This window comes from Streptomyces hawaiiensis, assembly GCF_004803895.1.
Lineage (GTDB): Bacteria > Actinomycetota > Actinomycetes > Streptomycetales > Streptomycetaceae > Streptomyces > Streptomyces hawaiiensis.
This window is the reverse complement of the sequence record NZ_CP021978.1, coordinates 6647869-6704920: the sequence shown is the minus strand read 5'-3', so window position 1 is coordinate 6704920 and position 57052 is coordinate 6647869. Positions and strand designations below refer to the sequence as shown.

Genomic DNA, 57052 nt, shown 5'->3' with positions numbered 1-57052 from the left:
GGCAGAACCTCGCCCCGATCAACACGGTCGTCAACACCTTCGGCGGCGCCTGGTACGACATGGACTGGAACGCCCGCCTGACCTCACCGGAGTTCAAGAAGGCCGTCGGGTTCTACGTCGACCTGCTGCGCAACCACGGCCAGCCCGGTGCCGAGCGGATGGGTGTGCTGGAGATCCTGGACCGTTTCGTCCAGGGCAAGTGCGCCATGATGTACGACGCCACGTCGCTGGCCTCGTCGATCGAGGCCGACAGCTCCTCGGTCAAGGGCACGGTGGGCTACGTCCCGGCCCCGCACGACCGGACGGACAAGGCGGGCTGGCTGTGGACCTGGGCCTGGGCCATCCAGCAGGCGTCCGAGAACAAGGACGCCGCCTGGGAGTTCATCTCCTGGGCCTCCTCCAGGGAGTTCCAGGAGCTGGTCGGCCAGGAGGTGGGCTGGACCTCGGCGCCCGCCGGGAACCGCAAGTCGCTCTACGAGAGGCCCGAGTACCAGCAGGCGGCCGGTGCCTGGTACCGGCAGGAGTACACGGCGGCGACGGACTCCGCCGACCCGAAGAACCCCGGCGTCGACCCCCGCCCCTACGACGGCATCGGCTTCCTGGGCATCCCCGAGTTCGCCGTGCTGGGTACGGCGGTCTCCGAGCAGATCGCCGCGGCCATCGCCGGGCAGCAGTCGGTGGACGCGGCCCTGGACAAGGCGCAGGACCTCGCCCAGGCCGCGGCGGCGAAGTACCGCGGCGAGTGACCGGCCTGCCTGCGTGCGAACGGCGCGGGCCGCGCCCCCGGTCACCCGGGAACGCGGCCCTCGAAACGCCGTGGCGGTCCGCTTACTTGCGGATCAGGCTGCGCAGCACGTACTGCATGATGCCGCCGTTGCGGTAGTAGTCCGCCTCGCCGGGGGTGTCGATGCGGACGACCGCGTCGAACTCGACGCCGGTGTCGGTGGTGACCTTCACCGTGCGCGGGGTGGTGCCGTTGTTGAGCTCCTCGACGCCGGTGAAGTCGAAGGTCTCCTCACCGGTGAGGCCGAGGGACGCGGCGGACTGGCCCTCCGGGAACTGCAGCGGCAGAACGCCCATGCCGATGAGGTTCGAGCGGTGGATGCGCTCGTAGGACTCGGCGATGACGGCCTTGACGCCGAGGAGCGCGGTGCCCTTGGCGGCCCAGTCGCGGGACGAGCCGGAGCCGTACTCCTTGCCGGCCAGGACGACCAGCGGGATGCCGGCGGCCTGGTAGTTCTGCGAGGCGTCGTAGATGAAGGAGACCGGGGCGTCCGCCTGCGTGAAGTCGCGGGTGTAGCCGCCCTCGGTGCCCGGCGCGATCTGGTTGCGCAGGCGGATGTTGGCGAACGTACCGCGGATCATGACCTCGTGGTTGCCACGGCGGGAGCCGTAGCTGTTGAAGTCGCGACGCTCCACACCGTGCTCGGTGAGGTACTTGCCGGCCGGGGTGTCGGCCTTGATGGCGCCGGCCGGGGAGATGTGGTCGGTGGTGACCGAGTCGCCCAGCTTGGCCAGTACCCGGGCGCCGGAGATGTCGGAGACCGGGGTGGTCTCCATCGTCATGCCCTCGAAGTACGGGGGCTTGCGCACGTAGGTCGACTCGGGGTCCCACTCGAAGGTGTTGCCGGTCGGGATCGGCAGCGCCTGCCACTGGGCGTCACCCGCGAAGACGTCCGCGTAGGACTTGGAGAACATGTCCTCGCCGATGGCGCTGGCGACGACCTCGTTGACCTCGGCCTCGGTCGGCCAGATGTCCTTCAGGAAGACCGGCTTGCCGTCCTGGTCGGTGCCCAGGGAGTCCTTGGTGATGTCCACCTTCATGGAACCGGCGAGCGCGTAGGCCACGACCAGCGGCGGGGACGCCAGGTAGTTCATCTTGACGTCGGGGTTGATCCGGCCCTCGAAGTTCCGGTTGCCGGAGAGGACCGAGGTGACCGCGAGGTCGTGGTCGTTGACGGCCTGGGAGACCTCCTCCGGCAGCGGGCCGGAGTTGCCGATGCAGGTGGTGCAGCCGTAACCGACGAGGTTGAAGCCGACCTTGTCGAGGTAGGGGGTCAGGCCCGCCTTCTCGAAGTAGTCGGTGACGACCTTGGAGCCCGGGGCGAGGGTGGTCTTGACCCACGGCTTGCGGGTCAGGCCCTTCTCCACCGCCTTCTTGGCCACCAGCGCGGCGGCGACCATGACGTACGGGTTGGAGGTGTTGGTGCAGGACGTGATGGCCGCGACGGTCACGGCGCCGTGGTCGATCTCGTACGTCGAGCCGTCGGGGGCGGTGACGGTGACCGGGTTGGACGGAACGGCGGCACCGGTGCCGTCGGCGTGCTGCGGCGCGCCGGCGCCGTTCTCCTGGCTGCCGTAGGCCGGGGCGTCGGAGGCCGGGAAGGACTCGTCGCTGGCCTCGTCGACCGGGGAGGTCGCGGCGGCGGGCTGCGCGGCGGGCACCTCGACGTAGTTGAGGACGTCCTTGGCGAACTGCTGGGCGGCCTCGGCGAGGACGATGCGGTCCTGCGGGCGCTTCGGGCCGGCGATGGACGGCACGACGGTCGACAGGTCGAGCTCGAGCTTCTCGGAGAAGTCGGGCTCGGCGGCCGGGTCGAGCCAGAGGCCCTGCTCCTTGGCGTACGCCTCGACCAGCGCGAGCTGCTGCTCGCTGCGGCCGGTCAGGCGCATGTAGTTGATGGTCTCGTCGTCGATCGGGAAGATCGCGGCGGTGGAGCCGAACTCCGGCGACATGTTGCCGATGGTGGCGCGGTTCGCGAGGGAGGTGGCGGCGACGCCCTCGCCGTAGAACTCGACGAACTTGCCGACGACGCCGTGCTTGCGCAGCATCTCGGTGATGGTGAGCACCAGGTCGGTGGCGGTGGTGCCGGGGGTGAGCTCACCGGTGAGCTTGAAGCCCACGACGCGCGGGATGAGCATGGAGACCGGCTGGCCCAGCATGGCGGCCTCGGCCTCGATGCCGCCGACGCCCCAGCCGAGCACGCCGAGGCCGTTGACCATGGTGGTGTGCGAGTCGGTGCCGACCAGGGTGTCCGGGTAGGCCTTGCCGTCGCGGACCATCACGACACGGGCCAGGTGCTCGATGTTCACCTGGTGGACGATGCCGGTCCCGGGCGGGACGACCTTGAACTCGTCGAAGGCGGTCTGGCCCCAGCGCAGGAACTGGTAGCGCTCCTTGTTGCGGCCGTACTCCAGGTCGACGTTCTGCTTGAAGGCGTCGTTGGTGCCGAACTTGTCGGCGATGACGGAGTGGTCGATGACCAGCTCGGCCGGCGCCAGCGGGTTGATCTTCGCCGCGTCGCCGCCCAGCTCCTTCACGGCCTCACGCATGGTCGCGAGGTCCACGACGCAGGGAACGCCGGTGAAGTCCTGCATGATCACGCGGGCCGGCGTGAACTGGATCTCCTGGCTGGGCTGGGCCTGCGAGTTCCATCCACCGAGGGCACGGATGTGGTCGGCGGTGATGTTCGCGCCGTCCTCGGTACGGAGCAGGTTCTCCAGCAGGACCTTGAGGCTGTAGGGAAGGCGAGCCGAGCCCTCCACCTTGTCCAGCCGGAAGATCTCGTACGACTCGTCGCCCACCTGCAGCGTGCTGCGGGCGTCGAAGCTGTTCGCCGACACGACAGTCTCCTTCATTGATGTGCGCGTACCACCACGATCCTGCCGCCACGGCATCTTGGCCGATCCGCTAAGGTAAGGCTAAGTTAGGTAACCCTTACCGAGGGTGGCGGCTGGGGTGCTCTCTCGGCAGATATCTCGATGTCGAGATAACTCTAGTACACGAGCGCCGGATGGTCATGCCCCGGCGCCCGCCATGCGGTCATGTACGCCCTTTTCCCGGGTATCCGAACCAGGTATCCACGCACGACGGAGAGGAGACAGGCATGCCGCTCACGTTCCGCAAGAGTTTCCGGATCCTTCCGGGAGTGCGACTGAACATCAACAAGCGCTCCTGGTCCATCACCACCGGCGGCGGAAAGAACGGCCCGCGCCACACCCGCAGCAGCACAGGACGTCGTACGACATCGATGGACCTGCCCGGACCCTTCGGATGGCGGCGCACCACCAAGGCGCGTCGACCCTGAGGCCGCCGGGCGGGGTTGACGTCCCGTCACCCGTTCGGACCCCCCGATCGGGTGCCATCTCATATCTGAGATAACCTCAAGCGCATGGCAGACGACTACCTCGTACGCATCGGCAAGCTCATCCGTGACGCTCGGCAGCACCGGGGCTGGACACAGTCGCAACTGGCCGAGGCGCTCGGCACCAGTCAGAGCGCCGTCAACCGGATCGAGCGCGGCAACCAGAACATCAGCCTTGAGATGATCGCGCGCATCGGGGAGGCCCTCGACAGCGAGATCGTGTCGCTCGGCTACGCCGGTCCGATGCATCTGCGAGTGGTCGGCGGGCGCCGGCTGTCCGGCGCCATCGACGTGAAGACGAGCAAGAACGCGTGCGTGGCGCTGCTGTGCGCCTCACTGCTCAACGAGGGGCGCACGGTGCTGCGCCGCGTCGCCCGCATCGAGGAGGTGTACCGCCTCCTGGAGGTGCTGGGCTCCATCGGCGTACGCACCCGGTGGATCAACGACGGTGTCGACCTGGAGATCGTGCCGTCGGCCGAGCTGGACCTGGCGGCCATCGACGCGGACGCGGCCCGTCGCACCCGCTCCATCATCATGTTCCTCGGCCCGCTGCTGCACCGCATGGACCACTTCAAGCTGCCGTACGCCGGCGGCTGCGACCTCGGTACGCGCACGGTCGAGCCGCACATGATCGCGCTGCGCCGCTTCGGCCTGGACATCGCCGCCACCGAAGGGCAGTACCACGCCCAGGTCGATCGCTCGGTCAGCCCCGACCGCCCGATCGTCCTGACCGAGCGCGGCGACACGGTGACCGAGAACGCGCTGCTCGCCGCCGCCCGGCACGACGGCACCACCGTCATCCGCAACGCCTCGTCCAACTACATGGTCCAGGACCTGTGCTTCTTCCTGGAGACCCTCGGCGTCAAGGTCGACGGCATCGGCACCACCACCCTCACCGTGCACGGCGTGCCGACCATCGACGTCGACGTGGACTACTCCCCCTCCGAGGACCCGGTCGAGGCGATGAGCCTGGTCGCGGCGGCCGTCGTCACCGAGTCGGAGCTGACGGTGCGCCGGGTGCCGATCGAGTTCCTGGAGATCGAGCTGGCCGTGCTGGAGGAGATGGGCCTCGACCACGACCGCACGCCCGAGTACTTCGCCGACAACGGCCGCACCCGGCTGGTGGACCTCACCGTCCGGCCCTCCAAGCTGGAGGCGCCGATCGACAAGATCCACCCCATGCCGTTCCCCGGCCTGAACATCGACAACGTCCCGTTCTTCGCGGCCATCGCGGCGGTCGCCCAGGGCAAGACCCTCATCCACGACTGGGTCTACGACAACCGCGCGATCTACCTGACCGACCTGAACCGCCTCGGCGGCCGCCTCCAGCTGCTGGACCCGCACCGTGTCCTGGTCGAGGGCCCGACCCGCTGGCGTGCCGCCGAGATGATGTGCCCGCCGGCCCTGCGCCCCGCGGTGGTCGTCCTGCTGGCGATGATGGCGGCCGAGGGCACGTCGGTGCTGCGCAACGTGTACGTCATCAACCGGGGCTACGAGGACCTGGCGGAGCGGCTGAACTCGATCGGGGCGCAGATCGAGACGTTCCGGGACATCTAGCCATCTCACGGGGAGCGCGTCCTCAGGTGTGGGCCCGCCGGAACGGGAAAGTCCGTGCCTGTGGACGCGCTTCTGCTGACGTTCGGGCACAGCACCGCGGGCCGGGACCGGATCACCGAGTTGCTGCGTGATGCCGGCGTGGCGGCCGTCGTGGACGTGCGGACCGCTCCCGGCAGCCGCCGCGACCCCGACCTGCTGCGGGAGCGGCTCGCCCAGTGGCTGCCGGGTGCCGGCATCGCCTACCGGTGGGAACCCGCCCTCGGCGGGTTCCGCCCCCTGCCCGCGGACAGTCCGGACCTCGTGTGGCGCAACGACTCCTTCCGCGGGTACGCCGCCCACACCCGCTCCCCCGAGTTCGTCTCCGCCATGGACCGCCTGCTGCGCGAGGCCGCGGACGCCCGTACCGCCGTGATGTGCGGCGAGGCGGTCTGGTGGCGCTGTCACCGCCGCCTGATCGCCGACTTCGCGGTCCTCGCCCGCGGCGTGCCGGTTCGGCACCTCATGCACGACGGGCGCCTGGGCACCCACACCCCGACGCCCGGCGCCCGCCTGCGCGACGACGGGCTGCTCGTGTACGACGACCAGGACGGCCGCACCGAGCAGGCCCGCGGCCGAGCCGGTCAGTAGAGCTTGTTCACCGCGGTGACGGTCGTGGCCTTGAAGTCGGCCACCTGGGCGTGCTGGAACGTGCCCATCTGGGCCCACCGGACGACCGTCACGGCCGTGCCGTCGCGGCCGACCGAGAAGAGGCCGATGTCGGAGGAGCCCCAGGCGGAGACGGTGTGGATGCCGTAGACGTCGGCGCCCTCCTCGACGTTCAGCCGGCCGTAGTACTTCTGCGTCGCCGTGATGTCCGGGTCCTGCCGCATCAGCTTCTTCGCGCAGCCGGCGAGGTCCTTGCGCAGCAGTGCCGCGAAGTCCTTCGCCCGCTGTTCGCTGCGCTCCTCGACCGTGATCTGCTGGGCGTTCGTGTCGTACTCCGTCCCGTAGTCCCGGTGCGTGCTGATGGACGGCAGCGCGTCGCCCACGCAGATCGGCAGCGGGTCGGGCTGGCCGGCGGTGACCGGGCCGGCGTACCAGGGCGAGGTCGGGTGCGGCGGCAGTTCGGCCGGCTCCAGGAACCGGGGTGTGTCGGAGGCCGGGGTGGCGGCGGCCGGGACGGCGGCGGCGGCGACACCGGCGACGGCCGCCAACGCGGCCACGGTGGTACGGATGCCTCGGTCACGGATCTGCATGGTCTCCCCCATGGGTTTCCCCCAGTCGAATGCGCGGGCTTCAGCCCTTGCCCCCCGTACGACCCGCCACCCCCCGCATCCGTTGCCCTGTACGCCTGCTACGGATCCGTCCCGAATGTCACCGCCGTGCTACCGCGGACCGAGCCCCTCGCCGAGGGCGGCGACGGCGGCAGGGCCGTGACCGGCGGCCAGGAGCGGGGCGCGGATGTCGCGGTGGAGATCGGGGACGTAGCCGATCAGCACGTCGGCGGGGCCCTGGACGCGGACCTCGCCGAGGGCGGCGGGCAGGAGGAGGGTGCGGGCGCGGTCCAGGGGGCCGGTCCAGGGGCCGGAGGTGACGGTGACCGGGGAGCCGACGTTGGTGAGGATCCGCACGGTGGAGAAGGTGTGCACCAGGGGCGTCCTGGTGCCGGCGGCCCAGCGTTCGAGGGCGAAGTGCGGGCCGGCGCAGAGCACCGTGCGTGCGACGCCGTCGTCCAGGGGGATACTCAGACCCGGGTGGAACTCGGGCCGGGGCTCGGGGCGCCACTCGTCGAGGAGGCGGGCGAGGTTGGTGTGCCACTCCCGGTCGGGCACGGGCGAGCCGTCCTCCATGTGGCTGCGCATGGCGTGCTGCTGGATGTCGGAGGTCTGCTCGATCTCGTACACGAGCGTGTCCGGACCGAAGCTGTGCAGGGTGCCGCCGGGGACGTAGACCGTCTGGCCGGCGCGGACCGGCAGGCGGCGCATGACCGCGTCGAAGCCCTGCGCGAGCAGCGCGCGGTGCAGGCCGTCGCGGTCGACGCCGGGGTGTACGCCGACCAGGGCGGTGGCTCCCGGGGCGGCGTCCAGGACGTGCCAGGCCTCGGTCTTGCCGTTGGGTTCGCCCTCCAGCCGCCGGGCGGTGGCGTCGTCGGCGTGCAGATGGACCGGGAGCGGACGGCTGCCGTCGATGAACTTCGTGAGGAGCGGGAAGCGGGGGCCGGGGCGCGGGTGCGGTCCCAGCAGTTCCTCGGCGTGCTCGGCCATGATGTGGCCCAGCGTGCGCCCGGCCAGGGGGCCGTCGAGGACGGCCGAGGCGTCACCGTCGACGTCACTGACCTCCCACGTCTCCGCGATCGGGCCGTCGGGCAGGCCGGTGCGACCCAGCCGCTCGGCGATGGCCCGCCCGCCGAAGACGTGCTGCTTGACGGGGGTGGTCAGCCGCAGCGGATGCCAGTCCACGTCCCTCCTCGGACGGTTCGGTGCCGGTTTCGGCCGGGGTACCCCGGCAGGGGACGCGCATGTGTGCGGCCGATGGCGACCGTGACGCCGCCACCGCACCCGGGGCGGACGGCTCACGGTCTCCGCGAGGAGCGGCATGCGCCGCCGGGCCCGCTCACGCTCCTGGCACGTCGGATCCGACCCACCATGTCCCCCTCGTCGACGACGAGGACGACCGCTTCTCCCGTTACGGCGGCGAACGGCGCGACCCGGTAACGGCGAGGGTGCTCGGCCGCTCGGCGGATGCCGTCGGCTCGCGCCCGGCGCGCGCTGCGGGTGCGGCCCGTGATCCGCTTCACACCGGCAACGGGACAGGCCCGGGCCTTACAGGGCGTAAAGCGACCGAAGAATGGATATGGGCTATACGGCGAAACGCGGGGAGTGTCCGACGTGCCCGGATGCCGGGTGCGGCGGCCTCAGGAGGGGGAGCGCGCATGGACGGCCGGCCCTTGTATCTCGAACCGCGGCTGGAGCCACGACTGAGGTCGCTCGTGGCGGCGCAGAACACGCTGCACTCGCTCACCGACGGGCTCGGCTCACCCCTGCACGTCGTGGTGCCGGACCAGATCGCCGAGAACCTGGAGCGGTTCCGGTCGGTGTACCGGGCGCACCATCTGTCGGGGCAGGTCTTCTACGCCCACAAGGCCAACCGGTCCAGTGCGCTGCTGCGGCGGCTCGCCGCGACGGACGCGGGCGTGGACGTCGCGTCGCTGGGTGAGTTGCAGCACGCGCTGGGTGCCGGTTTCGGCGCCGGCCGGATCACGGCCACGGGGCCGAAGAACCCCGAGTTCCTGTGGCTGGCGGCGCGTACGGGCGTCACGGTCAGCGTCGATGCCGTCGCCGAGCTGGACCAGCTCGCCACCCTGGTCCGCAAGCACGCGCTCGCCCCGGTGCGGGTGCTGCTGCGGTTGTCGGGTTTCGAGACGACGGGCGTGAAAGTGCTGAGCCGGCGCAGCCGCTTCGGCACGCCCGTAGGGGAGTTGGAGCTGCTGCTGGAGGCGGCGGAGCGGCATGCCGACGCGGTCGATCCGGCGGGGGTGGCCTTCCATCTGGACACGACGAGCGTCGCGGAGAAGGCGACCGCCCTCGAAGGGAGCCTGGCCGCACTGGAGTTGTGCCGGAGCCGGGGGTTGCGGCCGCGGGCCGTGGACATCGGCGGCGGGTTCGGCATCAGCTACCTCGCCGAGCGGGAGCACTGGGAGGCGTACACGACCGGGCTGACCGAAGCCGTCCTCGGCCGGCGCCCCCCGCTGACCTGGGGCGGGCACGGCTACGGGCTGCGCAACGAGTCCGGCACTTTGCGCGGCACGCTCGGTCTCTACCCCGCCCACCGGTCCGTCGCCGGCGCCGCCTACCTGGACGAGCTGCTGGCCCAGCCCGCCGCCTCGCTGGGCGGGCGCCCGCTGGCCGCGCTGCTGCTGGAGCACCTGTACGACCTGCACACCGAGCCCGGCCGGGCACTGCTGGACCAGTGCGGACTCACGCTGGCGCGGGTCCTGGAGGTCCGCGCCCAGGACACCGGCGGGGAACTGCTGGTACGGCTGGCCGCGAAGGCGGACGACATCGCCCTGGAGGACCACGGGGTGCTGATGGACCCGGTCGTCATCCCCCGCGGCGGAGCCGGTCCGGGCGGAGGGCCCGTCGCCGTGCACCTCTTCGGCAGCCTCTGCCTGGAGACCGACCTGATCACCCGGCGCACGGTGTTCCTGCCGCGCCGCCCGGAACCCGGCGACCTGCTGGCCTTCGCCAACACCGCCGGCTACGCCATGGACTTCCACGCCACACGCGCCCAGCACCAGCCCGCCGCCCGCAAGGTCGCCGCCTGGCAGGACGGCGACGCGTGGCGCTGGTGCCTGGACGACCAGTTCTGGCCGATCACGCCCTTGAGGGGAGCTCAGTGAGGTACGACAGCATCACCGAGGCGATAGGCAACACCCCTCTGGTGCGGATAGACCCGGCGGTGCACGGCCTGCGCACCATCGATCTGTACGCCAAGCTCGAAATGCTCAACCCGTTCGGCTCGGTCAAGGACCGGGCCGCCTGGAGCATGGCGGAGCCCCTGCTCGCCGAGGCGGTCGAACAGGGCAGTCAGGTGGTCGAGTTGTCCAGCGGCAACACGGCCAAGGCCCTCGCCGTCATCGCGGGCATGCACGGCCTGGGCTTCAAGAGCGTCACCAACCGGATGCGGGTCCCGGAGATCAAGGACCTCCTGCTGCTGCTCGGCGCGGAGATCGAGGAGCTGCCGGGGCAGAGCGAGTGCCTGGACCCGACCGCCACGGACGATCCGCTGACCCTCTTCCACCGGACGCTGTCCGCTTCGGGCAGCGCCTATCTGCACACCGACCAGTACTTCAACGCGCGCAACACCGAGGCCCATCTCACCGGCACCGGGCCGGAGATCGTCAAGGACCTGGACGGCCGGGTCCCGGACTGGTTCGTCGCCTGCGTGGGCACGGCCGGTTCCTCCACGGGGGTCGCCCGCGCCCTGCGGGAGGAGGACCCGTCCGTGCGGGTGGTCGGTCTGGTCGCGGCCAAGTCCGACTTCATCCCGGGGATCCGCACCATCGACGAGGTGCAGGAGGTCGGCCTGTTCGACCCGGAGACGTACGACACGATGGAGTCGGTCAGTGCCGACGAGGCGATCGAGGGGATGCTGACCCTGAACCGCCGCTGCGGCATCCTCGGCGGGCCCACCGGAGGCGCCGCCTACTTCGGCGCCGTCCGCCATCTGCGGGCGCTGGAGGAGGAGTCGCAGGAGCGGCGGACCGCGGTGTTCATCGTCTGTGACCGGGTGGAGAGCTATCTGAGCTACGTCCGGCAGCGGCGGCCCGATCTGCTGGGCCGGCCGCCCCGGCAGAACTCGCCGGCCGACCTGTCCGACGCCGAGGTCGGCGAGGCGCCGTCGGTCACCGTGGCCGAGGCCCGGCGCTGGATCGAGACCGACCGGCCCCTCGTGGTCGACCTGCGCAGCTCCTACGCCTACGCGGCGCTGCACATCGACGGATCGGTCAACATCGTCGACGAGCTGTTCGCCGAACTCGTCCGGGGCGGGCTGCCGTTCAGCCGCCGTCAGCCGGTCCTGCTGGCGTGCCCGGTGGGCGAGCAGTCCGCCCGGTACGCGGCGCTGCTGACCCGGATGGGCCACCCGGACGTGCGCAGCCTGGCCGGCGGCATCATCGCCTGGCGGGACGCGGGCGCGCCCCTGGTGCGGGACTGACCGGCATGACCGCACCGATCACCCGCGAGGATCCGCGCCCGTGGCAGCAGGCGCTGCGCGCCCAGTTCCCCATCGTCACCGGGCACCCCGAGCTGGCGTACCTGGACAGCGCGGCCACGGCACAGAAGCCGCAGGCCGTCCTGGACGCCGTGCAGACGTATCTGACCACGTCCAACGCCAACGCCGCGCGCGGCACCTACACCTGGGCCAACCGCACCACGGAGCTGGTCGAGCGGACCCGCGGGCGCGTGGCCCGGTTCCTCGGGGACGACCGGCCGGAGCACTCCGCCGTCCACTTCACCGGCGGCACCACCGAGGGGCTGCGCAGCATCGCCCGCGACTGGCTGCCGGGCTTCCTGCGCGACGGCGACGAGATCGTCGTACCGGACGCCGACCACCAGGCCAACATCACGCCCTGGCTGGAGGTCCAGCGGCTGCTCGACCGGGAGGGCGTGCACGTCCGGGTGGTGCCGATGCCGTACCAGAGCGGCTCCGGGGACTACGACCACCGGGCGCTGACCGAACGGGCGGGCCCGCGCACCCGGTTCGTCGCCACCACTCATGTGCACCACGTCTACGGCAGCGACATGAACGTGCAGCGCATCCGCGAGGCCGTCGGCCCGGACGCGGTCATCTGTCTGGACGCCGCGCAGAGCGTCGGTCATCTGCCGGTGTCCGTGGCGGAGCTGGATGTCGACTTCGTGGTGTTCTCCGGGCACAAGGCGCTGGCCCTGCCCGGTTCCGGGGCGGTGTGGGCCCGGCAGGCGCGCGGGCCGGCGTTCGTGCCCGGCGGGTGGAGCGGCACCCCGAACACCGTGGGCATCGCCTCGCTCGAAGCGGCCCTGGACTGGCTGGAGGCGGCCGGTGTCGACCGGATCGAGCGCTGGACGGCCGACCTCGCGGCCCGGCTCACCGAGGGGCTGCGCCGGCTGGACGCCTACGAGATCCTCGGCTGCCCGCTCAGCCTGGCCGCCGACACGACCGTGCAGCGCCGCCAGGGCATCGTGACTCTGCGGCACCGCGCCATCGACTCGGGCGACCTGGGGTTCATCCTGTTCAGCCACGGGTTCATGGTCCGCTCCGACCATCACTGCCAGGGTGACGCGGGCGAGAAGACCGGTTCGGTGCGGGTGAGTCTGCATGTGTACAACACGGTTGAGGAGATCGACCGGCTGCTGTCGGTTCTCGCCTCACTCCCGTGACACCGCCGACCAGGCGTAATGGGAACCGTTTCCACCTGTAGGCTCGGACCGGAATGAGTCAGGTGCGAGACGGCGAGGTGGCGCGACCGGATGGGGCTGAGCATGGCGACGGCGGAGCGATGGGTGGAGCGCTGGGAGCTCCAGCAGCAGCGGTACGCCGTCGACCGCGAGGAGCGGTTCACGGTGATCGCCGATGTCGTCGAGCACGTCACGGCGGGGCGCGTGACCCCGCCCCTCGTCGTGGACCTGGGCTGTGGGCCCGGCTCCCTCGCGGCCCGGCTGATCCGGCGGCTGCCGGACGCCGAGATCGTGGCCGTGGACCGGGATCCCCTGCTGCTGGAGCTGGGCCGCACCCACCACCCGGACGCGGCCCGCTACGTCGACGCGGAGATCGGCGCGCCCGGCTGGGTATGGGCCCTGGATCTGGACCGGCCCCTGGACGCGGCGGTCTCCACGACGGCCCTGCACTACCTCGACCGCGACACCCTGCTCGACACCTACCGGCAGCTCGCCGCGCTGCTGCGTCCCGGAGGCGTCCTCGTCAACGGTGACCATCTCCCCCAGGGCGAGACCGGCCCGGCCGGGATCGCCGCCCATGTCGGGCGCTGCCGGGCCGCCCGGCAGCGGGCGTTCGCGCACGAGGACTGGGGCTCCTGGTGGGCCGCGGTCGGCGACGACCCGGAGCTGACCGACCTCCTGGCCGAGCGCCGCCGCCGCGAAGCCCCCCTCGACACCCCCGCCGGACTCTCCCTCTCCGCCCACCTCGAGCTGCTCCGGCAGGCGGGCTTCGGCACGGCCGGCCCGGTGTGGCAGTACGGCGACAGCTGCGTGGTCGTGGCGGTGCGCTAGAAGCCCCCTGGCCCGGCGATTCACTCGTGCACCCGCTCCGGGTGGCGGGTGGGGGCGGGCACTCCGACAATACATGCAGGGATCGCTATATGTTAATGTCGCCATGCCCGCCCGACCGAAGCACCTCGGGCGGCCACCAGCACACACGAGGAGCACCACCATGACCACCGCCGAGCACATCACCCACGAGGACCACGCGCACGCCCACGGCGACGACTGCGGCCACCTCGCCTTCCCCCACGGCGACCACACCGACTACGCCCACGACGGCCACATCCACCGGATGCACGAGGACCACGCCGACGAGTGCGCGAACGGCGGCCACGCGGTGCACCGGAACCACGACCACCAGCACGGTGACGACTGCGGCCATCTGGCCGTACGCCACGACGACCACACGGACTACGTGCACGACGGCCACCGCCACGCCGCCCACGAGGGACACTGGGACGACCACTGACAGGTTCCGCCCCCGGCGAGGGAGTGAACTGGAAATCGTTGTCACATGCTAATGTGCGCATATGACAACGACGCCCTCTCACCCGACGGACGAGCCGGACCCGACCCTGCAGGCGGCCAGTGAGCTGCTGCGCGCTCTGGCCTCCCCCGTACGGCTGGGCATCGTGCGCGAGTTGTCGGGCGGCGGGAAGTACGTCCATGAACTGGTGGCGGCCCTGGGCGTGAGCCAGCCGCTGGTCTCCCAGCACCTGAGGGTGCTGCGCACCTCCCGGATCGTCACCGCCCGGCGTCAGGCCCGCGAGACGCGGTACACCCTCACCGACGACCACGTGGCGCACATCGTGCTGGACGCCATCCGGCACGCGCAGGAGTAGCGCCTCTCAGGTCAGGCCGCCCCAGTGGACGGTGCGGTCGCACCAGCGCTCCAGCAGGACGCGGTCGTGGCCGACGGCCAGCAGGGCGGCGCCGGTCGCGGCCCGGTAGTCCTCGACGGCCGCGACCAGGGCGGCGGCCGTCGAGGCGTCGAGCATCGCGGTCATCTCGTCGCACACCAGCAGGCGCGGGCGCAGCACCAACGCCCGGGCGAGACAGGCGCGTTGCAGCTGCCCGTCGCTGACCTCGTGCGGCCGCCGGGTCAGCAGGTCGGGGGTGAGGCCGACGACGGGGGCCAACTCGGCGACCCGGCCGGGGACTTCCCTGCGGCGGCCGGTGGCGCGCAGGGGCTCGGCGATCAGGTCGGTGAGCGGCAGCCGCGGGTCCGCGGAGAGCCTGGCCTGCTGGAAGACCATCCCGAAGGCGGTGCGCCGGTCGCGCGGGGCACGGTGGCGCCAGCGCCGCACGGGCTCGCCGTCGAGGAGCAGGGTGCCGGAGTCGGGGCGGTGCAGCAGGGCCGCGACCCGCGCGAGGGTGGACTTGCCGCAGCCGCTCGGTCCGAGCAGGCCGACGGACTCGCCCGGCGCGACGGTCAGCGACACGTCCCGGACCACCGGGGCGTTCCCGGCGTATCCGGCGGTGATGGAACGCAGTTCAAGCACGGACGTCCTCCGGCACGTACGGGTGGTGGCAGGCGACGGTGCCGGTGGGCGGCGGGGCGGCGCAGGTGCCGGTGGCCCGGTCGCAGCGGGCGGCGAAGGCGCAGCCGGCCGGAAGCGCGCCGAGCTCGGGCGGCATGCCGGGGATGGGGGTGAAGGCGCGCTCGGGCAGGGCCTGGAGCAGGCCGCGGCTGTACGGGTGGCGGGGCCCGGGCGAGCCGAAGAATGCGGCGGCGTCGGCGAGTTCGACGATCCGTCCGGCGTACATGACCGCGACCCGGTCGGCGATGCGCTCGGCGGCCGCCAGATCGTGGGTGATCATCAGCAGGGCCCGGCCGCGGCCGCCCTCGCCCGGGTCGTCGACGTGCCGCCGCAGTTCGTCGACCGTACGGTCCACCAGATCGCGGTCGAGGCCGGTGGTCGGTTCGTCGGCGAGCAGCAGGGGCGCGTCGCCGACCAGGGCGAGGGCGGTGGCGGCGCGCTGGGCGAGTCCGCCGGAGAGCTGGTGGGGGTGGCGGTCGAGGTGGTCCGCGGGGAACGCGGCCCGTTCGGCGGCGGCCTCGGCGGCGGTCCGCAGGGCGGCGCGCCCCCGGGTCGCGGTCAACGCCGCGACGGTCTCCTCCAGTTGGGAGCGGACGGTGCGGACCGGGGTGAGGTGGGCGGCCGGGCTCTGCGGGACGAGGCCGATGAGCCGCCCTCGCACGGTGCGTGCGAGGGTCCGCTCGTCGGCCGTGAGCAGGTCCAGGCCGCCGAGGAGGGCCGAGCCGGCGGTCTGGGCGTTGCCGGGGAGCAGCCCGAGCAGGGCGGAGGCCAGCACGGACTTGCCGCAGCCGCTCTCCCCGATCAGGGCCAGGCACTCGCCGGGTGCCACGTCGAACCGGGCGTCGGTGACGGCGGCGACACGGCGCCCCGCGGGCATCAGGAACCGCACGGAGAGCCCGCGGACGGACAGCACAGGGGTGACATCCATGCCGGCGCTCACAGCATCAGCTCCGATCGGTGACGGGGATGGATCCGCTCCCGCCAGGCCCCGGCGAGTCCGGCGATGGCGAGGGTCGGGACGATGAGGAGGAGGCCCGGGAAGAGGGTCGGCCACCACTGGCCGGCGAGGAGCGAGCCGCGGGCGCTCTGGATCAGGGTGCCGAGGCTCGCCGTGTGCGTGGGCAGCCCGAGTCCGAGGAAGGACAGCGCCGACTCGTGCCACATGGCGTGCGGCACCATCAGCACGGCGGCGAGCGCGGCCTGGGGAAGGACGGCGGGCAGCAGGTGCCGTACGGCCACCCGCCACCGGGACGCCCCGCCGGAGACGGCGGCGTCGACGTACGGCCGCGACCGCAGCGACAGCACCTCGGCACGGACGATCCGGGCCGTGGACAGCCAGTGGGTCAGCGCGACCGAGATCACCACCGGCCACACCCCGGGGCGGAACATGGCGACGATGAAGATGCCGAGCAGCAGATGCGGCACGGACGAGAACGTGTCGACCACCCGCATCAGGGCCCGGTCGGCCCACCCGCCCAGCGCCCCGGCGGCCGCGCCCACCGCTGTGCCGACGACGGTCGCGGTCAGCGCCGCCGCCACTCCGACGAGCAGCGAGACGCGCAGGCCGTAGACGCAGCGCAGCAGCAGGTCGCGGCCGACGTCGTCGGTGCCGAACGGGTGGGACCAGGACGGCGTTCGCAGCTTGGCGGCGAGGTCGACGGCCTGCTGGTCGAGCTGGACCAGCGGCGGCACGAGCAGCACGGCGAGGACGGTCGCGGCCACCAGCACGGCGGAGGTGCGCACGCGCAGGGCGCGGGTGGAGCGGCGCTTCGGTCCGTGCGACCGCCATGCGGTCTTCTGCGGGGCGCCGGCGGGCGCCGGTGCGTCACATGTCACTGAGCTTCACCCTCGGGTCGAACAGTCCGTAGAGCAGGTCGGCGAGCAGGTTCCCGGCGAGGACGGCGGCGGTGGCCAGGGTGGTCAGGGCGGCGAGCAGCGGGAAGTCGACGGCGGTGGCCGCCTCGACGGTGGCCGCGGCGATGCCCGGCCAGCTGAAGACGCTCTCCACCAGCAGCGCCCCGGTGATGAGTTCGGGGACGCGGGAGCCGATGAGCGTGAGCACCGGCAGGAGCCCGGAGCGCAGGGCGTGGCCGAGCAGGACGGTGCGTTCGCTCAAGCCCCGGGCCCGGGCGCCGCGGACGGGGTCCTCCGCCAGGGCGTCGCCGACGCCCTGGCGTACGTACAGGGTGAACCACGGCAGTTGGGACACGGCGAGGACGCCGGCGGGCAGGACGAGATGGCTCGTGACCTGGCCGGGCGTGACCTGTTCGCTGCCGGTGTCGGTCAGGCCGCCCGCCGGCAGGACGTCCCACTGGAGGGCGAACAGCCAGATGGCGAGCAGCGCGATCCAGAAGACGGGTGCCGCCTCCAGGGTGTAGGCGAGGGAGGTGACGGTCCGGTCGACGAGCGAGCCGGGGCGGCGGGCGGCGAGCACGCCGAGGAGGGTGCCCACCAGCACGGCGGCGGCGAAGGCGACCGCGCAGAGCAGCGCGGACCACACGAGCCGTTCGCCGATGACCTGGGCGACCGGTTGCCGCATGACGCCGGAGTGGCCGAGGTCGCCGCTGAGCGCGGAGGTCAGCCAGTGCCACCAGCGGGCGGCGAAGGGCTGGTCCACGCCGAGGTTCTCGCGCAGCCGGTCCAGGGTCTGCTGGTCGGCGCCGAGCGCGGAGGTGCCGGCGTACGCCTTGACGGGGTCGAACGGGGAGGCGGCGGCGATGGCGAACACGCCGAAGGTGACGACGAGCAGGACGGGGACGGCGAACAGGGCCCGCCGTCCCGCCAGCCGTGCCATCGCTCCCCAGGGGAGGCGGGTCACTTCTTCGGCTGCCAGTCCTCGATGTTCCACCAGGGGCCGCTGGCGAAGCCGTGCTCGTGCGGCTCCAGCTGGGTGTTCAGGCCCTCCCAGCGGTCGGCCAGGACGTAGAGGTGGTCGATGTGGGTGAGGAAGGTGTAGCCAGGGTCCTGCACCAGGGCGCGTTGCAGCTTGTCGTAGGCGGACTCGCGCTCGGCCGGGTCCTGGCCGCGGCGGCCGTCGTCCAGGGCCCGGTCCACGGCGGGGTTGTCGTAGCGGGCCATGTTGTTGAAGCCGTCGCCGGCGAGGGAGGAGTGCAGCAGGGTGTAGAGGCCGAAGTCGGGGTCGCCGGTGCTGCCGAAGCCCGCGAGGACCGCGTCGTCCTTCATGCGCGGTTCGATGACCTCCCAGGTGGCGCTCTCCACCCGCACGTCGATGCCGGCCTTCTTGGCGTCGGAGGCGTAGGCGAGGGCGTGGTCCTGGCGGACCTTGTCGCCGGAGGGGTAGAGCAGGTCGAAGGACGCCCGCTGTCCGTCCTTGGCGCGGATGCCGTCCTTGCCGGGCTTCCAGCCGGCCTCGTCAAGGATCTTCTCGGCCTTGCCGAGGTCCTTGGCGCGCTCGATGTCCTCGGTGAAGGCGGGGTCGTCGACGGGCAGCGGCCCGTACGCCGGGCGGCCCGCGCCGTCGAGGATCTTGTCGACCATGGCCTCGCGGTCCACGGCGGCGTCCAGGGCCCGCCGGATCGCGCGGTCGCCGGTGACCTGGTTCGCGGTGGGGAGGGTGACGGCCCGGAAGTCGTAGGACCGGGCCTCGTAGGTGCGCTTGGCGTCGTCGCCCTGGAACGTGGCGGCGAGGTTGGGCGGGAGGACCGCGCCGTCGAGGTCGCCGGAGCGCAGGCGGGTGGCGCGCACGTTGTCGTCGCCGATGACCGCCATGGTGAAGGTCTTCACCTTCGGCTCGCCGTCCCAGTAGCGGGGGTTGGCCTTGAAGGTGAGCTTCTCGCCCTTGCTCCAGCCGGCGAGGACGTACGGCCCGGTGCCGACCGGCTTCGTGTTGAAGGAGCCGGTGTTGGGGTCCTGCTCGCCGGCGATGTGCTCGGGGACGACGGGCAGCACGGTGCGGGCGGCGAAGGGGGCGTAGGGGTACTTGAGGGTGAAGACGACCTGGTGGTCGCCGTTCGCCCGGACGTCCTTGACGGCGTCCAGCTCGCTCTTGAAGGTGTTGTTGGTCTTCGGGTCGAGGGCGGTCCGGTACGTGTAGACGACGTCGGCGGCCGTCAGCGGTTCGCCGTCGCTGAACTCGACCCCGTCGCGCAGGGTGTAGGTGTAGGTGCGGCCGCCGTCGGTGATCTTCGGCAGTCCGGCCGCCAGAGCGGGCTTCAGCCTCAGGTCGGCGTCGCGGGCGAGGAGCCCGTCGAAGATCTTGGAGTTCCCGTCCTTGCCGTAGCCGAGCAGCGGGCTGAGGGTGTCCGGCTCGGACGCCACCCCGAGCACGACCGACCCCGCGGACTTGCCGTCGCCCGAGCCGCCGCTGGGAGCCGAGCAGGCGGTGACCGCCGCGGCCAGCGCCGCCGTGACGGCGGCCCCTCGTATCCGACGGGTCGACATGTGACCTCACACCCTTGTTGCTCTAGCCATGTTGTTGCATAGACCTCGCAATTAAACAGGATCGGCGGGCTTCCCGGGTCCGGGTCGCCCGCCGATCCGTTCACCTTCGTGCGTTCAGGCCCGGGTCAGGGTGATGTCCCGGTCCTGGACCGCGTGGAAGGTGGGCAGCGGCAGGCCGCTGAAGCTGCGCAGCTCCATCAGGGTGGACTCGACGTGGGCCGCCCCGGCCACGAGCGCCCTGGACACGGTCCGGCCCGTGTTCGCCCAGCGGTGCGCCACGCCGTCGCACACGGCCCGGGTGCCGCCGATGCCGTGACGGGTCGTGGAGGCGCCCTGGCGCACGGAGGAGCTGACGAAGACCGGGCCGCTGGAGCCGGCGCAGCGGTAGGTGCCGGACAGGGTGACGGTGCCGTCGGTGGCGATCCGGCCCACGGCGTCGACCGTGACGGAACCGGCCGGGGCGGGGGCGGAGGCGGTGGCGGGCGCCGCGCCGGCACCGGCGAGCAGGAGCAGCGCGGCACCGGCCGCCGCGCCGAGAAGGGGACGTACACGCATGGGGGGAACCTCCCGAAAAGAGTGGAACTGTGGCTTCCACTCGTACCCGGCCCTTGAGGCGGGCGCCCGCGAGCCTCACCCTTTCGGCGGCGGCTCCGCGCCGGCCGTCGCGGAGCCGTCCTGGGAATGTCCTGGGCGTGTCACGCTTCCCGCCGGGCCGTTCCGATGAGTTCGGGACGGGAGGATGGTCTGTCTGTACGCGTCATACGAAATCCTTCGGATGGCCCTGCCGACGTGGAGGTGCGCCATGTGTGCCCACCAGCCCCTGTGCCCCGCGACCGACTCCCCCGCCGCGCACGTCGTGGCGGCCCGCCCCGAGCAGGGCTGGAGCCTGCTGTGTGACGGGACGGTCGTCTTCGACGACACCGGCGAACTGCTGCCGGACGGGCGCGTGGTGCAGCCGCGCCGGGCGACGGCACAGGGGCTGGCCGTCGCGGCCTGACCGGAGGGCCGCTCCACTGCGGCACGACGGTCGCTCTACGGCAGGACCGCGAAGCCGTCCAGTTCCACCATCGCCTCCGCGTCCCACAGCCGGACGACCTGGACGACCGCCATGGCGGGATAGTGGCGCCCCGCCGACTCGCGCCACAGACGGCCCAGTTCGGCCGCGTGCGTGCGGTACGCCTCGACGTCCGTGGCGTAGACGGTGACGCGGGCCAGGTCGGACGGTGTGCCGCCGGCCGCGGTGAGGGCGGCCAGCAGATTGGCGAGGGCCCTGCCGAACTGCTCGGGCAGGGTGCGGCCGACCACCTTGCCGTCGGTGTCGAGGGCGGTCTGCCCCGCCAGGAACACCACCCGTGACCCGGACGCCACGACGGCGTGGGAGAAGCCGGCCGGCGGGGACAGCTCGGGCGGATTGACGCGCTCGGTGCTCACGGGGCCTCCTGACGGGCGTACAACTCCTTGGCGATGATGCCGCGTTGCACCTCGCTGGCCCCCTCGTAGACGCGCGGGGCGCGCACCTCCCGGTAGAGGTGTTCGAGCAGGTGGCCGCGTTGCAGGGCACGGGCGCCGTGCAGCTGGACGGCCGCGTCGACGACGTACTGCGCGGTCTCGGTGGCGAGCAGTTTCGCCATCGCGGAGCGTCGGGGCACGTCCGGGGAGGCCGCGTCGTACGCGGATGCCGCCGCGTGAACCATCAGCCGGGCCGCCTCCGTGCGCAGGGCCATCTCGGCGACCTGGTGCGCGACGGTCTGCAGATCCCGCAGCTTGCCCCCGAAGGCGTCCCGCCCGGCGGTGTGGGCGAGGGTCGCGTCGAGAGCCGCCTGGGCCATGCCGACGGCGAACGCGCCGACGCTGGGCCGGAACAGGTTGAGCGTCCCCATGGCGACCCGGAAGCCGCGGTCGACCTCACCGAGCACGTCGTCGGCCGTCACGGGCACGGCGTCGAAGCCGAGGGCGCCGATGGGGTGCGGCGAGAGCATGTCGAGTCCGCGGCCGGTCAGGCCCGGCCGGTCGGCGGGCACGAGGAAGGCGGTCACGCCGCGGGCCCCGGAATCCGGGGTGGTCCGGGCGAAGACGGTGTAGAAGTCCGCCTCGGGGGCGTTGGAGATCCAGCACTTCTCTCCGGTGAGGCGCCAGCGGGCGGTGCCGTCGGGGGCGGCGGTGAGTGCCGCACCGGCCGGTGCCCGGCCGCCCGGTGAGGCGTCCGGCTCCGCCCTCAGCTCCAGCGCAGCCGCGTCCGATCCCGCCCCCGGCTCGCTCAGCGCGAAGGCCGCGATCGCCGTGCCGTCGGTGACCCCGGGGAGCCAGTGGGTGCGTTGTGCCCGGGTGCCGTAGGCGTGGACCGGGTGGGCGCCGAGGCCCTGGAGGGCCAGGGCCGTCTCGGCCTCCGTGCAGGCGTAGGCCAGGGACTCGCGCATCAGGCACAGGTCGAGCGCACCAGAGGTGAACAGGCGCCCCAGCAGTCCGAGGCCGCCGAGTTCGGCGACCAGGGCGCGGTTCACATGCCCCGGTTCGCCCTTGTCCGCCAACGGGCGGAGCCGTTCCGCGGCGAGGGTGCGCAGTTCGGCGCACCAGGCGAGTTGTGCCGGTTCGAGCGAGAATGCGGTCATCGCCGGTCCCTTCTCCGCCACCCTGCGTTCCGGCTGGGCCACTCCGAGGCTATCGCGGACCGTTGACTGTCGTCACCAACACGATACGCTCCAGGGGCGAGCCCACCACGCCAAGGGGGCGAACCGTATGCATCCACGGGGCACGGCCCACGTCGACTCCTTCGCCCGGGACCATCTGCCACCCCCGGACCAATGGCCCGAGCTCCGTTTCGATCTGCCGGAGCTGCACTACCCCGAACGGCTCAACTGCGCCGCCGAGCTGCTGCACGGCCCGCCCGACGACCGCCCGGCGTTCCTCACCGCCACCGGCGAGCCGTGGACGTACGGCGCTCTGCGCGCCCGCGTGGACCGCGTCGCGCATCTGCTCACCGGTGAACTCGGCGTCGTCCCCGGCAACCGGGTGCTGCTGCGCGGCCCCACCACGCCCTGGCTCGCGGCCTGCTGGCTGGCGGTGCTGAAGGCGGGGGCCGTGGCGGTCACGGTGCTCGCCCAGCAGCGCCCGCACGAGCTGAGCACGATGTGCGAGATCGCGCGGGTGCGGCACGCCCTGTGCGACATCCGGGCCGTCGACGACCTCGCCAAGGCCGAGATCCCCGGCCTGCGGATCACGGCCTACGGCGGTGACGCCCCTGACGACCTCCTCAACCGCCCGGCGCCCGGCACCCCGTACGAGGCCGTGGCGACGGCGGCCGACGACGTGGCGCTGATCGCCTTCACCTCCGGCACCACCGGCCGCCCCAAGGGCTGTATGCACGTCCACCGGGACGTCCTGGCGATCGCCGACACCTTCTCCCGGCACGTCCTGAAGCCCGGCGCGGACGACGTGTTCACGGGCAGCCCCCCGCTGGGCTTCACCTTCGGTCTCGGCGGGCTGGTGGTCTTCCCGCTGCGGGCCGGCGCGAGTGCCCTGCTGCTCGAACAGGCGGGCCCCCGGCAGCTGCTCCCCGCGATCGCCCGGCACCGGGTCTCCGTGCTGTTCACCGCGCCGACGGCGTACCGCGCGATGCTCGACGAGCTCGACGGGTACGACGTCTCCTCGCTGCGCCGCTGCGTCTCGGCCGGCGAGAACCTGCCCGCGGCCACCTGGCAGGCCTGGCGCGAGCGCACGGGCCTGCGCGTCATCAACGGCATCGGCGCCACCGAGTTGCTGCACATCTTCATCTCCGCGGCCGACGACCGGATCCGGCCCGGGACCACGGGCGTTCCCGTGCCGGGCTGGGACGCGCGCGTGCAGGACGCGGACGGCCGGCCCGTACCCGACGGGCAGCCGGGACTGCTCGCCGTACGCGGACCGGTCGGCTGCCGGTACCTCGCCGATCCGCGGCAGCGGGACTACGTGCGCGACGGCTGGAACATCACCGGCGACACCTACGTCCGCGACCCCGACGGCTACTTCCGCTACGTCGCCCGCGCCGACGACATGATCATCTCGGCCGGGTACAACATCGCCGGCCCCGAGGTGGAGGACGCGCTGCTGCGGCACCCGGACGTGGTGGAGGCGGCGGTCGTGGGGCGGCCCGACGAGGCCCGCGGGCAGGTCGTGCTGGCCTTCGCCGTCCTCAAGGAGGGCGCGCGGCGGGACGCCGAGGCGCTGCGCGCCTTCATGAAGAGCGAGCTGGCGCCGTACAAGTGCCCGCGCGAGATCGTCTTCCTGGACGCGCTGCCGCGCACGGCCACCGGCAAGCTCCAGCGGTTCAGACTGCGCGCCCACGGGGTACCGGAAGGCGACCGGGACTGATCCGTACGACCTAAGATGATCAACGTGTCCGACCAGCATGCACCACGGTCTCTCATCGTCACGCTCTACGGCGCGTACGGCCGCTTCGCGACGGGCCCCGTGCCCGTCGCCGAACTGATCCGGCTGCTCGCGGCGGTCGGCGTGGACGCCCCGTCCGTACGCTCCTCCGTCTCGCGGCTCAAGAGACGGGGACTGCTCGTGCCCGCCCGCACCGCCCAGGGCGCGGCCGGGTACGAACTGTCCCCGGACGCCCGCCAGTTGCTCGACGACGGTGACCGCCGCATCTACGCCTCGGCTCCGCCCGAGGACGAGGGCTGGGTGCTCGCGGTGTTCTCCGTGCCGGAGTCGGAGCGGCAGAAGCGGCACGTACTGCGCTCCCGGCTGGCCGGGCTCGGTTTCGGCACGGCCGCTCCGGGCGTGTGGATCGCGCCCGCGCGGCTCTACGAGGAGACCCGGCACACGCTCCAGCGGCTGCGGCTGGACGCGTACGTCGACTTCTTCCGCGGCGACCACCTCGGCTTCACCCCGACCGCCGAGGCCGTCGCCCGGTGGTGGGACCTGGCGGCCGTCGCCAAGGAGCACGAGGCGTTCCTCGACCGCCACGCGCGCGTGCTGCACGAGTGGGAGAAGCGCGAGGACACCCCGGCCGAGGAGGCATACCGGGACTACCTCCTCGCCCTGGACTCCTGGCGCCACCTCCCCTACACCGACCCGGGCCTGCCGTCCGAGCTGCTTCCCGCCGACTGGCCGGGGGTCCGCTCGTCGGCGGTGTTCCGGGGGCTGCACGAGCGGCTGCGGGACGCGGGAGCGGAGTTCGTGGGGCTCTGACCTCCGCACACCGCCCGGTTTGCCGCGTTTGCTCCGCTGTGGAACGGTCAAACGATGTCCGCGAGTGGACGGAGCGCACACCGGGAGGCGGACCGAGGGATGACCGTCACCACACCACCGAGGACGGCAGGCGCCCGCTCGGACCGGCTCCCGTGAGGCGGTGGGGGCGCTCGGTGCGCGGCGGGTGGGAGCGGGCCGGCGCGCACACCCTCGTCCGGCAGGGCAGCGAGGTGGAGTTGCTGCACCGGGCCATGGGGTTCGCCACGCTCGCCCTGGTCACGCTGGCACCGCTGCTGATCGTGGTCGCCGCCGCCGACCCCCTGGGGCGGGGCGGGTTCGCCTCGTGGCTGGCCGACGGGATGGGGCTGTCCGGGCGGTCCGCGCGGGTGCTGACGGACATCATCAGCCCGCCGCGCAAGGTCATCGGCACCACGAGCGTGTTCGGCGCGGTGGCGCTCGCCGTCTTCGGCGTCGCGTTCGGCGGGAGTGTGCAGAACGGCTACGAACGGATCTGGGGCCTGCCGTCGGGCCCGTGGCACCGGGTCTGGCGGCAGGCGGTGTGGATGATCGCGGTGACCGCGTACCTGTACCAGGAGGTGCAGACGCGGGGCCTGGCCTCGGGGCCGGAGCGGATCGCGCTGAGCGCGGCGTCCGGCGTGCTGTTCTTCTGGTGGGGGCAGCACTTCCTGCTGGGCGGACAGGTGCGCTGGCGCGATCTGCTCCCGGGGGCGGTGGCCACCGTGCTGGGGCTGGGCGGCCTGCGCATGTTCTCCTACTTCGTCTTCACCCCCCTCATCGTCACCAACGCCATCAGCTACGGAGCGGTCGGCGTGGTCCTCGTCGTGGAGTCCTGGCTCATCGGCGTGGGCTACGTCGTCTACGGCGGCGCGCTCCTCGGCCGCTGGGCCCTGGAGCACCACGGGCACGGGTATCGCGACAGGTAGCCGGCCTCTCAGCCGAGCCGCACGGACCGCGCCCGGACGCGGCGTGCCCCGTCCTCGCGGCGGCCCTGCCATCGGCCTGCCGCACGCAGCGCCGGGCGCGGGTTCTCCGCGCGCCGCCCACCGCGACCGCCGGCAACCGCGCGCCGGGCCCGGCCCCGCCCCGAGCACGGGGGCCTCGGCCGCCGACGCGGGGCGCGCCCAGCAGCGTCGGCTCGGCGGCACGGGATCCGCGGCCCGGGTCCGGCAGTCACAGGGACGGACCGGCCGTCTCCGGCGGCGCGGCCGGAAACGGCAGCGCCGTTCTGTACAAACGCACATGCCACCCCCAGGGATCCCGCTTCCGGCTCATGCGAACCCACAGGGGACTTTCCCCTCGCAGCTGCGGCATTATCATCGGCGCATGCCCAGCAGAGGGAGCGCAACCGTGATGACCCCAACCGTGCGCCGGAACCGCCGCCCGCTCCAGGGGGCCGCGGTGGCAGCCGCCGCCCTGCTGGCCCTGGGTGCCTGCTCGTCGTCCGGCGCGGACTCCTCCGCGAAGCCGGACTCCTCCGGGTCGGGCAAGCTCTCCGGTGAGGTGACCGTCTTCGCCGCGGCCTCGCTGAAGGAGAGCTTCACGACGCTGGGCGAGCGGTTCGAGAAGGAGCACCCCGGCACGAAGGTCACCTTCAGCTTCGGCGGCAGCGACTCCCTCGCCGCGAGCATCACCGGAGGCGCCCCGGCGGATGTCTTCGCCTCGGCCAGCCCCAAGACGATGAAGATCGTCACGGACGCCGAAGATGCCTCGGGCCCGCCCGTGACCTTCGTCCGCAACAAGCTGGAGATCGCCACCCTGCCGGGCAACCCGCACCACGTCTCCTCCCTGGAGGACCTCACCGCACCGGACCTGAAGGTCGTGCTGTGCGACAAGGAGGTGCCGTGCGGCGCCGCCGCTCACAAGGCCCTCGACGCGAGCGGGCTGAAGCTCACACCCGTCTCCTACGAGCAGGACGTCAAGGCCGCGCTCACCAAGGTGGAGCTTAAGGAGGCCGACGCCGCCGTCGTCTACAAGAGCGATGTCCACGCGGCGGGCGACAAGGTGGCGGGCGTGGAGTTCCCCGAATCCGCCGACGCCGTCAACGACTACCCGATCGCCCTGCTCAAGGACGCGAGGAACGCCGGGGCGGCCAAGGCGTTCATCGCGCTGGTGCGATCCGCCGAGGGCCAGAAGGTCCTGAGCGGGGCCGGGTTCCTCAAGCCGTGACCTCCCCGACCGCCAAATCCCGCGAAACGGCCGGCACCCTCCGGGGCGGCCCGCGGCGTCGGCGCGTGCGGACGGGCGTCCCGCTGCCCCTGCTGCTCCCCGCGCTGATCGGCCTGGCCTTCCTGATCGTGCCGCTGATCGCCCTGCTCGTGCGGACCCCGTGGCACAGCCTGCCCGAGCAGCTGACCAGTCCGGACGTGTGGCAGGCCCTCAGGCTGTCCCTGCTGTGCGCCACGGCGGCCACCGCGGCCAGCCTGGTCATCGGCGTGCCGCTGGCCTGGCTGCTGGCCCGCGTCGACTTCCCCGGCCGCGGCCTCGTACGCGCCCTGGTGACGCTCCCCCTCGTCCTGCCTCCGGTCGTCGGCGGTGTGGCGCTGCTGATGGCGCTCGGCCGCAACGGCATCGTGGGGCAGTGGCTCGACTCGTGGTTCGGGATCACGCTGCCCTTCACCACCGCCGGGGTCGTGATCGCGGAGGCGTTCGTGGCGATGCCGTTCCTCGTCATCAGCGTCGAGGGCACCCTGCGGGCCGCCGACCCTCGCTACGAGGAGGCGGCCGCCACCCTGGGGGCGTCCCGCTTCACCGCGTTCCGCCGGGTCACACTGCCGCTGATCGCGCCGGGCATCGCGGCGGGCGCGGTCCTCGCCTGGGCGCGGGCCCTCGGCGAGTTCGGCGCGACGATCACCTTCGCCGGCAACTTCCCCGGCCGTACACAGACCATGCCCCTGGCCGTCTACCTGGCCCTGCAGAGCGACCCGGAGGCAGCCATCGCCCTCAGCCTGGTGCTGCTGGCGGTGTCGGTCGCGGTGCTCGCCGGGTTGCGTGACCGCTGGATGCGTGCCGGATGACCGAGACCCACGAGCAGCACGCACACGCCGGCACCGCGACGGACGGACTCGACGCCCGTCTCGTCGTGGACCGCGGCGGCTTTCGTCTCGACGTGGCGCTGGCCGTCGCGCCCGGCGAGGTCGTCGCCCTGCTCGGGCCGAACGGCGCCGGCAAGACCACCGCGCTGCGCGCCCTCGCCGGCCTGACTCCGCTCTCCGGCGGCCATCTGCGGCTGGACGGCACGGAGCTGGACCGTACGCCGCCGGAGGGCCGCCCCGTCGGTGTCGTCTTCCAGGACTACCTGCTCTTCCCCCACCTCACAGCCCTCGACAACGTCGCCTTCGGCCCCCGCTGCCAGGGCGCGAGCAAGGCTGAGGCCAGGGCGCAGGCCGCCGAGTGGCTCGATCGCCTGGGCCTCGCGGCGCACACCGGCGCCAAGCCGCGCAGGCTCTCCGGCGGCCAGGCCCAGCGCGTCGCCCTCGCCCGGGCCCTGGCGACCCGCCCCCGGCTGCTGCTCCTCGACGAGCCGCTGGCGGCGCTGGACGCCCGCACCCGTCTGGAGGTCCGCGCCCGGCTCCGGCGCCATCTGGCCGACTTCGAGGCGGTCGCCGTGCTCGTCACCCATGATCCGCTCGACGCCATGGTGCTGGCGGACCGGCTGGTGGTCGTGGAGCACGGCCGGGTCGTCCAGGAGGGCACCCCGGCCGACATCGCCCGCCACCCCCGCACGGACTACATCGCGCAGCTGGTCGGCCTGAACCTCTACCGGGGCGAGGCCGACGGTCACGCCGTCCGCCTCGCCGACGGGCCGGTCCTCACCACCACGGAGGTCCTGTCCGGCCCGGTCTTCGTGGCGTTCCCGCCCGGGGCGGTCACCCTCCACCGCGACCGGCCCACCGGCTCCAGCGCCCGCAACCTGTGGCGCTGCGAGGTGGTCGGCCTGGAGACCCACGGCGACCAGATCCGGGCCGACCTCACCGGTGGCCTCCCCCTCGCCGCCGACCTCACGACGGTCGCCGCGGCCGAGCTCGACCTCCACCCGGGCGCGGAGGTCTGGGCGACGGTGAAGGCGACACAGACCCACGCCTACCCGGTCTGAATCCCCGCGGGTCAGGCCGCAGCCCTGACCGGCGAGCCCTCCGGGACGACGGCCTCACGCACGACGCGGCGGCGCCGGACCGGCAGGACCGTCGGGTGGGCGACGCCCCAGGCCGCGCCCTTGCAGACAAGTTCCTTGTAGAGCGCGGCGAACCGGCCGGTCAGGGCTGCCCGGACGGCGCGGTCGTCGGCGGTGACGTACTGGATCAGGCCGTCCCGGCGGCCCAGCGAGACGCACTGGTTGAAGTAGCGCAGCGGCACGTCCGGGAGCTTGCCACCGGTCAGACGGGCCGCGATGGAGTCGGCGGCCTGCCAGGCGGTGGGGATGCCCGAGGCGCACGACATCCGCAGGGGCTTGTCCGCGGGACCCCTCACCAGGGCCGCGTCACCGATGGCGTACACGTCCGGGTGCGACACCGAACGCATGGTCCGGTCGACCACGATCAGGCCGGTGCCGGTGACGTCCAGGGTGGTGGCCTGTGCGATCGGGTGGACGGCGAAACCCGTGGTCCAGACGGTGACCGCGGCCGGGAGGGTGGTGCCGTCGGCGGTGGTGACGCGGTCGGCTTCGACGGCGGTGACGGCGGTGTGTTCGTGGGCGGTGATGCCGAGCCGGTCGAAGACCTTGCGCAGATGCCGGGCGCCCCTGGCGGAGAGCCAGTCGCCGAGGCCGCCGCGGGCGGCGAGGGCGACGTCGAGGTCGGGGCGGGCCTCGGCGATCTCGGTCGCGGCCTCCACGCCGGTGAGGCCGCCGCCGACCACGACCACGGGCTCACCGGCGGCCAGGCCGGCCAGGCGCTCGCGCAGCCGGAGCGCTCCGGGACGACCGGCGATCTCGTGGGCGTGCTCGGCGGTACCGGGCACCCCCTGGTCGTTCCAGCCGCTGCCGAGGGCGTACACGAGGGTGTCGTACTCCAGTTCCTCTTCCCTGGGCTCCCCGGTGCCGTCGGCGCCGAGGGCGGCGACGGTGACGGTCCTGCGGTCGACGTCGAGGGCGGTGACCTTCCCCTGCTTCAGGGTGACACCGGTGCCCGCGAACATCTCGCCGAGGGGCCGGGGCGCGAGGTCCTGGCCGGATGCGAGCTGGTGCATCCGGACGCGCTCGACGAAGTCGGGCTCGGCGTTGACGAGAGTGAGGGCGACGTCTTCGCGGTGCAGCCGCCTGGCGAGGCGCCCGGCGGCGGTGGCTCCGGTGTAGCCGGCTCCGAGGACGACGATGCGGTGCTGCATGGCGTGACTCCTGTCATGACGGCTGTCTCCAGCGGACTCGACCCTTGAACCGGGCGGCCCGCCGTTTCCTGACAGGAACGCGATGTGAAGCACCTCACATCGGGATCGGTCAGCTCAGAAGGCGTCGAACAGGGGGTCCCCGTGGTCGCCGGCGGCCCATCGCCGGGTCGCGCGTTCCAGCTTGTCGGGGTTGACCTGGTTGCGGAACGCCGCGATGCCGTCGGCGGTGACCTCCAGGCACATGACGCCGATGACGCGGCCGTCGAGGACGGCCACGACGGCGGGGTCGCCGTTGGCGGTCGACGCGTAGACCGAGGGAGAGCCGCCGACCAGGGCGCGCTTGGCCTTGCCCGGTTTGAACAGGCCCCGCATGAACGTGGCGACCGCGAGGGCACCCTCGAACGCCTTGGCACGGGCCGGGACCTTCCCGCCGCCGTCGCCGACCGAGACGGCGTCCTGGGTGAGCAGCCGCACGAGCGGCTCGGTCCGGCCGCTGGCGGCGGCCGCGAGGAACTCGTCGATGATCCGGCGCGCGGCGGCGTCGTCGATCTCGGTGCGCGTGCGGGCCCTGCCCTGCGCGATGTGCTTCTTCGCGCGGTGGAGGATCTGCTGGCTGGCGGCCTCGGTGATGTCGAGGATCTCGGCGATCTCCCGGTGCGGACAGTCGAAGGCCTCCCGCAGCACGTACACCGCCCGCTCGTTCGGGGAGAGCCGCTCCAGCAGCACGAGCACCGCGTACGAGACCGATTCACGCTGCTCGGCGGTGTCGGCGGGCCCGAGCATGGGGTCCCCGGCGAGCAGCGGCTCGGGAAGCCACTGGCCCACATAGGTCTCGCGCCGCGCACGGGCCGAGGTGAGCTGGTTGAGGCACAGGTTGGTGAGCACCTTCGTCAGCCATGCCTCGGGGACCTCGATGCGGTCGGTGTCGGCGCCCTGCCAGCGCAGGAACGTCTCCTGCACGGCGTCCTCGGCCTCGCTCGCCGACCCGAGGAGCCGATAGGCCACGGCCTCCAGGCGCGGCCTGAAGGCCTCGAACCGGTCCACGTCCTCCACGCTCAACGCCATGCCCCGGATATTAACCGCCCTGTGCGCCGCCGCTTCCGAGGCTCAGCCGTGGTTTGGGGGCGTCCGTGCGGCCCGTCTGGGGGCGGCGGCTGCCCGCGCGGTAGGGGGCCGGCCAGGTCGCGCCCGGGCCCGTGTAGTCCTGCTCGGCCGCCGCGTGCAGGGTCCAGTGGGGGTCGTAGAGGTGGGGGCGGGCGAGGGCGCAGAGGTCGGTGCGGCCCGCCAGGATCAGGGAGTTGACGTCGTCCCAGGAGGAGATCGCGCCGACCGCGATCACCGGGATGCCGGTGGTGTGGCGGATCCGGTCCGCGAACGGCGTCTGGTACGACCGTCCGAACTCCGGCCGCTCGTCCGCCACGACCTGGCCCGTCGACACGTCGATCGCGTCGGCGCCGTGCGTGGCGAAGGCCCGGGCGATCTCGACGGCGTCCTCGGCGGTCGTCCCGCCCTCGGCCCAGTCCGTGGCGGAGATGCGGACGGTCATGGGCCGCTCCCCGGGCCACACGTCGCGTACGGCGTCGAAGACCTCCAACGGGAAGCGGAGCCGTTTGTCCAGGGTGCCTCCATAGGCGTCGGTGCGCCGGTTGGTCAGCGGGGAGAGGAACCCGGACAGCAGGTAGCCGTGCGCGCAGTGCAGCTCGAGCAGGTCGAAGCCGGCCCGGGCGGCGCGGACGGCGGACGCCGTGAACTGCTCGCGCACATCGGTGAGCTGGGCGCGGGACAGCTCGCGCGGCGTCTGGCTGAACCCCTTGTACGGGAGCGCCGAGGGGGCCACGAGCGACCAGTTGCCCTCTTGAAGCGGCTCGTCCATGCCCTCCCACATCAGCTTCGTGGAGCCCTTGCGGCCGCTGTGGCCGAGCTGCACGCCGATCGCGGTGCCGGGGGCCCGGTCGTGCACGAAGTTCGTGATCCGCTTCCAGGCCTCGGCCTGCCGGCCGGTGTAGAGCCCGGCGCAGCCGGGCGTGATCCGGCCCTCCTCGCTGACGCACACCATCTCGGTCATCACCAGCCCGGCCCCGCCCAGCGCCCGCGCGCCCAGGTGGACGAGGTGGAAGTCGCCGGGGACGCCGTCGGCCGCCGAGTACATGTCCATGGGCGAGACGACGACCCGGTTGCGCAGGGTCAGTCCGCGCAGCCGGAACGGTGTGAACATCGGGGGCGTGCCGGGCGGGCAGCCGAACTCGCGCTCCACCGACTCCGTGAAGCGGGCGTCGCGCAGCCTGAGATTGTCGTGCGTGACGCGGCGGCTGCGGGTGAGCAGGTTGAAGGCGAACTGGCGGGGCGGCTGGTCCAGGTACAGGCCGAGGTTCTCGAACCACTCCAGACTGGCCCGTGCCGCACGCTGCGTGGAGGCGACGACGGGGCGCCGCTCGGCCTCGTAGGCGGCCAGCGCCTCGGGCAGTGTGTCCCGCTCCTCCAGGCAGGCGGCCAGGGCCAGCGCGTCCTCGACGGCGAGCTTGGTGCCGGAGCCGATGGAGAAGTGTGCGGTGTGGGCGGCGTCCCCGAGGAGGACGAGGTTGCCGTGCGACCAGCGGTCGTTGACGACCGTGCGGAACGTCGTCCAGGTGGAGTTGTTCGACTTCAGGGGGCGGCCTCGGAGTGCCTCCGCGAAGATCTTGGCGCAGCGCTCGATCGACTCCGCTTCGTCGAGCTCGTCGAAACCGGCCGTCTGCCAGACCTCTTCGCGCATCTCGACGATCACCGTCGACGCGTCGGGTGCGTAGGGGTAGCCGTGGAGCTGCATCACGCCGTGTTCGGTCTCGGCGATCTCGAAGCGGAAGGAGTCGAAGGGGAAGTCGGCGGCGAGCCAGATGTAGCGGCAGCGGTGGGCCGTCACCCGGGGGCGGAAGACGTCCGCGTGGGTCTCGCGGGTGGTGCTGTGTACGCCGTCCGCGGCGATGACCAGGTCGTGGGTCCGAGTGAGGTCGTCCGGGGCCTCGGTGTGGAAGCGGAGGGCGACGCCGAGGGCGCGGCAGCGGGCGTGGAGGATCTCCAGGAGGCGCTGGCGTCCCAGGGCCGCGAAGCCGTGTCCTGTGGAGGTGTGGCGGGTGTCGCGGTGGACGATGTCGATGTCGTCCCAGCGGGTGAAGTGCTGCTGGAGGGCCTCGTGGACCTCGGGGTCGGCGTGTTCTATGCCGCCGAGGGTTTCGTCGGAGAGGACCACGCCGAAGCCGAAGGTGCTGTCCGGGGGGTTGCGTTCCCAGACGGTGATGTCCCGTTCCGGGTCCAGGCGTTTGAGGAGGGCGGCGGCGTAGAGGCCGCCGGGGCCGCCGCCGATGACCGCCACGCGCAGGGGGTGGCCGGTGTTGTGGTGCGGCTGCGGGTGCGTCGTGGCTTGTCGCGCGGTTCCCCGCGCCGCCCCTGAGGGGATAGCGGTCACCGTCCGCTCCATTTGGGAGGGCGCTTCTCGGTGAACGCCGCGTGGAACTCCGCGTAGTCCTCCCCCGTCATCAGGAGGGCCTGGGTCGAGGCGTCCAGTTCGATCGAGGCCGCGAGGGGCATGTCCAGTTCCGACGTCAGCAACGCCTTTGTCTGGGCGTACGCCAGGGCCGGGCCCTGGGCCAGGCGGTGGGCCAGTCGCTGTGAGGTCTCGTCCGCCCGGCCCTCCTCCGTCAGCTCGCTGATCAGGCCGATGCGCTCGGCCTCCAGGGCCCGGACCGGGTCGCCCAGCATCAGCAGGCGGGTCGCGTGGCCCAGGCCGACGACCCGGGGCAGGAGGTAGGCCGCGCCCATGTCGCCGCCGGAGAGGCCGACGCGGGTGAAGAGGAAGGCGAAGCGGGCGGTGGGGTCGGCGACGCGGAAGTCCGCGGCCAGGGCGAGGACCGCTCCGGCGCCCGCCGCCACGCCGTGCAGCGACGCGATCACCGGGAACGGGCACTCCCTGACCGCGCGGACCACCTGGCCGGTCATCCGGTTGAAGTCGAGGAGCTGGGCGGTGTCCATGCTCAGGGTCGCGCCGATGATCTCGTCGACGTCGCCGCCGGAGCAGAAGCCGCGGCCCTCGCCGGCGAGCACCAAGGCCCGTACGGACCGCTCCCGGGACAGCTCCGCGAGCAGGTCGCGCAGGTCGGCGTAGGCGCCGAAGGTGAGTGCGTTGAGTTTCTCGGGGCGGGCCAGAGTGACGGTCGCGACGCCGTCGGCGACCTCGACGCGCAGATGCTCCCAGCCGGGGGTGCGGACGGCGGAGCCGGTGAAGGGACTCATGACGTGCGGCCTCCTCGGGCGGGCACTGCCTCACTGAGCTCTACCCCCCGAAGCTATCACTCATCCGTGACTGTCGTCATGAGTGCGCGATAGACCGTCCGGGTAGGACTTCGATGTGGGCCCGGCGTGACCTGGGCCGGTTACATCCGTCACAGATCGTCCACACCGGCGTAACGGCGGGAGCAGCTGTGCGCGGCACCGCGTTCACCTGGGTAAGCCGTCCGGCAAGGGGGCGAAGGCGCCTCCGGCGGTGCCCCTCGGACGTCTCCGGAGAGCGGCGCCGTACCATTCGTAAGGTTGAAAGCAGGATGTCCTGCTCCATGAACGGACCCGCCGTGTACGAACTCTCCTCAGCTCCCGCCTCCTGGCGCATCGCGCTGCCGCACACCGCAGCGGCGGTGCCCGTGGCCCGTGCCCTGGTCCGTACGGCGCTGGCCGAGCTGGAGCACGGGGCGGACTGCGACACCGCGGAGCTGCTCACGGCGGAGCTGGTGGCCAACGCCGTGGAGCACACCACGGGCGAGACGCCGATCGAGCTGGTCGTGCAGCTGATGCCGTCGGGCTGCCAGGTCGAGGTGCACGACACCGACCCGGCCCCGCCCGGCGACCTCACCTGCCCGGCCGGCGGACCACCCGACCCCTGGCAGGAGCACGGGCGCGGGCTGCTGCTGATCCGCACCCTGAGTTCCTCCTGCGGGCACCGGCCGACCGAGTCCGGCAAGGCGGTCTGGTTCAGACTGCCCGTGATGCCGGCTCAGCGGCGTCCGTCGGCGTAAGGACTGTTCGCGAGGGGTCAGGCAAGGGTTGCCACCATGACCGCCTTGATGGTGTGCATCCGGTTCTCCGCCTCGTCGAAGACGACCGAGTGGGCCGACTCGAAAACCTCGTCGGAGACCTCCAGGTACTCCAGGCCGTGCGCCGCGTGGATCTCCTGGCCGACCTTGGTGCCGAGGTCATGGAAGGCGGGCAGGCAGTGCAGGAACTTCACGTCCGGGTTCCCGGTGGCCCGCAGGACGTCCATGGTCACGGCGTACGGGGCGAGGGCGGCGATGCGCTCGGCCCAGACCTCCTTCGGCTCGCCCATGGAGACCCAGACGTCCGTGGCGACGAAGTCGGCGCCGCGGACCCCCTCGTCCACCGTCTCGGTGAGCGTGACGCGGGCGCCGCTGGTCGCGGCGAGCGCGCGGGCCCGGTCGACGACCTCCTGGGCCGGCCAGTACTCCTTCGGTGCGACGAGCCGGACGTCCATGCCGAGCAGGGCGCCGGTGACCAGGTAGGAGTTGCCCATGTTGAAGCGGGCGTCGCCCAGGTAGGCGAAGGCGGTCTCCGTCAGCGGCTTGGCGCAGTGCTCGGTCATGGTCAGCACGTCGGCGAGCATTTGGGTCGGGTGCCAGTCGTCGGTGAGCCCGTTGTAGACGGGGACACCGGCGTGCGCCGCCAGCTCCTCCACCTTCTGCTGGCTGTCGCCCCGGTACTCGATCGCGTCGTACATCCGGCCCAGCACCCGCGCCGTGTCCTTGACCGACTCCTTGTGCCCGATCTGGGACCCGGAGGGGTCGAGGTAGGTGGTCGAGGCGCCCTGGTCGGCGGCCGCGACCTCGAACGCGCAGCGGGTGCGGGTGGAGGTCTTCTCGAAGATCAGCGCGATGTTCCGGCCCCGGAGGTACTGGGTCTCGGCCCCGGCCTTCTTGGCGGCCTTCAGTTCCGCGGCCAGCTCGACCAGAGCGCGGAACTCGTCCTCGGTGAAGTCCAGCTCCTTGACGAGGTGGCGGCCGGCGAGGGCGGTCGGGACAGTCGCCATGGGGGCGCTCCAGGGATACGGGGACACAGACTCCTGGAATACTATACGAAAGACAGCATGTCTATACGGGGCCTCCTGGACCGCCCGATTCCCCGGGCTCCTAGACGGGATCCCGTTCGACCGGGCAGCTCATGCACCGCGGCCCGCCCCTTCCCCGTCCCAGCTCGCTGCCCGGGATCTCTATCACCTCGATGCCTTGTTTGCGCAGGTGGGTGTTGGTGGTGGCGTTCCGCTCGTAGGCGACCACGACCCCGGGTTCGACGGCGAGGACGTTGCAGCCGTCGTCCCACTGCTCGCGTTCGGCCGCGTGCACGTCCTGGGTCGCGGTCAGCACCCGGATCTCGTTGAGGCCGAGCGCGGCGGCGATGGCGCGGTGCATGTGCTCCGGCGGATGGTCGGTGACCTTCAGCTCCTTGTCGCCGACGCCCGGTTCGATGGTGTACGAGCGGAGCATGCCGAGACCCGCGTACTGGGTGAAGGTGTCGCCGTCGACCATCGTCATCACCGTGTCTAGGTGCATGAAGGCACGCCGCTTGGGCATGTCGAGGGCCACGATCGTCTCGGCGGACCCGGCGGCGAACAGCTTGTGCGCGAGCATCTCCACCGCCTGCGGAGTGGTGCGCTCGCTCATGCCGATGAGCACCGCCCCGTTGCCGATGACCAGCACGTCCCCGCCCTCGATGGTGGACGGGTAGTCGGCCTGCCCCTTCGACCACTCGTGGAAGGTCTCGTCGCGGAACAGCGGGTGATGCCGGTAGATCGCCTCGAAGTGCACGGTCTCGCGCTGCCGCGCGGGCCAGCGCATGGCGTTGATGGACACGCCGTCGTAGATCCAGGCGGAGGTGTCGCGGGTGAAGAGGTGGTTGGGCAGCGGGCCCAGCAGGAAGTCGTCCAGTTCCATGACGTGGAAGCGCACGGAGGTCGGCTCCGGGTGCACGTCGAGGAACTCGCGTTTCGTCATGCCGCCGACCAGGACCTCGGCCAGCTCTCGCGCGGGCAGGTTCTCGAAGGCGGCTCTGAGCGGGTCGGTGGCCAGCGGGCCGTACTCCTTCTCGTCGAAGACCCGCTCCAGGACGAGGGATCTGGCCGCCGGGACCTCGAGCGTCTCGGCCAGCAGGTCGCCGAAGAGGTGGACGGCGACACCGCGGTCGCGCAGCACATCGGCGAACCCGTCGTGTTCGGCGCGGGCCCTGCGCACCCACAGCACGTCGTCGAAGAGCAGCGAGGTCTTGTTGCTGGGGGTGAGCCTTTTGAGCTCGAGATCGGGCCGGTGCAGGATGACGCGGCGCAGCCGCCCGGCCTCGGAGTGGACGTGGTATGCCATGCCTCCATCCTCACCATCGGAGGGCGCGTTGACGCGCTCCTCGCCCGTTTCCGTGACCGCCAGTTCTCGTCACGGCGACGACAAACGCGACGGGGCCGGCTCACACCCGGGGCGACGGCTCCAGCAGCTCTTCCGGCCGGGCGAGCATCCGGCGGGCGGCCCGGCCCGGTTCGAGGATCGTCCGGGCGACGATCCAGCCCGCGAGGGCATGCGGCTCGGCCGGGGCGTCGGCCAGGACGTCGGCGTACCGGACGAGCGCGGCGGCCGCGTCCCCGGCGGCGAGGTGCTCGTCGGCGGTGCGCGGGGCGGCGGGGCGGGTGGCGAGGCCGTGGGTGCGCAGGTCCGGCCAAGAGGTGCGGTCGGGGCGGAAGCGGAGGTCCGACGGCGCGGCGACCGGGGCGGGCACCACGTTGCGCAGCCGCCACTCGGTGCGGTGCAGGGCGGCGGCGGTGCGGGCGCGGCTCAGCGCGGCCGGGGGGACCTCCTCCCGCAGCCAGCCGTCCAGGGTGCCGGCGAGCCCCGACACGAGGGCGCGGCCCTGCACGGTCAGACGGCCGCTGGTCAGCAGGGTGCGCACGGCCAGACGGCTCTGCAACCGGCGCAGGGCGAAGAAGTAGCCGGCGCGCTCGACCGCCTCGGCCTCCCGCGCACCGGCCAGCCGGTCCCGCCAGAAACCCGCGACGCCGGTGAAGGCGTACGCGCCGTGCAGCAGGCCGGTGAGGTGGCGGGGGTCGGTGCGCCAGGGCGCGTAGTAGCGCTCGGCCCGGTCGTCCTCCAGCAGTGGGAACAGGTGCAGGAGGGCGGCCAGCTTGCTGTGCTGGAGCTCGTGCACCAGGGTCTCGGCGAGGGCGAGCGCGGAGGCCGGGCGGACGATGAGCATGCCGCCGAAGGAGTCGCCACTGGAGGCCGAGACCTGGACGAAGGGCAGCGGGGGCGGGCTGACGCCGGTGCGCCCGAAGGGCACGATCGCCCGGATCATGGCGGGGTCGACCCGCCCCGGGCCCGGCCTGCCCGGGCGGGCGAGGATCCGCGCGGCCTCGCCGAACAACCGCTGCCACTCCTGTGCCTCGTCCTCGTCGAGCCGGGTGGGGGGCAGGTGGTCGTCGAGATCGCGGTAGGGGTCGAGGTCTTCGAGGACGACCGTGACGGCGGCCTCGCCGCCGGGTCCGGTGTGGGTCAGGGTGCGCAGCGGGAGCCAGGTGTCCCCGTCGGCGCCGGCGCGCTGCCGCAGCGGACGGCAGATCACCCGCACCGAGCCGTTCGTGCGGCCCGGCCCCTCGACCGTCAGCTCCCCGCCGGCCGTCGCGGCCCGGCCGACCGCCAGGCCCTCTCTCGGGTAGGGGAGTTGGACCATCCCGAGTCCGGGCAGCGGCAGCCGCCCGTCGGTGAGCGCAACATCGAAGACCGTCTCCGTGCCCGCGTGCAAGGACGCCGAGAGGGCGAGCGCGCTCAGGTGGCCCGCCTCCGCCCAGAGCGGCGGCCCGGTGGCCGTGCCGTGGACCCGGCGCAGCATGTGGGAGATCCAGCCGCCGGTCGGCGGGGCCAGCAGCAGGCGTTCGACCGGCTCAGGCGACTTCTCGGCCGCCTCCTTGAACACCCGCCAGGCTTCGGCGACCGGGGTGAGGGGGGTGGGCAGGGCGTCGAGATGGCCGAGGAGGGTGCGCAGGAGCAGCAACCGCCGCGCCCGTTCCGCCCGTTCGAGGAAGGCGACGGCCGCCGCGGAGCCACCTCCGGCGGCCAGCTCCGCGAAGAGCCGGTCCGGCATGCGGAAGGGGGCGAGGTGCTGCTCGCTGGTCATCGTCGCGGACCTCCGGTCGGTTGGCGGACATGCGGGGACCCCGGTGCGCGTACGGGTGTCGCACCGGGGCTCTGCCGTCGGGACGGTCGGCGGCTAGTCGGCTCGGGCGCCCGAGCCTCCTCCTTCACCGCTCCTCATGCTGCTGCGGGCGCGCAGCACCTCGGTCAGCAGGCGTGTGGTGGGGGGCAGGGTGGGGAGACCGTCCACGGCGCTCAGGGGCAGCGCCGCGAGGTCCGCCAGATCGGATTCCCAGACGTCGGTCCCCGCCGTGGCGACGGCCGGTTCAGGTGCGGCGGCTCCGGCGTGGTGCAGAACGGGCGGCTGGTCCAAGATGCTCCCCCTTCTCGCACGGTGGCACGCGATGCCCCGTGTCTTTCCATCATGGCCATTACCCCCCGGGGCGAAAACCGTACGATCACGCCACTGATCATCGCCGATCACGCCGAGGCGCCGACGAGGGCGCCAACGCGTCCAGTGCGGCGGCGAGTTCGTGCTTCAGTTCCGGATCGTCGTCGACGGACACCACGGCGTCGAACAGGTCGCGCAGCGCCTCCGGGTTCCGCCGGGCGAGCCCGCCGAGGATGTTGACGACGTCGGTGCGCGCCCTGCTGTTGCGGCGCAGTACGGCTGTGACACGGGGGTTCAGTGCGGCGACGACGGTCTGCCGTTCGTCGGGGTCGTGCATCAGGGGGTAGGCGAGCAGGGCCTCCACCGCCCGCTGCAACGCCGCGAGAGGCCGCGGCGCGGAGGGCGGTCCGGCCGGGGGCAGGGTCTCGGTGCGGTCGGCGCCCTGGAGCCGGATCTCGGGGTGCTGAAGAGTACGGCCCTCGTCCCTGAGGGCCGCGATGCGCGCCCGAACGGCCGGAAACAGTTCCTCCGGATCGGGTGGCGCGGGCAGAACGGCCGCCCGGTCGGCCAGCAGACCGAGCAGGACGTCGGAGAACAGGCCCGTGGCACGGACGGGATCGTTGGCCGCCGCCCTGCCCCGGCCGGCGGCGCGCAGCACGGTCTGCCGATGCGCGTGCCCGGGCCGGCCCACGGGCAGGGCGTCGGCGGGCAGCGCCTCCTGAAAGGCGAGGTCCTCCTCGAACGTCTCGCAGGCGTCCACGATCCACATCTGCTCGCGCAGACCGGGCACGGCGTCGCCCGCGTACCGGGCGAGCGCGGAGTCCAGGTCGATGGCCACCTTGTCGTCGACGCCCGCGTCCGCGCAGAACAGCCGGAGCCTCCCGGACCTGTCCAGTACGCCGTGGCCGCCCCACCACACCCACAGCACGTCGCCCTGGGCCCGGGACAGTTCACGGACGAGGACCCGGCGCAGGGTCGCCCGGTCCGCACTCCGGTACGGGACGGGCGAGTCGTACGGCGCCGACGGGGCCAGGTGCAGCCGCAGTTGTTCCTCCGGCACCCCGGCGTCCCGCAGCAGGCGCCAGAACCGTACGGCGTCCCGGGCGGGGCCGGGCAGCCGCCAGGCGTCCCCGGCCTCGTACGCCTCGATCCCCACGACGAGGGCGTGCACCCGGGTGGGGTCGACGGACGGCGTCGGCCCGCTCACGGCAGGTGGTCCACGATGTGGCGGTACACGGCGGGGTTCGTCCAGTAGGCGCTGTGCGCGGCGGGGAACGGCTGGCCGCTGTCGACGGCGACATCGGTGACGCGGCCGGGAAAGAGTCCCGCACCGAGGTAGCCGAGCAGATCGCGCGGGTCGTACAGGTTCAGCCAGGCGGGGACGTACGGCGGCAGGGGCGTGGGGTGTTCGAGGGACGGCAGGGAGCCCGACTCGTAGAGGAAGGGCCCCTGGGAGCCCGCCGTCACCAGGAGCCGGACCTGGGGCAGCGGGGCGGAGACCAGCGTGTCGAGGGCGATGATGCCGCCGAGGCTGTGGCCGACCACGGCGACGGGCGGCTCCAGGCCGGCGAGGAGGGTGCGCAGGCCGTCCCGGAAGGCCGCGCCCCGGCTCAGGTAGCGCAGGATGTCGCCGGCGGCGGGGTGGGCGGCCTCGGTGAGGGCCCGCCGGCGGCGTTCGACGGCGCGCGCTGCCACCGCTCCGGCCGTCCGCAGCAGGGCGGAGCGCAGCCCGCGCTCCGTACCCGGGGGTGGTGCGCCGAGGGCCTCGGCGATCCGGCCGGTGACGGCGTCACGGGTCTCGCCGACCGGAACGAGCGGGGAGCCGGCGTCGAGGGCGTCGGCTATGAGGCGTGCGGTGAGACAGCGGGCGGCGAGAGCGGCGAGGTCCGCCGGGTCGAGGGCGTCGGCGGCGGGTCCGAGCAGGGGGTGGGCGGCCAGGTCGGTGGCGGCCCGGGCCAGTCCGGGGCCCAGTCCGGCCGCGGGTGCGTCCCCTCGGGCGGCGAGTGCGGTGAGCAGCGCCCGTATGCGCTGCTGTGGCGGTACGGAGCCGGGCGGGCGTTCGACGGCCGGGCCGGATCCGGCGGCGGCCAGGGCCAGTTCGGCGTACGGGTCGGCATAGAGGGCGGCCCATGCCGCGGCCGTCCCGTCGCCCGGGGCCGGCCCCGCGGGGCCTTCGCCGAGACCGCGTGTGGTGCCGGACCGGGGCGGCAGGCTCGCCCCACCGGCCGCGAGCGTGGCACCGTGTGCCGCTCCCCAGGCGTAGGGCACGACGCGCAGGCCGTCACGCTGTGCGGCGAGTCCGGCCGTCACCCGTGCGACCAGCGCGGAGAGGCCCGGCTCGCGGACCCCGGTCCCGTGGACGAAGACGACCGCCGTCATGCGCCCCCCGTGACACGACTGCTTTGGTGATACCAACTTAGCAGTAGCGCTTGGGGAGTTGACGGCCGTCACATGGGCATGGGAGCGATGTCGCACTCGATGCGGCGGCGCTGGCGGGCGGCCTGGAGCCAGGGGTGGTCGGTGCGCAGCACTGCGGCGAAGCCCTCCACCGCCTTGCGCTGAAGCACGTCCGCCTCCTCACCGCGCCCGAGGCCCCGCAGATCGAGGGCGAGGTTGGAGGTGCAGGAGAGGGTGAGCGGGTGGTCCTCGCCCGCCACCTCGGTCAGCAGCGGCAGGTTGGCGGAGTCGATCGCGTGCGCCCGCTCGAAGTCGAGCCGGGCATAGGCGGTGTTGGCCTGGCCGATGCCGACGGTGAGGGTGATGACGTGCTGCGCTCCGACCGTGTCGCTCAGCCGCCGCACCACGTCGTCCTCCAGCTCCTGCGCGGTGTCCAGGGCGCCCAGGGCCCGCTCGGTGGCGGCCAGGTTCGCCCTGGTCACCAGGGTGTGGGCGTGGTTCTCGCCGATGCGCCGCACCAGCCGGGCCACGGTGGACTGCGCGAGCCGGTACGAGCCGTCCAGGTCCCCGGCCAGCCGCCGGTCGACAAGGACGTTGGTCGCCGTGGTCAGTGAGTCGAGATGCTCGTCGCCGTAGCGGGACTTGAAGTTGCGCAGGGTCTCCTCGGCGAGCTTGGCGCCTTCTGCGAGGTCTCCGTCCCGGCGGCGGCAGACTCCGAGGTCACGGGCGATGCGCAAGGTCAGGGGGTGCTTCTCGCCGAGGGCGCTGAGCGCCCGGCGGTAGACGTCCTCCTGCCATTCGCGCGCCTTGGGGTACCGGCCCGCCTCGCGCATGTCGATGCCGACGCAGTGCAGGGTGTTGAGCGTGAAGAAGCTCATCTCACCGAACAGCGTGTCACGCTGGCGGGCTGTCTCCTGGTCGAGCGGCAGTGCTTCCCTGAACTCCCCGCACAGTCTCAGGTCGACGCCCCAGCTGTGGCTGCCCCGCAGGGTGGCCGGGTCGTCGGGACCGAAGAGCGACCGGGCCAGTTCGGTGGCCTCCTTGCCCAGGTCCCGCGCCTCCTGGAAGCGGCCCTGGTACCGGCGGGCGTCGGACATCTCGCACAGGGAGTCGATGAGTTCCTCGGGCTCGACCTGCACCCGGCGGGAGACCTCCAGCGCCTTCTCGGTGAGCGGGATCGACTCGGCGATCTGGCCCACCTGGCGCAGCAGGAAGGCGAAGCCCTTGGTCATCCGGATGACATAGATGTCGTCCTCGCCCGAGGCGGCGAGCCACGCGCTCCACGCCTGCCGGCCGAAGGCCGCTGCGTTCTCGTGGTCGCCCCAGTAGTAGAGGAACCACATGGTGTCGTAGACCAGGTCACGCACATAGGGGTCGGTGCTGGTCACGGCCTGGGAGGCGAGGACGTGGGGCAGCAGCGCCTGGTAGTCGCGCCACTCCTGGGAGGAGCCGAAGGGGCCGCGGTTGGCGGCGGACAGCAGCTGGTGGGCGGCGTCCCGCATCCTCTCGCGTTCCTCCTCGCTCAGCTTGGCGAGGAGCACGGTCTGGAGGAGCCGGTGCATCTGCAGGGTGCCCGCACGCGGGTCGACCTTGATCAGGGAGAACTGGCTGAGGTCGCGGATGGCCCGGTTCAGTTTGATCGGCTCGCGCAGCATCGGGTCGACCTGCGGCGTGATGTTGACGCCCCGGCTGCTGCGCAGGATCGAGCGCGGAATCGGCTCGGGGGCCATGCTGGCGCAGATGTCGAGCAGCTGCCGGGCGCCCGGATTGTTCTCCCTGATGCGCTCCAGGGAGATGTCCCAGGCGGCGGCGACGGAGACCGGGTAGTCGGGGCTCTGCTCGATCTCGAGGATCTCCGGGCTGCGCTGGGCGAGCAGTTCGAGGTACTCGTCGACCTCCATGCCCGTGACACCGAGCCAGGCGCCCGCCTGCTCCACGGCGAGCGGCAGGTCGCCGAGCGCTTCGGCGAGCCGGTCGGCGTCCTCCCGGGGCAGGTCCTTGGCGCGCTTCTGGAGCAGTTCGATGGACTCGTCGCGCTCGAAGACGTTCACCGGCAGCGAGGTGGCCACCCGTTCCCAGCCCCGGTTCCGGGAGGTGACGATGACCTTGCCCGGCCCGTTGTGCGGGAAGTAGCCGCGCACCGCCTCGATGTCCTCGGCGTTGTCGAAGACCAGCAGCCAGTTGTCGTACGGCGTCCCGGTGCGCAGCGCCTCCAGCACGGCGGGCACGGCGGTGTTGGCCGCGGCGGCGCCCAGGCTGTCCTGGCCGGCCGGGGCGACGCCCAGCTGGGAGGCGAGGGAGGACAGCGCGGCCAGGATGAGGCTCTCGCGCTCGGCGGGGATCCAGCAGATGATCCGGTACTCGCGCGGGTGGGTGTAGATGTACTCCAGCGCCAGCTGGGACTTGCCGACACCACCGAGGCCGTGCAGGGCGTTGGGTAGCACGGCCGCGGTGTCCTGGGCGGCGAGCTGCTCCTCCACGGCCCTCAGCAGCGCCTGACGGCCGACGAACGAGGTGTTACGCATGGGGACGTTCACCAGTAGGGCCGGCGTTGCGGTCGTGGTGCTCTGCATGAGCGGCTCTGCCTCCGGGGTCTCTTGTCGGTGCGCGCCGGCCGTCGAAGACGGCACGGATTCTCCCGTCAGATCGGACATTTCCGAATTCGGGTTAGTGTCCGCTGGGCTGGATGGAGTCGTGTCGCCCGGGTTATTCACCTGTGGGGGTGGATGTGCGGACGCGGTGCTCTCCCCCTGTACGGCCGCGGCGGGCGCGTGCCTGGACAGGTTCGGTTCGATGCGTTTGGCCCGCTCGGAGTAGGGGCCCGACAGGGCTCGCATCACGGCCAGTTCGCTGCGCGCCCAGCCGGGTTCGGCCGGGTCGGGCAGCCTGGTGCGCAGCGGGTCGTGCAGGGCGGCGCGCAGGGCGACGCCCCGCTCGCCCGCGGCGGGCAGCTCGCCCACCACGCTGACCGTGCGTGCGAGTTGGCTGCGGGTGGTGGTCGCGAGCAGCGCTTCGCGGACACCCTCGGCGAACTCGGGGCGCCCCTGCTCTCCGCCCTCCCAATCGATCAGCCCGCCCATGAGGATCTCGGCGAGGTGGTCGGGGCCGGTCTCCGGCATGACCCGCCTGCGCAGCTGCTCGACAAGGTCGAAGTCGAAGGGGATGGCGGCCAGTTGGGTCGCGAGCCGACGGGCGGAGGGGGTGGCGAGACTGAAGAAGCGCCGTACGGCGGCGGTGGCGGCACGGGGGAGGCGCGGAGCGCGCAGACCGGGGGCGGGGGCGCCCTTGCTCAGGGCCCCCGCCAGCACCACGGGCAGCGACCGCCGTACGCCGCGCCCGCCGGTGACCAGATCGGACCAGGCGGCGAGGGAGGCGGGCTTCAGGGAGAGCACCGGGACGGCGACGGAGCCGTCGCCCGCCTCGGGCAGCGGCCGCATCGGGTCGGGGCCGCCGGGCGGCGCCCAGTGCCCGAGGCCGTCGTTGGGCGCTCCGAAGCCTCCGGCCTCCAGGACGGCCGGGTAGGGGTAGAGCGAGGACCGGTGGCGCAAGTGCGGCGGCAGCAGGTGGACGAGAGCGGTGGGGCCGGCGTGGGCGAGGCGGCCGAGGAGTTCGTCGGCGGCGGTGGCGGCCCAGCCGTGGGCGAGTCCGTCGGTGACGACGAGGAAGATCCGGCTGCCCCGGCCGTCGAGCAGTTCGGCCGGGTCGGCGACGGCCCGGCCCGTGGGCCAGCGCAGGGTGGCGGTGCCGGTGCGCGGCACGGTCGCCCGGATCGTGCGCACGCTCCGGAAGGCGCCGCTGTGCTCGGCGGCGCGGGCGAGGCGTGCGGCGCTCTGCTCCCAGATCCGCATCGTGGGCGCGTCGTCGAGCAGCAGCACCAGGTCGAAGGCGGAGACCCGGGCGGGCCGCAGGAACGGCATCCACAGCCCGTCGGCGAGGCCCTGTTCGGCGGTGGTCTCCTCGTCCAGCTCCAGGCTGCTGCGGGACGGGATGCGGCGGGCCAGGTGGTGCAGGGCTCGCGCGAGCAGGGCCGTGACGCGGCCGGGGCCGGACGGGTCGGGTTCGGCCCGGGGCAGCAGCGGCGGCCCGAGGTGCAGAGTGAAGCGGCCTTCGGGGTGGGGTGAGAAGCGGCCGGCGGCCCGGGAGACAGCCCGGTCGGCGAGGGGGATCGAGGCGGGGGTGCGGCCGGCCGGCGGGGGCTCGGGGAAAGCGTCCTCGGCGTCGGCCGCGGGCGGGCCGGGGAGTGCGTCGTCGTCGGCGGCGGGCCGGGACAGTCGTTCGGTCTCGGCGTCCTGCGGGCCCGCGGTGTCCGCTTCCGGGACCGGGGCCTCCTGGGCCGCGCCGCCGGGACGGCCGTACCGGCTCCAGTGCGCGGCGAGCCATACCGCGTCGGCGAACTCCTGCCAGCGCGGTACGAAGTGGTCGGGAGCGGCCGGGCCCCGGTCCCCGCGCTCGCCCGCGGGCGGCTCGGGGTACACCGAAGGAGGCGGCGACGATCCCGATGCGGGATCCCCGTCGCCGGGTCCGGATGCGCGCTCCCGGGTCATCAGCGGCCCTTCGCGAGGTCGCGGAGCAGCAGTTCGACGAGCTTACGCCCGTCACCGTCAGCCTGAAAACCACCCGCAGTAGTCATCTGGACAGCGTTGAGCAACTGGTCGAGGGAGTGGACTCCGCCCGCCTGGACCCGCTGAACGAACAGGTCGACGAGGTCTTCGGTGCCTTGCGGCCGGAGCCCGAGATGGCCCTCCACCATGGCCAGTAGTTGCTCCCGGGTGGGGGTGTGCATCTCCATCGGCAGGCAGCGACGACGGAAGGCGGCGGGGAATTCCCGCTCCCCGTTGCTGGTGATCACCACGACCGGGAACTCCCGGCACTCGACCCGTCCGTTGCGCACCACCGCCCGGCTCCCCGGGTCGCTGGTGTGCACGCTCGCCGCGTCGGCGGCGTCGCGCACCAGCTCCGGAACCTCATAACTTCCATTCTCCAGAACGTGCAACAGGTCGTTCGGCAGGTCGATGTCGCTCTTGTCGAGTTCGTCGACGAGCAGCACCCGGGGCCGGTCGTAGGGCAGCAGGGCGGTACCGAGGGGCCCCAGTGTAATGAACTCGCCTATAACCGGCGCAAGTTGACGATCCTTTGACGTGGCCGAGGAGTTGACGCTCTGTTCGTCGTCTTCGAACACCGGCTCCGCCCGCGCCGTGTCCCGCAGTCCGGCCTGCCAGGCGGCGATGGCCTGGGCACGGCCCATGGCGTCGTGGACGTACAAGCCGTCCCGCAGGCTGGTCCGGCTCACCACGTTCCATTCGAGTACCCGGCCGAGCCCCAGCTCACGCGAGATCAGGTAGGCGAGCGTCGACTTGCCGACGCCCGGAGGGCCGGTGATCAGCAGCGGGCGGCGCAGCAGCAGGGCGGCGTTGACCGTCTCTATCTGCTCCTCGTCGAGCTGCGGGGTGAGGCCGCCGGGGCCCAGCCGGCGCAGTGCCGCCTCGGCGTCGTCCGGGGGCGGGGCCTGGACCGGACCGCCACGGAACCTCCGCCAGGGCGGCGGGTCGGGCAGCACGGGCGGGGTGCCCTGCGGGCGTCCGGTGGCGTGGAAGACCCGCCAGTCGTCCGCGGCCGTCCGTTCCTGTGCGCTCATGCCGAAGCCTCCTAGCTCAGCTGGCGAGATCGCCGGGGTCGGTGGCCTGGAGGTCGACGACACGTGTGGGGTCGTCCCACAGGAATCCGACGTTCCGGGCCAGATACTGGACCGCGTCCTCCGCGCCGCTCTCGGCGTTCAGACGCATGCGGTGAATGACGGAAGGAAGCTGGACGGGCAGCGTGACGGCGGCGAAGACCGCGGTCACCACCTCGCGCCTCTCCTCTTTGAACACACCTCTGCGGTCCCAGACGGCCAGCCCGACCCCCTCCGCGATCGCCGCTTTGAGTGCCTCCAGAGCCGGTGCCCCGGTCGGCGCGTCCAACAGCACTGCCGTCCTTCTGGATTCCCCGGCGAGCGCGATCTGCCACGCGCGCAGCCGCCGGGCGTCCGCTTCCCGCCAGGCGTGCACCGTGATCCCGTGCTGCTTCAGCGCCGCCCAACGCCGCAGCCACTGCTGCCGGACCACGGCGTTGTCCGTACGCATGCGTTCCAGGCTGCGTAGATGCACCCCGTACCGCAGGCTGAGCGGAGTGGGCTCACCGTCGCCTATGGCGAACGTCAACCCCGCCACATCGTGGTTCATCAGATCGTACGGAAGGATGAACTCTATGTACGCGGGCGGCTCCTGGCGTCCGCCCGCATCCGGTTCGCGCGGCACCAGCCAGAGTTGGGTGCCGTGCCGGAGCGCCTCGTCCACCGCGCGGCCGAGGTCGTCCAGGGGGATCGTGTCCGGCTCGCCGGGGCGCGGGTCCCAGCGCCCCGGGGTCGCGTTGGTCCAGGTCCGCACGACCACGTCCGTGCTGCCGTCCCGGGCCGGTTCGACGGCCACGACGAGGGTGCGGGGGATGTCGGGCGACCACACCACCGCCGCGCGTCTGTCCCGGCGTCTGCCCAACTGCGCGGTCAGGCCCGCGCGTCCGGTCCAGTCATCGACCCAGCCGGTCAGCGCGAGGCGGTGCTCGACGGTCCCGGCAAGAGCGGCCGCGTGGTCGAGGAGCAGGACCACGGGCGGCAGGCCGTCCTCCTGCACGTTCCATTCCAGGAGATGTGCGAACAGCTGCTCGGGGGTGAGTCCGTCGGGGAGGTCCAGGCCGGCGAGCTCCTCGGCCAGGCCGTCCCGTAATCGTGCGGCGGGCAGGTCGCCGCGGGAGAGCGCGACGCGTGCGCTCTTCTCGTCGTCCTTGGACAGCGGTCCGGCCAGGGTGGGGGCAGGGGCGATCAGCCGGTCGAGTTCGTCTCCGGCCGGGGCTCCCTCGAGGATGCGGACCACCCCGACCAGTACGTGTTCCCCGCCCGCCACGCTCAGCGCGGCGGTCACCAGACTCACCACGTCCTCGCGGAGTTTGACGCCGCGGATGTCCACCTGCCGGCGGAGCTGGCCGCCCAGGAGGCCGGCGAACTGCACCCGGCTCGGCGCGTCCTCGACGCAGCCCAGCTCGCAGAGGACGTCGGTGAGCTGTAACAGCAGCTCGAAACCCGGCTGCTGCCCGGATGTGCCGCCGAACTCGCCGGGCGCCGTACCTGTCCGCACCGACTTTCCCCCTGAGTCGGTTCACCTGTCTGGGCCGACCAGCGAAGTTAGCACGGCAACCAGCGGTTAACCAGGGACGAATGGGACCGGAAGGGCGACGTCCGGCCAGGAGCGTCCCAGGCGGGACAAGCCTGGCCGGAATCGTGTGGGCCCCCGGCTCACAGCCTCGGGTCGACCGGCTCCGACTCCAGCGCCAGCACTCCGAACACCGCCTCGTGGACCCGCCACAGCGGCTCGCCCTCGGCCAGCCGGTCCAGGGCCTCCAGGCCCAGGGCGTACTCGCGGATCGCCAGGGACCGCTTGTGGTTGAGGAAGCGCGAGCGCAGGCGGGCGAGGTTCTCCGGGCGCGTGTACTCCGGGCCGTAGATGATCCGCAGGTACTCGCGGCCCCGGCACTTGATGCCGGGCTGGACCAGGCGGCCCTCGCCGTCGCGGACCACCGCGCCGACCGGCTTGACGACCATGCCCTCGCCGCCGCGGCCGGTCATCTCCAGCCACCAGTCGACGCCGGAGCGGACCGACTCCGCGTCGGCGGTGTCGACGTAGAGCCGCCGGGTGGTCTGCAGCAGGCCACTGCCGTCGTGCTCGACGAGCCGGTCGAGCAGGGCGAGCTGCTCGTCGTGCGGCAGGCCGGCCAGGCTGCGCCCCTGGACCGCGAGGATCTGGAACGGTGCCAGCCGGACGCCGTCCAAACCGTCGGTGGTCCAGCAGTAGCGGCGGTACGCCCGCGTGAACGCGGCCGCGTCCGCGGCGCGTTCGCCGGTGCGCGACAGCAGGTCCGCCACGTCCACACCGCGCGCCGCCGCGCCCTGCAGGGCGCCCAGGGCCTGTGGGAGCACCGCTCCGGACGCGGCGCCCACGGCGGCGTACTGCGAGCGCAGCAGCCCGGACGCCTTCAGCGACCAGGGCATCAGCTCGGCGTCCAGCAGCAGCCAGTCCGTCTCCAGCTCCTCCCAGAGGCCGGCCTCGCCGATCGCCGTGCGCACCCGGTCGAGGATCTCCTCGGTGAGGGCGTCGTCGTCGAGGAAGGGGCGGCCGGTGCGGGTGTAGAGCGAACCGCCGGGTCCTCCCCCACTCTCGGCTGCGCTCGAGCGGGAGGTGCCCCCGACGCCGAAGCGCTTGCGGGCCGCCTCGGCGTCGCGGCACACCAGGGCCACCGCCCGCGAGCCCATGTGCTTCTCCTCGCACACGACCCGCGCGACACCGTCCGCCGCGTACTGCGCGAAGGCCTCGGCCGGGTGCTCCAGGTAGCCGTCGATGTGACTCGTGGCCGTCGGGGCCATCGTCGGCGGCAGGTACGGCAGCAGCCTGGGGTCCACCGCGAAGCGGCTCATGACCTCCAGGGCGGCCGCCGCGTTCTCCTCGCGGATCGAGACGCGGCCCTGGTGCCGGGTCTCCACCACCCTGCGGCCCTGTACGTCGGCCAGGTCCAGCGGACGGCCGTCGTGCCCGCCGGGCGCCTCACTGCGCAGCGGCTTCGCCGGCTCGTACCAGACCCGCTCGGCGGGTACGTCGGCCAGCTCGCGCTCCGGCCAGCGCAGCGCGGTGAGCTTGCCGCCGAAGACCGCGCCGGTGTCCAGGCAGATGGTGTTGTTGAGCCAGGTCGCCTCCGGCACCGGGGTGTGGCCGTAGACGACCGCGGCCCGGCCCCGGTAGTCCTCCGCCCACGGGTAGCGCACGGGCAGGCCGAACTCGTCGGTCTCCCCGGTCGTGTCGCCGTACAGGGCGTGGCTGCGGACCCGGCCGGAGGTGCGGCCGTGGTACTTCTCGGGCAGGCCGGCGTGGCAGACGACGAGCCGGCCGCCGTCGAGGACGTAGTGGCTGACGAGGCCGTCGAGGAACTGCCGTACCTCGGCGACGAACTCCTCGCTCTCGCCCGCCATCTGCTCGATGGTCTCGGCGAGGCCGTGGGTGTGCTGGACCTTGCGGCCGCGCAGGTGACGGCCGTACTTGTTCTCGTGGTTGCCGGGCACGCACAGCGCGTTGCCGGACTTCACCATCGCCATCACACGGCGCAGCACGCCCGGGCTGTCCGGGCCGCGGTCGACCAGGTCGCCCACGAAGACGGCCGTACGGCCCTCCGGGTGGACCCCGTCGACGTAGCCGAGCTTGGCCAGCAGCGCCTCCAGTTCGGCGGCGCAGCCGTGGATGTCGCCGATGATGTCGAACGGGCCGGTGAGGTGGGTCAGGTCGTTGAAGCGCTTCTCGGTGACGATCGTGGTGTGCTCGACCTCGTCGACGCCGCGCAGGATGTGCACCTTGCGGAAGCCCTCGCGCTCCAGGTGCCTGAGGGAGCGGCGCAGTTCGCGGGTGTGGCGGTGGATGACCCGGCGGGGCATGTCGGCGCGGTCGGTGCGGGAGGCGTTGCGCTCGGCGCACACCTCCTCGGGCACGTCGAGCACGATCGCGATCGGCAGCACGTCGTACTGTTTGGCCAGGTCGATGAGCTGACGGCGGGCCTCGGGCTGCACGCTGGTCGCGTCCACGACCGTGCGGCGGCCGGCCGCGAGGCGCTTGCCCGCGATGTAGTGCAGGACGTCGAAGGCGTCCTTGGTGGCGCTCTGGTCGTTCTCGTCGTCCGAGACGAGACCGCGGCAGAAGTCGGACGAGATGATCTCGGTGGGCTTGAAGTGCCTACGGGCGAAGGTGGACTTGCCGGAGCCGGTGGCTCCGACCAGCACCACCAGGGACAGGTCGGTGACGGGCAGCACGCGCCCCTGCTGTACGTCGGTCATGCCGCCTTCGCCTCCTTCGGGGTGGTCATCGTGAACACGGCCATCTGGGTGGGCGGCCCCACCTCGGGGTCGTCCGGGCCGACGGGTACGAACTCGACGCCGTAGCCGTGCCGTTCGGCCACCGACTCGGCCCAGGCGCGGAACTGCGCGCGGGTCCACTCGAAGCGGTGGTCGCCGTGCCGGACGTGACCGGCCGGGAGGGATTCCCAGCGCACGTTGTACTCGACGTTCGGGGTGGTCACGAGGACCGTGCGCGGACGCGCGGAGCCGAACACCGCGTACTCCAGGGCGGGCAGCCGGGGCAGGTCGAGGTGCTCGATGACCTCGCTGAGCACGGCGGCGTCGTAGCCCTTGAGCCGGACGTCGGTGTAGGCGAGGGAGCCCTGGAAGAGCTCGACGCGGGACGCCTGCCGCTCGCCCATGCGGTCCAGCTTGAGGCGCCGGGAGGCGATGGTGAGCGCCCGCATCGACACGTCCACCCCCACGATCTCGGTGAACGCCGGGTCCTTGAGCAGCGTCTGCACCAACTGGCCCTGCCCGCAGCCCAGATCGAGAACCCGGGCGGCCTTGGACTGCCGGAGCGCCGTGACGATCGCCTCGCGGCGCCGCACGGCCAGCGGGGTCGGCTTCTCCTCGGCCTCGGTCTCCGCCCCGACCGCGTTGTCGATCTCCTCGACCTCGCTGTCGTCGGTCTCCGCGAGCCGCACCAGCTCCAGGCGCTCGGTGGCCTGCCGGGTCAGCGACCAGCGGCGCGAGAGGTAGCGGCTGGTGATCAGCCGCTGCTCCGGGTGGCCCGGCAGCCAGCCTTCTCCGGCGCGCAGCAGCTTGTCGACCTCGTCGGGGGCGACCCAGTAGTGCTTGGCGTCGTCGAGGACGGGGAGCAGGACGTAGAGGTGGCGCAGCGCCTCGGCGAGGGTGAGCGTGTCCGCTTCCAGGACGAGGCTCACGTACCGCGAGTCGCCCCACTCGGGGAACTCACTGTCCAGCGCCACGGGCTCGGCGGTGACGGCCCAGCCGAGCGGCTCGAAGAGCCCCCGTACGAGGTCGGGGCCGCCTCGGGCGGGCAGCGCGGGCACCTCCACGCGCAGCGGCCTGGCCTGGCCTGGCAGTTGTGGCCGGGCGTTGCAGACGCCCTTCATCGCGCTGGAGAAGACGCCGCTCAGCGCCACGGCGAGCAGGGAGGAGGCCGCATAGGGGCGGTCGTTGACGTACTGCGCGAGTGCCGCGTCCGGGGCACCGCCGCGGCCCTTGCCCTTGCCGCGCCTGACCAGTGCCACCGCGTCGACCTCCAGCAGCAGCGCCGCCGTGCAGCGCTGGGCTTCCGCCTCGGGGTAGAGGACGTGAGCCGTGCCGTAGGAGGTGGAGAACGCCTGTGCCTTGTCGGGATGCTTGTGCAGCAGGTAGCCGAGGTCGGTGGCGGGGCGTTCCGGGGTGCCGGTGGTGGTGATCGTCAGGAACATGCGGAGGGCCTCTCCGGCTGGGTGGACGTTTTCGGTGCCGTACGTGCGAGAGCCCCCAGGAAGGGTGATCCTGGGGGCTCGGCAGGACGACGCCCACAGCTTCGCACACCTGTGCCCACCAGCGCCTTCGTTTATGGAGGGCGGCTCGGCGGGCCCTTACGACAGCTGCGACCGCACCTGCGCGGAGATCAGTTCCAGGTGGTCGAGGTCGTCGAGGTCGAGGACCTGGAGGTAGATGCGGCGGGAGCCGATCTCGGCGTAGCGGCCGATCTTGTCGACGACCTCGGCCGGGGAGCCGGCCAGGCCGTTGAGCTTCAGCTCGTCGACCTCGCGGCCGATCGCGGCGGCCCGGCGGGCGACCTCCGCCTCGTCCCGGCCGACGCAGACGACGAGGGCGTTGGAGTACGTCAGCTCGTCGCCGCGGCGGCCCGCCTCCTCGGCGGCCGCGCGCACCCGGCCGAACTGGCGCTCGCTGTCCTCGACGGAGGCGAACGGCATGTTGAACTCGTCGGCGTACTTCGCGGCCAGCCGTGGGGTGCGGGACGGGCCGTGGCCGCCGACGAGCACGGGGATCTTGCGCTGCGCCGGCTTGGGCAGGGCGGGAGAGTCCGCGAGGTCGTAGTAGGTGCCGTGGAAGTCGAAGGTCTTGCCGGCCTCCGTCGCCCACAGGCCGGTGACGATCTCCAGCTGCTCCTCGAGGCGGGCGAACTTCTCCTTGGGGAAGGGGATGCCGTAGGCCTTGTGCTCTTCCTCGAACCAGCCCGCGCCGAGGCCGAGTTCGACCCGGCCGCCGGACATCTGGTCGACCTGGGCGACCTGGATGGCGAGCACGCCGGGCAGCCGGAAGGTGCCGGCGGTCATCAGGGTGCCGAGCCGGATGCGCTTGGTCTCGCGGGCGAGTCCGGCCAGGGTGATCCAGGCGTCGGTGGGGCCGGGCAGGCCGTCCACGTTGCCCATGCGGAGGTAGTGGTCGGAACGGAAGAAGGCGTCGAAGCCGAGGTCCTCGGTGGCCTTGGCGACGGTGAGCAGAGTGTCGTAGGTGGCCCCCTGCTGGGGCTCGGTGAAGATGCGAAGATCCATGCTTCCATCCTGCACGCCGGGGTGTGCGATCACGAGGTCGCCTCCCCAGGGCCGGCCGGTCCCCGGTCGGGTGAAATTACGTCCATACCGCGGGGCCCGGGTGACCGGGCCAGTGACCGGCCCCGACGGTGATCGTTGGCTCGGGCGGAGCCGGAGCCCCCGGCTTCCGCACCGGGGGGTGGACCACCGGGGCGTCACCCGCGTCGGCCTCCCCGGGGGCCGGGGGCCGAGGAGGCCGTCATGTCCGAAGAGACCGTGCCGCAGCAGGGCGGTGCCGGGCAGCCGAAAGGGCTGTTGCAGCAGATGGAGGAGCTGATGGCGGCGCTGAACGCGGATCTCTCCGATCTGCAGTCGGAGGCGGGTTTTCCGCCCATGGAATCCAAGGCGGATCAGCCCAGACCGCAGTAGCCGCAGACGGGTACGGCAGGCGCCGGAACGGCCGGTGGATCTGCCGGGGAATCGCCGGCGCCCTCCCTGGCCCGCCGGCGATTCACGGACGACCGGCTCAACGGCGGCGCCGGAGACCGCCCGGGCAGCCGGCCGCGGGCACCCAGCCGCCCGATTCCTTCAGGACGGCCCGGTCGATGGCCCGGCCCGGGGGCGCGTTCCGCAGCCGGGCCCGCCGCCGGGGCCCGTTCGAACGACTGGAGGCGTCTGTACTCGCCTGTACTCCGCAGCGAGCTGCTCAGCCTCGCCCGGCCGGGCCGACGCCGGGTCGCAGGGCTGGGCTACGCGCGATCCGTCGAGGCGGGGCTCCGACCAGAGGCGCCCCGGCGCGGGAAGAGCCCGGCCCCGTGCCCTCTCCCTTACCCCGCCTCCCTCTGCGGCATCGTCTGTTCCCGGTCCGCGAGTCTGCGGAGCATTTCCAGGACGCGGTCGCGGGACTCGTCCGCAGCGTCGATGGCCTCCATGCACTGCCAGTACGTGCCCTCGTCGTCGGCGGCGCTGGCCAGGGCGACGAGGGCGATGCCGACCTCGCCGAGGAGGCCACCGAGGTACATCAGGGTGTGGCGGGCGTCACCCAACTCGGTGAGCTGGCCCGCCCGCAGCTCACCGGGGGCCAGTTCCGGCGGGTCGAGGACACCGCAGCCCCGGCCCGCCAGCTCCGTCAACCCCAGCGCCTCGCCCCGCAGTTCGGGAGGTCCGGCGACCGCGAGGCGGCTGCCTATGGCTTGCGCGAGGGCCTGCGCCTGCCACACCTCGGCCAGGGTCTCCCGCGCGTCGCCGCCCGCCGCCAGGGACCGCCTGCTCGTCACGATGAGCCGCACCGCGTCCATGCGCTGCCCCCGTCTTGTCCGACGCGCTGTGCGCGTCCGTCTGCCCGCACTCCCTTGTTCACTACCCAGAGTGAAGGGGTGTGAGACGAAAAGCCAGAGGAAGGCGGAAATCTTCGGACAACAATTCGGATTCGGGCCGCGATTTGATTACGTAGCGTACAAGTGGATTTTTCCGCTCCAGGCGGCGGGGCGGTGCCGCTAGATGGGGAACCTCCGTTCGTTCCGGTCGATCTTCGCGTCCAGCGCCGCCAGCGGGTCGATGCCGAGCACCTCGCACAGTTGGAGCAGATACGCGAGCACGTCGGCGACCTCGTCGGTGACGCGGTGCGCGGTGTCCGGGTCGGCCATGACCCGGGCCGACTCCTCGGGCGTCAACCACTGGAAGATCTCGACCAGTTCGGACGCCTCGACGCTGAGGGCGGCGGCCAGGTTCTTGGGGGTGTGGTACGGCTGCCAGTTCCGCGCGGCGGCGAACGCGGCCAGCCGGCGTTGCAGGGTCGCCACGTCCAGGGGTTCGCCGCGGGGGCCGGGCTGCGGTGCGTCCAGTGGATCAGTCACGGTCCAGGTGTACCACCGCTGCTCCCTCCGTCCCGGCGGCCCAGGAGCCGTCGCTGACCGCGCCGAGCAGCCGGATGTGCCCCCGCTCGCACATCCGGGCCGCGAGACTCAGCAGTTCCCGCCGCTGCCGCGAATCCAGGCCCCGGTCGAAACCGTCGGCGAGGACCGTGAGCGTCTGGAGCGCGGCGGGCACCTCCCCGGCCGGGTCGACCTCCAGCACGCCGGGTCCGGTGAAGAGCACCAACGCGAGGGCGAGATAGCGCAGTTCGCCGTGGCCGAGCCGTCCCAGGTCCGTGTGGAAGCCGTCGCCCCGGTCGACGGCCGCGGTGACCGTGCCGGTGCCGTCCAGCCGGGCGAGCACGTCCGCCACCGGCCCCGCGCACCCCGCCCGCACCGCCGCCACGAACTGCGCGTGCCGCCGCCCGCACTCGGCGCGGGTGCGCCACAGCACGTCCGCGAGGTTGCCGCAGCCGCCCAGGAGACGGCCGGAGCCGGCCGCCACGGGGCCGCGCATACGGGCGGGTTCCGGGTCGCAGGCGAAGGCGGAGCGCAGGGCGACGACCATCTGCTCGGCGGCGGCCAGCACCCTGCACTGCCCGGGTGTCTTGCCGGCCACGCGCAGCGGCAGCAGGGCGGTGCCGAGCCGGTCGTCCGGGAGCGGCCCTCGGGTCACCGGCGTCGGCCCGGCCGTGTGCCAGGCCGCCTGCACGGCACGCTTGCCCGGGTCGCGCAGGGCGGTCTCCAGGAGGATCAGCCCGTCGGACGTCAACCGCTCGCCCACGACGCGCAGTTCGGGCTCGGCCTGTACGGCCACGTCGAGACGGACCGGGCCGGCGGGGCCGTCGGCCGTGCAGCCGATACGGAAACCGCGGCGGCGCTGCGCGTCGGGCCGGGCCCGTTCCGGGACACAGGCGACGGGGTCGGGGAACGCCTCGCCGAGC

The 57052-nt window shown here is 72.7% G+C and carries 49 protein-coding genes (2 of these 49 running past the window's edge); 19 read left to right on the top strand and 30 right to left on the bottom strand.

Annotated features, from left to right (window positions below):
• Positions 1-746 carry the 3' portion of an ABC transporter substrate-binding protein gene (locus CEB94_RS30910; RefSeq protein ID WP_175435295.1) on the top strand. It extends 610 nt beyond the left edge of the window, so the window shows 746 of its 1356 coding nt (coding positions 611-1356); the start codon falls outside the window, past its left edge; the stop codon is at positions 744-746.
• Positions 747-828: 82 nt separating this feature from the next.
• On the opposite strand, the gene CEB94_RS30905 is transcribed toward CEB94_RS30910, so the two are convergent.
• Positions 829-3624: an aconitate hydratase gene (locus CEB94_RS30905; RefSeq protein ID WP_281292534.1), complete on the bottom strand. Its 2796-nt coding sequence runs from the start codon at positions 3622-3624 to the stop codon at positions 829-831.
• A gap of 263 nt (positions 3625-3887) precedes the next feature.
• Between CEB94_RS30905 and CEB94_RS30900 the strand changes: the two genes are divergently transcribed.
• From CEB94_RS30900 to CEB94_RS30890, 3 genes are all read left to right on the top strand, one after another.
• Positions 3888-4088, top strand: a complete 201-nt coding sequence (locus tag CEB94_RS30900; protein WP_175435293.1) for a DUF4236 domain-containing protein — start codon at positions 3888-3890, stop codon at positions 4086-4088.
• An 84-nt stretch (positions 4089-4172) separates the two neighbouring features.
• A complete protein-coding gene (locus CEB94_RS30895; RefSeq protein WP_175435292.1) occupies positions 4173-5702 on the top strand; it encodes a helix-turn-helix domain-containing protein in 1530 nt (509 codons plus the stop codon).
• Between the two features lie 60 nt (positions 5703-5762).
• Positions 5763-6329, top strand: coding sequence for a DUF488 domain-containing protein (locus CEB94_RS30890; RefSeq protein ID WP_175435291.1), 567 nt, complete (start codon positions 5763-5765; stop codon positions 6327-6329).
• On the opposite strand, the gene CEB94_RS30885 is transcribed toward CEB94_RS30890, so the two are convergent.
• Together CEB94_RS30885 and CEB94_RS30880 are read right to left on the bottom strand one after the other, a co-directional pair.
• Positions 6323-6949 (bottom strand): hypothetical protein, encoded by a 627-nt coding sequence (locus CEB94_RS30885; RefSeq protein ID WP_175435290.1) that lies wholly within the window; start codon positions 6947-6949, stop codon positions 6323-6325. The genes CEB94_RS30890 and CEB94_RS30885 overlap by 7 nt on opposite strands.
• A gap of 117 nt (positions 6950-7066) precedes the next feature.
• Entirely contained in the window at positions 7067-8140 is a 1074-nt protein-coding gene (locus CEB94_RS30880) for a type I phosphomannose isomerase catalytic subunit (RefSeq protein ID WP_175435289.1), read from the bottom strand.
• Positions 8141-8613: 473 nt separating this feature from the next.
• Between CEB94_RS30880 and CEB94_RS30875 the strand changes: the two genes are divergently transcribed.
• The 6 genes from CEB94_RS30875 to CEB94_RS30850 all read left to right on the top strand — a co-directional run bounded on the left by CEB94_RS30875 (position 8614) and on the right by CEB94_RS30850 (position 14280).
• On the top strand, positions 8614-10080 hold the full coding sequence (locus CEB94_RS30875) for an alanine racemase (protein WP_175435288.1): 1467 nt from the start codon (positions 8614-8616) through the stop codon (positions 10078-10080).
• Entirely contained in the window at positions 10077-11396 is a 1320-nt protein-coding gene (locus CEB94_RS30870; protein ID WP_175435287.1) for a pyridoxal-phosphate dependent enzyme, read from the top strand. The genes CEB94_RS30875 and CEB94_RS30870 overlap by 4 nt, the downstream gene beginning before the upstream one ends.
• A 5-nt stretch (positions 11397-11401) precedes the next feature.
• On the top strand, positions 11402-12598 hold the full coding sequence (locus CEB94_RS30865; protein WP_175435286.1) for an aminotransferase class V-fold PLP-dependent enzyme: 1197 nt from the start codon (positions 11402-11404) through the stop codon (positions 12596-12598).
• Positions 12599-12688: 90 nt separating this feature from the next.
• Positions 12689-13447 carry a class I SAM-dependent methyltransferase gene (locus CEB94_RS30860; protein WP_175435285.1) on the top strand — a complete coding sequence of 253 codons (759 nt, stop codon included), beginning with the start codon at positions 12689-12691 and terminating at the stop codon, positions 13445-13447.
• A gap of 160 nt (positions 13448-13607) precedes the next feature.
• Entirely contained in the window at positions 13608-13907 is a 300-nt protein-coding gene (locus CEB94_RS30855; protein ID WP_175435284.1) for a hypothetical protein, read from the top strand.
• 61 nt (positions 13908-13968) lie between these two features.
• The gene (locus CEB94_RS30850; protein ID WP_175435283.1) at positions 13969-14280 is read left to right on the top strand and encodes an ArsR/SmtB family transcription factor; all 312 of its coding nucleotides are present in this window, start codon (positions 13969-13971) and stop codon (positions 14278-14280) included.
• Positions 14281-14286: 6 nt separating this feature from the next.
• Here CEB94_RS30850 and CEB94_RS30845 read toward each other — a convergent pair whose 3' ends face one another.
• The 6 genes from CEB94_RS30845 to CEB94_RS30820 form a co-directional block, all read right to left on the bottom strand.
• The gene (locus CEB94_RS30845; RefSeq protein ID WP_175435282.1) at positions 14287-14940 is read right to left on the bottom strand and encodes an ABC transporter ATP-binding protein; all 654 of its coding nucleotides are present in this window, start codon (positions 14938-14940) and stop codon (positions 14287-14289) included.
• A complete protein-coding gene (locus tag CEB94_RS30840) occupies positions 14933-15907 on the bottom strand; it encodes an ABC transporter ATP-binding protein (RefSeq protein ID WP_175435281.1) in 975 nt (324 codons plus the stop codon). Before CEB94_RS30840 ends, CEB94_RS30845 begins: the two co-directional genes overlap by 8 nt.
• Positions 15908-15915: 8 nt before the next feature.
• The gene (locus tag CEB94_RS30835; RefSeq protein ID WP_175435280.1) at positions 15916-16815 is read right to left on the bottom strand and encodes an ABC transporter permease; all 900 of its coding nucleotides are present in this window, start codon (positions 16813-16815) and stop codon (positions 15916-15918) included.
• Positions 16805-17773, bottom strand: coding sequence for an ABC transporter permease (locus CEB94_RS30830; protein ID WP_175435279.1), 969 nt, complete (start codon positions 17771-17773; stop codon positions 16805-16807). The genes CEB94_RS30835 and CEB94_RS30830 overlap by 11 nt, the downstream gene beginning before the upstream one ends.
• A gap of 20 nt (positions 17774-17793) precedes the next feature.
• Entirely contained in the window at positions 17794-19380 is a 1587-nt protein-coding gene (locus tag CEB94_RS30825) for an ABC transporter substrate-binding protein (RefSeq protein ID WP_175435278.1), read from the bottom strand.
• Positions 19381-19494: 114 nt separating this feature from the next.
• Complete coding sequence (locus CEB94_RS30820) at positions 19495-19935, bottom strand: DUF6299 family protein (protein WP_175435277.1); 441 nt, start codon at positions 19933-19935, stop codon at positions 19495-19497.
• A gap of 247 nt (positions 19936-20182) precedes the next feature.
• Between CEB94_RS30820 and CEB94_RS30815 the strand changes: the two genes are divergently transcribed.
• Complete coding sequence (locus tag CEB94_RS30815; RefSeq protein WP_175435276.1) at positions 20183-20377, top strand: DUF5999 family protein; 195 nt, start codon at positions 20183-20185, stop codon at positions 20375-20377.
• Between the two features lie 35 nt (positions 20378-20412).
• On the opposite strand, the gene CEB94_RS30810 is transcribed toward CEB94_RS30815, so the two are convergent.
• Positions 20413-20811: a RidA family protein gene (locus CEB94_RS30810; protein ID WP_175435275.1), complete on the bottom strand. Its 399-nt coding sequence runs from the start codon at positions 20809-20811 to the stop codon at positions 20413-20415.
• Positions 20808-21989, bottom strand: a complete 1182-nt coding sequence (locus tag CEB94_RS30805) for an acyl-CoA dehydrogenase family protein (protein WP_175435274.1) — start codon at positions 21987-21989, stop codon at positions 20808-20810. The genes CEB94_RS30810 and CEB94_RS30805 overlap by 4 nt, the downstream gene beginning before the upstream one ends.
• Positions 21990-22116: 127 nt before the next feature.
• Here CEB94_RS30805 and CEB94_RS30800 point away from each other — a divergent pair, with 127 nt between their 5' ends.
• From CEB94_RS30800 to CEB94_RS30775, 6 genes are all read left to right on the top strand, one after another.
• Positions 22117-23727 carry an AMP-binding protein gene (locus CEB94_RS30800; RefSeq protein ID WP_175435273.1) on the top strand — a complete coding sequence of 537 codons (1611 nt, stop codon included), beginning with the start codon at positions 22117-22119 and terminating at the stop codon, positions 23725-23727.
• A gap of 15 nt (positions 23728-23742) precedes the next feature.
• Complete coding sequence (locus CEB94_RS30795) at positions 23743-24555, top strand: PaaX family transcriptional regulator (RefSeq protein WP_175435272.1); 813 nt, start codon at positions 23743-23745, stop codon at positions 24553-24555.
• A 152-nt stretch (positions 24556-24707) separates the two neighbouring features.
• Entirely contained in the window at positions 24708-25499 is a 792-nt protein-coding gene (locus CEB94_RS30790; RefSeq protein ID WP_175435271.1) for a ribonuclease BN, read from the top strand.
• A gap of 427 nt (positions 25500-25926) precedes the next feature.
• The gene (modA, locus tag CEB94_RS30785) at positions 25927-26742 is read left to right on the top strand and encodes a molybdate ABC transporter substrate-binding protein (protein WP_175435270.1); all 816 of its coding nucleotides are present in this window, start codon (positions 25927-25929) and stop codon (positions 26740-26742) included.
• Positions 26739-27590, top strand: coding sequence for an ABC transporter permease (locus CEB94_RS30780; protein WP_175435269.1), 852 nt, complete (start codon positions 26739-26741; stop codon positions 27588-27590). Before modA ends, CEB94_RS30780 begins: the two co-directional genes overlap by 4 nt.
• A complete protein-coding gene (locus tag CEB94_RS30775; protein ID WP_175435268.1) occupies positions 27587-28669 on the top strand; it encodes an ABC transporter ATP-binding protein in 1083 nt (360 codons plus the stop codon). The genes CEB94_RS30780 and CEB94_RS30775 overlap by 4 nt, the downstream gene beginning before the upstream one ends.
• Before the next feature lie 11 nt (positions 28670-28680).
• Here the strand turns inward: CEB94_RS30775 and CEB94_RS30770 are convergent, their stop codons facing one another.
• The 4 genes from CEB94_RS30770 to CEB94_RS30755 all read right to left on the bottom strand — a co-directional run bounded on the left by CEB94_RS30770 (position 28681) and on the right by CEB94_RS30755 (position 34164).
• The gene (locus CEB94_RS30770) at positions 28681-29898 is read right to left on the bottom strand and encodes an NAD(P)/FAD-dependent oxidoreductase (protein ID WP_175435267.1); all 1218 of its coding nucleotides are present in this window, start codon (positions 29896-29898) and stop codon (positions 28681-28683) included.
• A gap of 114 nt (positions 29899-30012) precedes the next feature.
• A complete protein-coding gene (gene sigJ / locus CEB94_RS30765) occupies positions 30013-30963 on the bottom strand; it encodes an RNA polymerase sigma factor SigJ (protein WP_175435266.1) in 951 nt (316 codons plus the stop codon).
• Between the two features lie 10 nt (positions 30964-30973).
• Complete coding sequence (locus CEB94_RS30760; protein WP_175435265.1) at positions 30974-33352, bottom strand: bifunctional salicylyl-CoA 5-hydroxylase/oxidoreductase; 2379 nt, start codon at positions 33350-33352, stop codon at positions 30974-30976.
• Complete coding sequence (locus tag CEB94_RS30755; protein ID WP_175435264.1) at positions 33337-34164, bottom strand: enoyl-CoA hydratase family protein; 828 nt, start codon at positions 34162-34164, stop codon at positions 33337-33339. Before CEB94_RS30755 ends, CEB94_RS30760 begins: the two co-directional genes overlap by 16 nt.
• A 308-nt stretch (positions 34165-34472) precedes the next feature.
• On the opposite strand from CEB94_RS30755, the gene CEB94_RS30750 reads away from it, so the two are divergent.
• On the top strand, positions 34473-34940 hold the full coding sequence (locus tag CEB94_RS30750; RefSeq protein ID WP_175435263.1) for an ATP-binding protein: 468 nt from the start codon (positions 34473-34475) through the stop codon (positions 34938-34940).
• Between the two features lie 17 nt (positions 34941-34957).
• Here the strand turns inward: CEB94_RS30750 and argF are convergent, their stop codons facing one another.
• The 12 genes from argF to CEB94_RS30690 form a co-directional block, all read right to left on the bottom strand.
• On the bottom strand, positions 34958-35965 hold the full coding sequence (gene argF / locus CEB94_RS30745; protein ID WP_175435262.1) for an ornithine carbamoyltransferase: 1008 nt from the start codon (positions 35963-35965) through the stop codon (positions 34958-34960).
• A gap of 100 nt (positions 35966-36065) precedes the next feature.
• Positions 36066-37289 (bottom strand): arginine deiminase, encoded by a 1224-nt coding sequence (locus CEB94_RS30740; protein WP_031134625.1) that lies wholly within the window; start codon positions 37287-37289, stop codon positions 36066-36068.
• 100 nt (positions 37290-37389) lie between these two features.
• On the bottom strand, positions 37390-39087 hold the full coding sequence (locus CEB94_RS30735; RefSeq protein ID WP_175435261.1) for an HEXXH motif domain-containing protein: 1698 nt from the start codon (positions 39085-39087) through the stop codon (positions 37390-37392).
• Between the two features lie 93 nt (positions 39088-39180).
• Positions 39181-39417: a hypothetical protein gene (locus tag CEB94_RS30730; RefSeq protein ID WP_175435260.1), complete on the bottom strand. Its 237-nt coding sequence runs from the start codon at positions 39415-39417 to the stop codon at positions 39181-39183.
• Positions 39418-39514: 97 nt separating this feature from the next.
• Positions 39515-40642 carry an effector-associated domain 2-containing protein gene (locus tag CEB94_RS30725; protein ID WP_175435259.1) on the bottom strand — a complete coding sequence of 376 codons (1128 nt, stop codon included), beginning with the start codon at positions 40640-40642 and terminating at the stop codon, positions 39515-39517.
• Entirely contained in the window at positions 40639-41814 is a 1176-nt protein-coding gene (locus CEB94_RS30720; protein ID WP_175435258.1) for a hypothetical protein, read from the bottom strand. The genes CEB94_RS30725 and CEB94_RS30720 overlap by 4 nt, the downstream gene beginning before the upstream one ends.
• Before the next feature lie 68 nt (positions 41815-41882).
• Positions 41883-46376: an FxSxx-COOH system tetratricopeptide repeat protein gene (fxsT, locus tag CEB94_RS30715; protein ID WP_175435257.1), complete on the bottom strand. Its 4494-nt coding sequence runs from the start codon at positions 46374-46376 to the stop codon at positions 41883-41885.
• Positions 46376-47467 carry an AAA family ATPase gene (locus CEB94_RS30710; protein ID WP_175435256.1) on the bottom strand — a complete coding sequence of 364 codons (1092 nt, stop codon included), beginning with the start codon at positions 47465-47467 and terminating at the stop codon, positions 46376-46378. Before CEB94_RS30710 ends, fxsT begins: the two co-directional genes overlap by 1 nt.
• 16 nt (positions 47468-47483) lie before the next feature.
• Positions 47484-49001: a VMAP-C domain-containing protein gene (locus tag CEB94_RS30705; protein WP_175435255.1), complete on the bottom strand. Its 1518-nt coding sequence runs from the start codon at positions 48999-49001 to the stop codon at positions 47484-47486.
• 158 nt (positions 49002-49159) lie between these two features.
• A complete protein-coding gene (locus CEB94_RS30700; RefSeq protein ID WP_175435254.1) occupies positions 49160-51736 on the bottom strand; it encodes a polynucleotide kinase-phosphatase in 2577 nt (858 codons plus the stop codon).
• On the bottom strand, positions 51733-53196 hold the full coding sequence (locus CEB94_RS30695; RefSeq protein ID WP_175435253.1) for a 3' terminal RNA ribose 2'-O-methyltransferase Hen1: 1464 nt from the start codon (positions 53194-53196) through the stop codon (positions 51733-51735). Before CEB94_RS30695 ends, CEB94_RS30700 begins: the two co-directional genes overlap by 4 nt.
• A 156-nt stretch (positions 53197-53352) precedes the next feature.
• Positions 53353-54276 carry an LLM class F420-dependent oxidoreductase gene (locus tag CEB94_RS30690; protein WP_175435252.1) on the bottom strand — a complete coding sequence of 308 codons (924 nt, stop codon included), beginning with the start codon at positions 54274-54276 and terminating at the stop codon, positions 53353-53355.
• Between the two features lie 240 nt (positions 54277-54516).
• Between CEB94_RS30690 and CEB94_RS30685 the strand changes: the two genes are divergently transcribed.
• Positions 54517-54684: a hypothetical protein gene (locus tag CEB94_RS30685; RefSeq protein ID WP_175435251.1), complete on the top strand. Its 168-nt coding sequence runs from the start codon at positions 54517-54519 to the stop codon at positions 54682-54684.
• A 398-nt stretch (positions 54685-55082) separates the two neighbouring features.
• On the opposite strand, the gene CEB94_RS30680 is transcribed toward CEB94_RS30685, so the two are convergent.
• From CEB94_RS30680 to CEB94_RS30670, 3 genes are all read right to left on the bottom strand, one after another.
• Complete coding sequence (locus tag CEB94_RS30680; RefSeq protein ID WP_175435250.1) at positions 55083-55553, bottom strand: DUF6099 family protein; 471 nt, start codon at positions 55551-55553, stop codon at positions 55083-55085.
• A 198-nt stretch (positions 55554-55751) separates the two neighbouring features.
• Positions 55752-56111: a nucleotide pyrophosphohydrolase gene (locus CEB94_RS30675; RefSeq protein ID WP_175435249.1), complete on the bottom strand. Its 360-nt coding sequence runs from the start codon at positions 56109-56111 to the stop codon at positions 55752-55754.
• Positions 56104-57052, bottom strand: the 3' portion of a protein-coding gene (locus CEB94_RS30670) for an AAA family ATPase (protein WP_175435248.1). The gene runs 185 nt beyond the window's last position; 949 of the gene's 1134 nt are visible here — the last part of the coding sequence; the start codon falls outside the window, past its right edge; the stop codon is at positions 56104-56106. The genes CEB94_RS30675 and CEB94_RS30670 overlap by 8 nt, the downstream gene beginning before the upstream one ends.

Bases quoted from the DNA above. Each gene is read 5' to 3' on its own strand.
- CEB94_RS30900 (WP_175435293.1), top strand. From the start codon at position 3,888: ATGCCGCTCACGTTCCGCAAGAGTTTCCGGATCCTTCCGGGAGTGCGA.
- CEB94_RS30895 (WP_175435292.1), top strand. From the start codon at position 4,173: ATGGCAGACGACTACCTCGTACGCATCGGCAAGCTCATCCGTGACGCT.
- CEB94_RS30885 (WP_175435290.1), bottom strand. From the start codon at position 6,949: ATGGGGGAGACCATGCAGATCCGTGACCGAGGCATCCGTACCACCGTG.
- CEB94_RS30875 (WP_175435288.1), top strand. From the start codon at position 8,614: ATGGACGGCCGGCCCTTGTATCTCGAACCGCGGCTGGAGCCACGACTG.
- CEB94_RS30865 (WP_175435286.1), top strand. From the start codon at position 11,402: ATGACCGCACCGATCACCCGCGAGGATCCGCGCCCGTGGCAGCAGGCG.
- CEB94_RS30860 (WP_175435285.1), top strand. From the start codon at position 12,689: ATGGGGCTGAGCATGGCGACGGCGGAGCGATGGGTGGAGCGCTGGGAG.
- CEB94_RS30855 (WP_175435284.1), top strand. From the start codon at position 13,608: ATGACCACCGCCGAGCACATCACCCACGAGGACCACGCGCACGCCCAC.
- CEB94_RS30850 (WP_175435283.1), top strand. From the start codon at position 13,969: ATGACAACGACGCCCTCTCACCCGACGGACGAGCCGGACCCGACCCTG.
- CEB94_RS30840 (WP_175435281.1), bottom strand. From the start codon at position 15,907: ATGGATGTCACCCCTGTGCTGTCCGTCCGCGGGCTCTCCGTGCGGTTC.
- CEB94_RS30830 (WP_175435279.1), bottom strand. From the start codon at position 17,773: ATGGCACGGCTGGCGGGACGGCGGGCCCTGTTCGCCGTCCCCGTCCTG.
- CEB94_RS30825 (WP_175435278.1), bottom strand. From the start codon at position 19,380: ATGTCGACCCGTCGGATACGAGGGGCCGCCGTCACGGCGGCGCTGGCC.
- CEB94_RS30820 (WP_175435277.1), bottom strand. From the start codon at position 19,935: ATGCGTGTACGTCCCCTTCTCGGCGCGGCGGCCGGTGCCGCGCTGCTC.
- CEB94_RS30815 (WP_175435276.1), top strand. From the start codon at position 20,183: ATGTGTGCCCACCAGCCCCTGTGCCCCGCGACCGACTCCCCCGCCGCG.
- CEB94_RS30805 (WP_175435274.1), bottom strand. From the start codon at position 21,989: ATGACCGCATTCTCGCTCGAACCGGCACAACTCGCCTGGTGCGCCGAA.
- CEB94_RS30800 (WP_175435273.1), top strand. From the start codon at position 22,117: ATGCATCCACGGGGCACGGCCCACGTCGACTCCTTCGCCCGGGACCAT.
- CEB94_RS30795 (WP_175435272.1), top strand. From the start codon at position 23,743: ATGATCAACGTGTCCGACCAGCATGCACCACGGTCTCTCATCGTCACG.
- modA (WP_175435270.1), top strand. From the start codon at position 25,927: ATGACCCCAACCGTGCGCCGGAACCGCCGCCCGCTCCAGGGGGCCGCG.
- CEB94_RS30775 (WP_175435268.1), top strand. From the start codon at position 27,587: ATGACCGAGACCCACGAGCAGCACGCACACGCCGGCACCGCGACGGAC.
- CEB94_RS30770 (WP_175435267.1), bottom strand. From the start codon at position 29,898: ATGCAGCACCGCATCGTCGTCCTCGGAGCCGGCTACACCGGAGCCACC.
- sigJ (WP_175435266.1), bottom strand. From the start codon at position 30,963: ATGGCGTTGAGCGTGGAGGACGTGGACCGGTTCGAGGCCTTCAGGCCG.
- CEB94_RS30760 (WP_175435265.1), bottom strand. From the start codon at position 33,352: ATGGAGCGGACGGTGACCGCTATCCCCTCAGGGGCGGCGCGGGGAACC.
- CEB94_RS30755 (WP_175435264.1), bottom strand. From the start codon at position 34,164: ATGAGTCCCTTCACCGGCTCCGCCGTCCGCACCCCCGGCTGGGAGCAT.
- CEB94_RS30750 (WP_175435263.1), top strand. From the start codon at position 34,473: ATGTCCTGCTCCATGAACGGACCCGCCGTGTACGAACTCTCCTCAGCT.
- argF (WP_175435262.1), bottom strand. From the start codon at position 35,965: ATGGCGACTGTCCCGACCGCCCTCGCCGGCCGCCACCTCGTCAAGGAG.
- CEB94_RS30740 (WP_031134625.1), bottom strand. From the start codon at position 37,289: ATGGCATACCACGTCCACTCCGAGGCCGGGCGGCTGCGCCGCGTCATC.
- CEB94_RS30735 (WP_175435261.1), bottom strand. From the start codon at position 39,087: ATGACCAGCGAGCAGCACCTCGCCCCCTTCCGCATGCCGGACCGGCTC.
- CEB94_RS30720 (WP_175435258.1), bottom strand. From the start codon at position 41,814: ATGACGGCGGTCGTCTTCGTCCACGGGACCGGGGTCCGCGAGCCGGGC.
- fxsT (WP_175435257.1), bottom strand. From the start codon at position 46,376: ATGACCCGGGAGCGCGCATCCGGACCCGGCGACGGGGATCCCGCATCG.
- CEB94_RS30710 (WP_175435256.1), bottom strand. From the start codon at position 47,467: ATGAGCGCACAGGAACGGACGGCCGCGGACGACTGGCGGGTCTTCCAC.
- CEB94_RS30700 (WP_175435254.1), bottom strand. From the start codon at position 51,736: ATGACCGACGTACAGCAGGGGCGCGTGCTGCCCGTCACCGACCTGTCC.
- CEB94_RS30695 (WP_175435253.1), bottom strand. From the start codon at position 53,196: ATGTTCCTGACGATCACCACCACCGGCACCCCGGAACGCCCCGCCACC.
- CEB94_RS30690 (WP_175435252.1), bottom strand. From the start codon at position 54,276: ATGGATCTTCGCATCTTCACCGAGCCCCAGCAGGGGGCCACCTACGAC.
- CEB94_RS30685 (WP_175435251.1), top strand. From the start codon at position 54,517: ATGTCCGAAGAGACCGTGCCGCAGCAGGGCGGTGCCGGGCAGCCGAAA.
- CEB94_RS30680 (WP_175435250.1), bottom strand. From the start codon at position 55,553: ATGGACGCGGTGCGGCTCATCGTGACGAGCAGGCGGTCCCTGGCGGCG.